This window comes from Dongia sp. agr-C8 (assembly GCF_054658695.1).
Map to the genome: position 1 here is coordinate 1,518,642 of NZ_BAAGHZ010000001.1, position 55,589 is coordinate 1,574,230.

General features: G+C 65.6%; 55 protein-coding genes (2 of these 55 cut by a window edge). 30 read left to right on the forward strand and 25 right to left on the reverse strand.

Translation table 11 applies throughout. The annotated features are described in order from the left end of the window. Positions 1-565, forward strand: partial view of a glutathione S-transferase family protein gene (locus ACYQ4T_RS07000; RefSeq protein ID WP_459851843.1) — the 3' portion only. The gene continues 110 nt to the left of window position 1, outside the view; 565 of the gene's 675 nt are visible here — the last part of the coding sequence; its start codon lies beyond the left edge, outside the window; its stop codon occupies positions 563-565. A gap of 3 nt (positions 566-568) precedes the next feature. On the opposite strand, the gene ACYQ4T_RS07005 is transcribed toward ACYQ4T_RS07000, so the two are convergent. The 5 genes from ACYQ4T_RS07005 to ACYQ4T_RS07025 are packed head-to-tail and all read right to left on the reverse strand — an operon-like array spanning position 569 to position 5,030. Then, a complete protein-coding gene (locus ACYQ4T_RS07005) occupies positions 569-1,360 on the reverse strand; it encodes an SDR family oxidoreductase (protein ID WP_459851845.1) in 792 nt (263 codons plus the stop codon). Between the two features lie 31 nt (positions 1,361-1,391). Beyond that, the gene (locus ACYQ4T_RS07010; protein ID WP_459851847.1) at positions 1,392-2,405 is read right to left on the reverse strand and encodes a Gfo/Idh/MocA family protein; all 1,014 of its coding nucleotides are present in this window, start codon (positions 2,403-2,405) and stop codon (positions 1,392-1,394) included. Next, entirely contained in the window at positions 2,402-2,920 is a 519-nt protein-coding gene (locus ACYQ4T_RS07015) for an N-acetyltransferase family protein (protein ID WP_459851849.1), read from the reverse strand. Before ACYQ4T_RS07015 ends, ACYQ4T_RS07010 begins: the two co-directional genes overlap by 4 nt. Then, positions 2,917-3,645 carry an acylneuraminate cytidylyltransferase family protein gene (locus tag ACYQ4T_RS07020; RefSeq protein ID WP_459851851.1) on the reverse strand — a complete coding sequence of 243 codons (729 nt, stop codon included), beginning with the start codon at positions 3,643-3,645 and terminating at the stop codon, positions 2,917-2,919. The genes ACYQ4T_RS07015 and ACYQ4T_RS07020 overlap by 4 nt, the downstream gene beginning before the upstream one ends. Further along, entirely contained in the window at positions 3,642-5,030 is a 1,389-nt protein-coding gene (locus ACYQ4T_RS07025; protein ID WP_459851853.1) for an aspartate aminotransferase family protein, read from the reverse strand. The genes ACYQ4T_RS07020 and ACYQ4T_RS07025 overlap by 4 nt, the downstream gene beginning before the upstream one ends. A gap of 79 nt (positions 5,031-5,109) precedes the next feature. Between ACYQ4T_RS07025 and ACYQ4T_RS07030 the strand changes: the two genes are divergently transcribed. Then, positions 5,110-6,036: a 2-hydroxyacid dehydrogenase gene (locus ACYQ4T_RS07030; protein WP_459851855.1), complete on the forward strand. Its 927-nt coding sequence runs from the start codon at positions 5,110-5,112 to the stop codon at positions 6,034-6,036. Positions 6,037-6,268: 232 nt separating this feature from the next. Beyond that, on the forward strand, positions 6,269-7,783 hold the full coding sequence (locus tag ACYQ4T_RS07035; RefSeq protein ID WP_459851857.1) for an ABC-F family ATP-binding cassette domain-containing protein: 1,515 nt from the start codon (positions 6,269-6,271) through the stop codon (positions 7,781-7,783). A 9-nt stretch (positions 7,784-7,792) separates the two neighbouring features. Here the strand turns inward: ACYQ4T_RS07035 and ACYQ4T_RS07040 are convergent, their stop codons facing one another. From ACYQ4T_RS07040 to ACYQ4T_RS07070, 7 genes are all read right to left on the reverse strand, one after another. After that, complete coding sequence (locus ACYQ4T_RS07040) at positions 7,793-8,836, reverse strand: DUF1513 domain-containing protein (protein ID WP_459851859.1); 1,044 nt, start codon at positions 8,834-8,836, stop codon at positions 7,793-7,795. Position 8,837: 1 nt separating this feature from the next. After that, the gene (locus ACYQ4T_RS07045; protein WP_459851861.1) at positions 8,838-9,908 is read right to left on the reverse strand and encodes an imelysin family protein; all 1,071 of its coding nucleotides are present in this window, start codon (positions 9,906-9,908) and stop codon (positions 8,838-8,840) included. A gap of 11 nt (positions 9,909-9,919) precedes the next feature. Then, positions 9,920-11,212, reverse strand: coding sequence for a di-heme oxidoredictase family protein (locus ACYQ4T_RS07050; RefSeq protein ID WP_459851863.1), 1,293 nt, complete (start codon positions 11,210-11,212; stop codon positions 9,920-9,922). Next, on the reverse strand, positions 11,196-12,584 hold the full coding sequence (locus ACYQ4T_RS07055) for a multicopper oxidase family protein (RefSeq protein ID WP_459851865.1): 1,389 nt from the start codon (positions 12,582-12,584) through the stop codon (positions 11,196-11,198). The genes ACYQ4T_RS07050 and ACYQ4T_RS07055 overlap by 17 nt, the downstream gene beginning before the upstream one ends. A 115-nt stretch (positions 12,585-12,699) precedes the next feature. Further along, the gene (locus ACYQ4T_RS07060) at positions 12,700-13,983 is read right to left on the reverse strand and encodes an imelysin family protein (protein WP_459851867.1); all 1,284 of its coding nucleotides are present in this window, start codon (positions 13,981-13,983) and stop codon (positions 12,700-12,702) included. A 129-nt stretch (positions 13,984-14,112) separates the two neighbouring features. Next, the gene (locus ACYQ4T_RS07065; protein WP_459851870.1) at positions 14,113-14,757 is read right to left on the reverse strand and encodes an FABP family protein; all 645 of its coding nucleotides are present in this window, start codon (positions 14,755-14,757) and stop codon (positions 14,113-14,115) included. 190 nt (positions 14,758-14,947) lie between these two features. Then, positions 14,948-15,427, reverse strand: coding sequence for a winged helix-turn-helix transcriptional regulator (locus ACYQ4T_RS07070; protein ID WP_459851872.1), 480 nt, complete (start codon positions 15,425-15,427; stop codon positions 14,948-14,950). A 17-nt stretch (positions 15,428-15,444) separates the two neighbouring features. On the opposite strand from ACYQ4T_RS07070, the gene ACYQ4T_RS07075 reads away from it, so the two are divergent. From ACYQ4T_RS07075 to ACYQ4T_RS07110, 8 genes are all read left to right on the forward strand, one after another. Further along, complete coding sequence (locus ACYQ4T_RS07075) at positions 15,445-15,948, forward strand: MaoC family dehydratase (RefSeq protein WP_459851874.1); 504 nt, start codon at positions 15,445-15,447, stop codon at positions 15,946-15,948. A gap of 82 nt (positions 15,949-16,030) precedes the next feature. Further along, positions 16,031-17,326 carry an SGNH/GDSL hydrolase family protein gene (locus ACYQ4T_RS07080; protein ID WP_459851877.1) on the forward strand — a complete coding sequence of 432 codons (1,296 nt, stop codon included), beginning with the start codon at positions 16,031-16,033 and terminating at the stop codon, positions 17,324-17,326. A gap of 132 nt (positions 17,327-17,458) precedes the next feature. Continuing rightward, positions 17,459-18,172 carry a FadR/GntR family transcriptional regulator gene (locus ACYQ4T_RS07085; protein ID WP_459851880.1) on the forward strand — a complete coding sequence of 238 codons (714 nt, stop codon included), beginning with the start codon at positions 17,459-17,461 and terminating at the stop codon, positions 18,170-18,172. Beyond that, on the forward strand, positions 18,169-19,365 hold the full coding sequence (locus ACYQ4T_RS07090) for a PLP-dependent transferase (protein WP_459851883.1): 1,197 nt from the start codon (positions 18,169-18,171) through the stop codon (positions 19,363-19,365). The genes ACYQ4T_RS07085 and ACYQ4T_RS07090 overlap by 4 nt, the downstream gene beginning before the upstream one ends. 42 nt (positions 19,366-19,407) lie before the next feature. Then, complete coding sequence (locus ACYQ4T_RS07095; protein ID WP_459851886.1) at positions 19,408-20,667, forward strand: ABC transporter substrate-binding protein; 1,260 nt, start codon at positions 19,408-19,410, stop codon at positions 20,665-20,667. Positions 20,668-20,808: 141 nt separating this feature from the next. Then, positions 20,809-21,738, forward strand: coding sequence for a carbohydrate ABC transporter permease (locus ACYQ4T_RS07100; RefSeq protein ID WP_459851888.1), 930 nt, complete (start codon positions 20,809-20,811; stop codon positions 21,736-21,738). Then, complete coding sequence (locus tag ACYQ4T_RS07105; RefSeq protein ID WP_459851891.1) at positions 21,735-22,568, forward strand: carbohydrate ABC transporter permease; 834 nt, start codon at positions 21,735-21,737, stop codon at positions 22,566-22,568. The genes ACYQ4T_RS07100 and ACYQ4T_RS07105 overlap by 4 nt, the downstream gene beginning before the upstream one ends. 9 nt (positions 22,569-22,577) lie before the next feature. After that, a complete protein-coding gene (locus ACYQ4T_RS07110) occupies positions 22,578-23,639 on the forward strand; it encodes an ABC transporter ATP-binding protein (protein ID WP_459851894.1) in 1,062 nt (353 codons plus the stop codon). Positions 23,640-23,747: 108 nt separating this feature from the next. Here ACYQ4T_RS07110 and ACYQ4T_RS07115 read toward each other — a convergent pair whose 3' ends face one another. Next, a complete protein-coding gene (locus ACYQ4T_RS07115; RefSeq protein WP_459851896.1) occupies positions 23,748-24,548 on the reverse strand; it encodes a GntR family transcriptional regulator in 801 nt (266 codons plus the stop codon). A gap of 217 nt (positions 24,549-24,765) precedes the next feature. Between ACYQ4T_RS07115 and ACYQ4T_RS07120 the strand changes: the two genes are divergently transcribed. The 8 genes from ACYQ4T_RS07120 to ACYQ4T_RS07155 all read left to right on the forward strand — a co-directional run bounded on the left by ACYQ4T_RS07120 (position 24,766) and on the right by ACYQ4T_RS07155 (position 31,431). Continuing rightward, positions 24,766-25,236, forward strand: a complete 471-nt coding sequence (locus ACYQ4T_RS07120; protein WP_459851899.1) for a PAS domain-containing protein — start codon at positions 24,766-24,768, stop codon at positions 25,234-25,236. Positions 25,237-25,608: 372 nt separating this feature from the next. Then, the gene (locus ACYQ4T_RS07125) at positions 25,609-26,001 is read left to right on the forward strand and encodes a hypothetical protein (protein WP_459851901.1); all 393 of its coding nucleotides are present in this window, start codon (positions 25,609-25,611) and stop codon (positions 25,999-26,001) included. A 159-nt stretch (positions 26,002-26,160) separates the two neighbouring features. Continuing rightward, on the forward strand, positions 26,161-26,691 hold the full coding sequence (gene ppa, locus ACYQ4T_RS07130; protein ID WP_459851903.1) for an inorganic diphosphatase: 531 nt from the start codon (positions 26,161-26,163) through the stop codon (positions 26,689-26,691). A 571-nt stretch (positions 26,692-27,262) separates the two neighbouring features. After that, positions 27,263-27,886 (forward strand): FecR family protein, encoded by a 624-nt coding sequence (locus ACYQ4T_RS07135; protein WP_459851905.1) that lies wholly within the window; start codon positions 27,263-27,265, stop codon positions 27,884-27,886. Positions 27,887-27,922: 36 nt separating this feature from the next. Next, positions 27,923-28,687 carry an SDR family NAD(P)-dependent oxidoreductase gene (locus ACYQ4T_RS07140; RefSeq protein WP_459851907.1) on the forward strand — a complete coding sequence of 255 codons (765 nt, stop codon included), beginning with the start codon at positions 27,923-27,925 and terminating at the stop codon, positions 28,685-28,687. A 15-nt stretch (positions 28,688-28,702) separates the two neighbouring features. Continuing rightward, complete coding sequence (locus ACYQ4T_RS07145; protein ID WP_459851909.1) at positions 28,703-29,914, forward strand: acyl-CoA dehydrogenase family protein; 1,212 nt, start codon at positions 28,703-28,705, stop codon at positions 29,912-29,914. A gap of 91 nt (positions 29,915-30,005) precedes the next feature. Further along, positions 30,006-31,037: a phosphotransferase family protein gene (locus ACYQ4T_RS07150; RefSeq protein WP_459851912.1), complete on the forward strand. Its 1,032-nt coding sequence runs from the start codon at positions 30,006-30,008 to the stop codon at positions 31,035-31,037. A gap of 1 nt (position 31,038) precedes the next feature. After that, positions 31,039-31,431 (forward strand): DUF6285 domain-containing protein, encoded by a 393-nt coding sequence (locus ACYQ4T_RS07155; RefSeq protein ID WP_459851914.1) that lies wholly within the window; start codon positions 31,039-31,041, stop codon positions 31,429-31,431. A 96-nt stretch (positions 31,432-31,527) separates the two neighbouring features. On the opposite strand, the gene ACYQ4T_RS07160 is transcribed toward ACYQ4T_RS07155, so the two are convergent. Continuing rightward, positions 31,528-32,679, reverse strand: coding sequence for a helix-turn-helix transcriptional regulator (locus ACYQ4T_RS07160; protein ID WP_459851916.1), 1,152 nt, complete (start codon positions 32,677-32,679; stop codon positions 31,528-31,530). Between the two features lie 53 nt (positions 32,680-32,732). Beyond that, positions 32,733-33,776: a thermonuclease family protein gene (locus ACYQ4T_RS07165; protein WP_459851918.1), complete on the reverse strand. Its 1,044-nt coding sequence runs from the start codon at positions 33,774-33,776 to the stop codon at positions 32,733-32,735. Positions 33,777-34,060: 284 nt separating this feature from the next. Between ACYQ4T_RS07165 and ACYQ4T_RS07170 the strand changes: the two genes are divergently transcribed. From ACYQ4T_RS07170 to ACYQ4T_RS07190, 5 genes are all read left to right on the forward strand, one after another. After that, positions 34,061-35,719 carry a phytoene desaturase family protein gene (locus ACYQ4T_RS07170; protein WP_459851920.1) on the forward strand — a complete coding sequence of 553 codons (1,659 nt, stop codon included), beginning with the start codon at positions 34,061-34,063 and terminating at the stop codon, positions 35,717-35,719. Next, positions 35,716-37,290, forward strand: a complete 1,575-nt coding sequence (locus tag ACYQ4T_RS07175; protein WP_459851922.1) for a phytoene desaturase family protein — start codon at positions 35,716-35,718, stop codon at positions 37,288-37,290. The genes ACYQ4T_RS07170 and ACYQ4T_RS07175 overlap by 4 nt, the downstream gene beginning before the upstream one ends. Before the next feature lie 124 nt (positions 37,291-37,414). After that, the gene (locus tag ACYQ4T_RS07180; RefSeq protein ID WP_459851924.1) at positions 37,415-38,599 is read left to right on the forward strand and encodes an aminomethyltransferase family protein; all 1,185 of its coding nucleotides are present in this window, start codon (positions 37,415-37,417) and stop codon (positions 38,597-38,599) included. Positions 38,600-38,609: 10 nt separating this feature from the next. Then, a complete protein-coding gene (gene betI / locus ACYQ4T_RS07185; protein WP_459851926.1) occupies positions 38,610-39,254 on the forward strand; it encodes a transcriptional regulator BetI in 645 nt (214 codons plus the stop codon). Beyond that, positions 39,251-39,673: a GFA family protein gene (locus ACYQ4T_RS07190; protein WP_459851928.1), complete on the forward strand. Its 423-nt coding sequence runs from the start codon at positions 39,251-39,253 to the stop codon at positions 39,671-39,673. The genes betI (ACYQ4T_RS07185) and ACYQ4T_RS07190 overlap by 4 nt, the downstream gene beginning before the upstream one ends. 2 nt (positions 39,674-39,675) lie before the next feature. Here ACYQ4T_RS07190 and ACYQ4T_RS07195 read toward each other — a convergent pair whose 3' ends face one another. Further along, positions 39,676-40,113, reverse strand: coding sequence for an EamA family transporter (locus ACYQ4T_RS07195; protein WP_459851930.1), 438 nt, complete (start codon positions 40,111-40,113; stop codon positions 39,676-39,678). Positions 40,114-40,250: 137 nt separating this feature from the next. On the opposite strand from ACYQ4T_RS07195, the gene ACYQ4T_RS07200 reads away from it, so the two are divergent. Further along, positions 40,251-40,733, forward strand: coding sequence for an SRPBCC family protein (locus tag ACYQ4T_RS07200; RefSeq protein ID WP_459851932.1), 483 nt, complete (start codon positions 40,251-40,253; stop codon positions 40,731-40,733). On the opposite strand, the gene ACYQ4T_RS07205 is transcribed toward ACYQ4T_RS07200, so the two are convergent. After that, the gene (locus tag ACYQ4T_RS07205; RefSeq protein ID WP_459851934.1) at positions 40,734-41,435 is read right to left on the reverse strand and encodes a helix-turn-helix transcriptional regulator; all 702 of its coding nucleotides are present in this window, start codon (positions 41,433-41,435) and stop codon (positions 40,734-40,736) included. 140 nt (positions 41,436-41,575) lie between these two features. Here ACYQ4T_RS07205 and ACYQ4T_RS07210 point away from each other — a divergent pair, with 140 nt between their 5' ends. After that, a complete protein-coding gene (locus ACYQ4T_RS07210) occupies positions 41,576-42,334 on the forward strand; it encodes a glutathione S-transferase family protein (RefSeq protein WP_459851937.1) in 759 nt (252 codons plus the stop codon). A 69-nt stretch (positions 42,335-42,403) separates the two neighbouring features. Beyond that, positions 42,404-43,438 (forward strand): cupin domain-containing protein, encoded by a 1,035-nt coding sequence (locus ACYQ4T_RS07215; RefSeq protein WP_459851940.1) that lies wholly within the window; start codon positions 42,404-42,406, stop codon positions 43,436-43,438. 4 nt (positions 43,439-43,442) lie between these two features. Here ACYQ4T_RS07215 and ACYQ4T_RS07220 read toward each other — a convergent pair whose 3' ends face one another. The 4 genes from ACYQ4T_RS07220 to ACYQ4T_RS07235 all read right to left on the reverse strand — a co-directional run bounded on the left by ACYQ4T_RS07220 (position 43,443) and on the right by ACYQ4T_RS07235 (position 47,594). After that, positions 43,443-45,098, reverse strand: a complete 1,656-nt coding sequence (locus ACYQ4T_RS07220) for a hypothetical protein (RefSeq protein ID WP_459851944.1) — start codon at positions 45,096-45,098, stop codon at positions 43,443-43,445. A gap of 241 nt (positions 45,099-45,339) precedes the next feature. After that, complete coding sequence (locus ACYQ4T_RS07225; RefSeq protein ID WP_459851947.1) at positions 45,340-46,305, reverse strand: MBL fold metallo-hydrolase; 966 nt, start codon at positions 46,303-46,305, stop codon at positions 45,340-45,342. Between the two features lie 238 nt (positions 46,306-46,543). Next, entirely contained in the window at positions 46,544-46,996 is a 453-nt protein-coding gene (locus tag ACYQ4T_RS07230; RefSeq protein WP_459851949.1) for a YgaP family membrane protein, read from the reverse strand. 205 nt (positions 46,997-47,201) lie between these two features. After that, on the reverse strand, positions 47,202-47,594 hold the full coding sequence (locus ACYQ4T_RS07235; protein ID WP_459851951.1) for a hypothetical protein: 393 nt from the start codon (positions 47,592-47,594) through the stop codon (positions 47,202-47,204). 252 nt (positions 47,595-47,846) lie between these two features. Here ACYQ4T_RS07235 and ACYQ4T_RS07240 point away from each other — a divergent pair, with 252 nt between their 5' ends. Next, positions 47,847-48,413, forward strand: coding sequence for a PAS domain-containing protein (locus ACYQ4T_RS07240; protein WP_459851953.1), 567 nt, complete (start codon positions 47,847-47,849; stop codon positions 48,411-48,413). 42 nt (positions 48,414-48,455) lie between these two features. Here ACYQ4T_RS07240 and ACYQ4T_RS07245 read toward each other — a convergent pair whose 3' ends face one another. The 4 genes from ACYQ4T_RS07245 to ACYQ4T_RS07260 all read right to left on the reverse strand — a co-directional run bounded on the left by ACYQ4T_RS07245 (position 48,456) and on the right by ACYQ4T_RS07260 (position 53,593). After that, positions 48,456-49,508 (reverse strand): hypothetical protein, encoded by a 1,053-nt coding sequence (locus ACYQ4T_RS07245; protein WP_459851956.1) that lies wholly within the window; start codon positions 49,506-49,508, stop codon positions 48,456-48,458. After that, entirely contained in the window at positions 49,505-50,533 is a 1,029-nt protein-coding gene (locus ACYQ4T_RS07250; protein WP_459851959.1) for a hypothetical protein, read from the reverse strand. Before ACYQ4T_RS07250 ends, ACYQ4T_RS07245 begins: the two co-directional genes overlap by 4 nt. A gap of 1,132 nt (positions 50,534-51,665) precedes the next feature. Further along, entirely contained in the window at positions 51,666-52,025 is a 360-nt protein-coding gene (locus ACYQ4T_RS07255; protein ID WP_459851961.1) for an endonuclease domain-containing protein, read from the reverse strand. Positions 52,026-52,222: 197 nt separating this feature from the next. Further along, complete coding sequence (locus tag ACYQ4T_RS07260) at positions 52,223-53,593, reverse strand: aspartate aminotransferase family protein (RefSeq protein WP_459851963.1); 1,371 nt, start codon at positions 53,591-53,593, stop codon at positions 52,223-52,225. A gap of 241 nt (positions 53,594-53,834) precedes the next feature. On the opposite strand from ACYQ4T_RS07260, the gene betI (ACYQ4T_RS07265) reads away from it, so the two are divergent. Both betI (ACYQ4T_RS07265) and ACYQ4T_RS07270 read left to right on the forward strand, forming a co-directional pair. Next, positions 53,835-54,845, forward strand: coding sequence for a transcriptional regulator BetI (gene betI / locus ACYQ4T_RS07265; RefSeq protein WP_459851965.1), 1,011 nt, complete (start codon positions 53,835-53,837; stop codon positions 54,843-54,845). 13 nt (positions 54,846-54,858) lie between these two features. Further along, positions 54,859-55,589, forward strand: the 5' portion of a protein-coding gene (locus ACYQ4T_RS07270; RefSeq protein WP_459851967.1) for an acetate--CoA ligase family protein. Its footprint extends 1,375 nt past the window's final position; the window shows 731 of its 2,106 coding nt (coding positions 1-731); its start codon is at positions 54,859-54,861; its stop codon lies beyond the right edge, outside the window.

Consider the following 55,589-nt stretch of genomic DNA (forward strand, 5'->3'; position numbering starts at 1 on the left):
GAACAAGCCCGACTGGTTCAAGGCGCTCTCGCCGCTCGGCAAGACGCCGGTGCTGCAAGTGGAGGAGACGTCGATCTTCGAATCCGCGGTCATCCTGGAATACCTGGAAGACACCCAGCCCAATCCGCTGCATCCGGCGGATGCCTTGCGCCGCGCCGAGCACCGCAGCCTGATCGAGTTCGGCTCGGCGATCCTGAATGACATCTGGGCGCTCTATTCGGCGCCCGATGCTATTGCCTTCGACGTGAAGAAGCAGCAGCTCGCCGCGCGCTTCGCCTGGCTGGAGCGGCGGCTGGTGGCCGAGCCCTGGTTCGACGGTGCGGCATTTTCGCTGGTGGATGCGGTCTTCGCGCCGGTCTTCCGCTACTTCGACGCCTTCGACCGGATCGCGGATTTCGGCATCCTCGCCGGCCTGGAGCGGATGGCGCGCTGGCGCGGATCGCTGGCGGTGCGGGATTCGGTCAAGATCGCGGTCGCCGCCGATTATGACGAGCGGCTCCGTCACTTCCTGCTGGCGCGCGGATCGCATCTCTCTCGGCTGATGGAGGAAAAGGCCGCCGCCTGACCGTCACCAAGCGGTCCAGCCGCCATCGACGACGATGTTCTGTCCAGTCACGTAGTTGGAGAGATCGCTGGCGAGATAGGCCATGGCGCCGATCATGTCGTCCTCGCGCCCCATGCGCCCGAGCGGCGTGCGGGCGACGTAGCGGTCGACGAACTCCTGCGGCTGGCCGCGGGCGATGCCGCCCGGCGTCAGCGCATTGACACGGACCTTGGGTGCTAGGCTGGTGGCAAGCCAGCGCGTCAGCTGGATGAGCCCGCCCTTGCTGGCGGCGTAGGCGGCGGGATTGCCGAGTTCGGTGCCGTGGTAGAGGCTCAAGTCGGGGCCGACCAGGCCGTAAATCGATGCGATGTTGATGACGCTGCCGCTGCCGGATTCCGCCAGCAGCAACGCCGCGGCCTGCGTCAGCGCGAAGACGGCGGTGAGGTTGACGTCGATCGCGCGGCGCCAGGTCTCGACCGACTGCTGCTGGAACGGCACCGCCCAGCCCTTGAGCGCGCTGGTGCCGACGAAGGCGGCATTGTTGATCAGGATGTCGAGCCGGCCGAATTTCGCTTTGACGGCACCGGGCAGGGCGGTCACCGCATCCGGGTCGGCGAGATCGGCGGGGAAGGGCGCGCAGGCCTTGCCATGCGCATCGGCCGCTTTCGCGGTCTCGTCCGGATTGAGCCCATGCACCGCGACCCGGGCCCCCATCTCCACCAGGGCTGCAACCATGGCACGGCCGAGATGCCCGCTGCCGCCGGTCACCAGCGCCACCCGGCCATCGAGGTTCATGAGGTCTGAAAGGCTGGTCATGTGTGTTGCGATGCTCCGCGGCGCGTTCGAGTCACGCGGCGCTCAGCAGAATGTGCTTCCCGGACGCTGCCGATTCCCGCGCGGCGTCGATGATCTGCAGCGTCTCGATTCCATCGGCCAGCCCGACCCGCGTCGGATGCCCGGACTGCATCGCGGCCAGCAGGTCCGTCAATTCGGCACTGTAGAGCTGATTGCGGTGTGCAACCGCCGGAAACGGGATGAGCCTGCTGCCGTCGCGGTGATGAAGCATCAACTGTCCTGCAATGAAATCCAGCTCCAGGGTTCCTTCGGATCCGATCACGGTGAACTTGCGCCGCGCCGGCCGCTGCAGCAGATCGAGATGAATGCTCGCGATCATGCGTGCCCCACCGCGATTGTGATGCAGCACCATCTCGACCGTGTCCTCGACGTCGATCTCGAGATCCCCCAGCCGGTCGAGGCTTGCCACTACCGACACTGGCATGCCGAACAGCGCACGGACAAGATCAATCTCATGGCTGAGCTCGAGCAAGGCGCCGCCGCCGAGAGCCTGCTGCGCCGAGACCGAGCGCCGATAGTCCATGCCCGGCCGCCAGTCGGGCAGGTATTGCCCGACCTCCGCGCGGACCGAGAGCGGCCGCCCGATGGTGCCGGCGGCGATCCGCTCCGCCAAAGCCTGGAAGCCGGGGTGATAGCGCAAGGTGTAACCGACCAGCACCGGCAGCCGCCCTGACTTGCAGATCGCGGCGAGCTCTGCGCAGCCGGTGAGGGTGTCCGAGACCGGCTTTTCCAGCAGCATGGGAATGCCGGCTTCTGCGAGCCTGCGGGCAAAACCGACATGGGTCGGCGCCGGAGTGGCGATGACGGCAAAGTCCGGCTTGGGGCTGATCGCGGCGGCGAAATCGCTGACCACCCGATCGAACTGCGTCACGACCGACGCTTCGAGCTCCGGCGGGTTCGCCTGTCGCAACAAGGTGACCAGGACTTGCGGCAGGGTTTCGCGGATCACCTGTAAGTGGCGGCGCCCGATGCTGCCGGATCCGATCAGGAGAGCGTGCTTGATCACTGGGAGAGCACCCAGTGGTAGCCGAGGGTGGGCAGCGGCATTCCCGCCACATCCTCCAGTCGACTCTCCGAGAGTCGCCGGCCGCCGCAGCGCTCGTAGAAGCCGCGGCCGGCGAAATTACCCTCCAGACACCAGATCACCGCCTCAGTCATCCCGCGGCGGCGGAAGGCGTCGAATGCGGATTCGATCAGCGCGCGGCCGACGCCCTGTTCGCGCCAGTCGGTCTCCACATAGAGCGCATAGACCTCGCCGCAGCCGGGCCCCCGGCGACCGCGCGCCGGTCCGATCACCGCATAGCCGGCGACCTCCCCTTGCGCATCGGCGACCAGGGTGCTTTCCACCCGGCTGGAGCGGCTCCAGCGCGCCGCCTCGATCTTCGGGTTGAGCCGCGCGAGATAATCGGCGGGCAGCAGCGCGGCATAGGCATCGCGCCAGGCTTCGACATGGATGCGCGCGATCTCCTCGGTGTCGTCAGGACGGGCGGCTCGGACCTCAAAGCGATCGCCGACCTTCATGGCCGGCCGCTCTGCTGCAGCAGGAACTCCGCCAAGCGGAAGTCCATCTCGGTGTCGATGTCAACAGCACGCTCGCGCGGGATCTCGATCGTGGCGTTGCGCCCGCCCCAGATGCTCTCCGATTCCCGGATATAGGCCGGGCTGGTCACATAGACCCCGGCGATGATGTCGTAGACGGTGGGCGCCTTCTGCCGGCCATGCACCACCGCCTCGGGTGGCTTGGTGAGCGAAGCCTCGCCGGTCGGAGCGAGCTCGACCATGTTGTAATAAGGATTGGCGTGCGACGGCGTCACCGAGAAGACGATATCCGCATTGCCCTTGCGGTAAAGCGCGATCGCCCGGGCGACATCATGTTCGTTGCGCAAGGGGCAGACCGTCGGCACCGAGACGAAGATGTCGATCGGCTTGGCATTGGGCTGCTTCTCGATGAAATCCACTGCATGACGCCAGGCCTGCCATTCGCGCGCGGTATCCGAGGCGAGCTCAGGGGGACGCAGGAACGGCACCTCGGCGCCTTCGGCCCGACCGGCATCGGCGATCTCCTGGTCGTCGGTCGAGACCACGACGCGCTTGATCTCCGGCACCGCCTTGGCGCAGCGGATGGCGCGCGCGAGCAGGGAGACGCCGCCCAAGGGCCTGAGGTTCTTGCGCGGCACGCCCTTGGAGCCGCCGCGCGCGAAAATGAAGGCGACGACGTTGGAGCCGGTGGACTTGGAAGCGGTCATCCGACGCTCGCCATCACCTGTCCGAGGCTCTTGGCCAGCTTCTCGACGATCTCCACCAGTTCTTCCTGCGTGGCGATGTAGGGCGGCGAGAGGATCACGATATCGCCGCGCTTGCCGTCCACGTTGCCGCCGACCGGATAGCAGATGAGCCCGTTCTCGAAGGTCTGGCGCGTCACCTTCTGATAGAGCATGCGGTCGCGCGGGTAGGGTTCCTTGGTTGCGCGATCCTGGACCAGCTCGACGCAAAGGAAATAGCCGCGGCCGCGGATGTCGCCGACATAGGGGCGGTCGCCCAATGCATCGCTCAGCATCCGCTTCAGCAGCAGCCCATTCTCGCGCACCTTCTCGAGCAGGTTGTCGCGCCGCACGATCTTCTGCACCGCGACGCCGGCGGCGCAGCCCAGCGTATGGCCGCTGAAGGTATGGCCGGTGAGCAGGCCGCCGAAGCGCTCGTACATCGGGCCGCGCAGGCGCTCGTGGTAGATCGCGGCCGAAAGCGGGACATAGCCGCCGGCGAGACCCTTGGCGACCGCCATGATATCGGGCTCGACGCCGTCATGCTGCAGCGCGCGCCAGGTGCCGGTGCGGCCGGCGCCGCACATCACCTCGTCGGCGATCAGCAGGACGCCATGGCGATCGCAGATCTCGCGCACCCGCTTGGCATAGCCGGGCGGGGCGGGGACGCAGCCACCCGCGGCGCCGACCACCGGCTCGAAGATGAAGGCGGCCACCTTGTCGGCGCCGAGCCGCAGGATTTCGTTCTCCAACTCCCGCGCGCAGAAAGCCGCTACGTCCTCCGGGAACACACCCTCCGGCGGGCGGTAGACATTGGCGGGCGAGATCAGGCTGGCGGGGGCCAGCGCGCCTTCGAAGGCGGCGCGGCGGTCCAGGAAACCGGAGATCGAGAGCGCGCCCAGCGTATTGCCGTGCCAGGAACGCTCGCGGGCGATGAAGCGGCAGCGCTCCGGGTGTCCGAGCGACGCGTGATACTGGAGCGCGATCTTGAGGCAGGATTCGATCGCCTCGGAGCCGCTGGAGCAGAAGGTCATATGCTTCAACCCGCCGCCACAGGACTCTGCGATCATCGCGGTCAGCTCCTCCAGCGGATCGCTGCTGAAGGTGTAGCGGTAGCCATGGGCGATGCGGTCGAGCTGGTCCTTGATTGCGGCATTCACCTCGGGATGGGAATGCCCGAGCGCGAAGACCGCCGGCCCGCCGGAACCATCGATATAGCGCTTGCCGTCCTGGTCGAAGACATAGCAGCCCTGGCCATAAGCCACTTTCGGGAGCTGTTGTTGCGTCTCCCAAGTGGCACGAACCGGTTCCGGGATGGCCGGTGTTTCGTCCCCCTGGGTTGCATGACTGATGGCCTGCGCGCTAGACATGATCTTCCTGACATTCGGTGGTGAGGGCAGTGAAGCCCGCCCGGCCTGCAGGAGTCAACTTCGGCGCCCTGGAGTCTCGATGACGATCCTATATGCGGCGGATCCCGCGGAGTCGGAAGCCTGGATCGGCAGACTGCACACCCTCGATGCCCAGCTGGATTTCGTCAGCTGGCCGGATTGGGGCGATCCTGACAAGGTCGATTTCATCATTGTGGGCGGGCGCTCGCCGGGCGATCTCTCGATCTTCAAGAACGCAAGGGCGATCCAATCGACCTGGGCCGGCGTCAACCATCTGCTCAAGAGCAATTTTCCGCCCGGCGTCCCGATCGCGCGGATGGTCGACCAGGGGCTTTCGGCCAATATGGTCGAGTACCTGGTCTACTGGGTGCTCGATGCTTTGCGCCAGGGGCGGGAGCTCCGCGCGGCGCAGCGCGAGGGCAAGTGGCTCGACCTGCCGCTGCGCTGGGCGCGCGATTTCCCGGTCGGCGTTTTGGGCCTCGGCACTTTGGGCGTCGCGACGGCGGAGAAGCTGGTGGGCCTCGGCTTCCCGGTCTCCGGATGGAGCCGCACGGCGAAGACCGTGGCCGGCGTCCGCGCATTCCACGGTGCTGATCAGCTCGGCGATTTCCTCGCCCCGTTGAAATTGATGATCTGCCTGCTGCCTTTGACCAACGACACCGAGGGCATTCTCGACGCGAAGCTCTTCGCCGGCCTACCCGAGGGTGCCATCCTGGTGAATGCCGGGCGCGGCGGGCATACCAACGAGCCCGATCTCCTCGCCGCACTCGATTCCGGCAAGCTGGCCTATGCGGTGCTCGACGTCTTTCGCGAGGAGCCGCTGCCGCCGGACCATGTCTTCTGGCGCCGCAAGGACATCGTGATCACGCCGCATGTCGCGGCGATCACCCGCGCCGGTACCGGGGCCGAGGATATCCTGGAGAACTACCGGCGGGCGCTGGCCGGCAAGCCGCTGCTCAACCCGGTCGATCCCGCGCGAGGATACTGAGAGCGATCACGGGCCATGGCTTGCCCGCCCACGCGGGAGTTGGTAAAAGACGCCATCCGTGTCTTGCAGGAGTGGGGAAGTCGGTGCTCAGCCGTCGCTTCCATGACCGAACCCGTGGACCTGTTTCCGCCCCGCGCTTTTCCTCGCGGGGCTGACTAGGGAACGCATCGCCGTCTCATCGTCAGCCTCTCCGGCGCATTCTTCAGCGCCCTCCTGACCGGATGAGACTGCAATGTCCCTGATCACCATCAAAGACCTTTCGCTGACCCGCATCGAACCGCTGTTCGCCGGGCTCAATTTCTCGATCGCCAAGGGCGATCGCCTCGGCCTCGTCGCCGCCAACGGGCGCGGCAAGTCCTCGCTTCTTCGGATCCTCGCGGGCGAGGAAGAGGCCACGGCGGGCGCCGTCACCCGCGCGCGCGGCGTGGTGGTCGCGGTCGCGCCGCAGGATCCGCCCGAACGCCTGCTGGACCTGAGCTTCCACGACGCCGTGCGCGACGCGCTCGACCCCGAGACGGCGGAGATCGAGAGCTGGCGGATCGACGTCCTGCTCGACGATCTCGCGGTGGATGCGGCCTTGCGCGATCGACCGGTGCGCAGTCTCTCCGGCGGGTGGCAGCGGACCATGTTGCTGGCGCGCGCGGCCGTGGTGGAGCCGGACGTGCTCTTGCTCGACGAGCCGACCAATCACCTTGATATCGGCCGGATCGGCGTGCTGGAGCGGTTTCTCGCCGCCTTGCCGCGCGATGGCGCCGTGGTCGCGGCGAGCCATGACCGCGCCTTTCTCGATGACGTTACCAACCGCACCTTGTTCCTGCGCCCGCAGGAAAGCGAGGATTTCGCGCTGCCGTATTCCCGCGGCCTGCAGGCGCTGGAGGAGCGGGATGCCGCCCGCGACCGCCAGTTCGAGAATGACATGCGCAAAGTTAAAGCGCTCCGCCAGCAGGCGGCCAAGCTCAAGAACATCGGCATCAATTCCGGCTCGGATCTCCTCGTGGTGAAGACCAAGCAGCTTTCCGAGCGCGCCGACAAGCTGGAGGAGCGCGCCCGGCCCGCGCATCAGGAGCGCTCGGCCGGGACGATCCGCCTCGCCAACAGCGGTACCCATGCCAAGGCGCTGATGACGATCGACGGCGCGACGGTCGCGGCGCCCGATGGGCAGTTGCTGTTCCGCACCGGACGGCTCTGGATCGAGAAGGGCGATCGCGTGGCGCTGCTCGGTGCCAACGGCTCGGGCAAGTCCATGTTCGTCGGGCGGATGCGGGCGGCCCTCACCGGTTCGGATCCGGAGATCCGCGGCGCGGCGAGCCTCAAGCTCGGCTATTCCGACCAGGCGCTGTCTCAACTCGAGGCGTATGCGACGCCTTGGGAAGGGGTGAAGCGGTCAAGCGACCTCTCGGACCAGCAAGCGCGCTCCCAACTCGCCGGTGCGGGCATCGGCATAGACGCCCAGACGACGCCCATCGCCCGCTTCTCGGGCGGTCAGCGGGCACGGCTGGCTATGCTGCTCTTGCGGCTGGCGCAGCCGAATTTCTATCTGCTGGACGAGCCGACCAACCACCTCGATATCGAAGGACAGGACCTGCTGGAAACCGAGCTGATCGAGCACGGCGCGGCGTGCCTGCTGGTCAGCCACGATCGCGCCTTCGTACGGGCCGTGGCGACGCGGACCTGGGTGATCACCGGCAAGCGGCTGGTCGAGGTTGACGATCTCGATCCGGTGTTTGATCGGTTGATGACCGGGTGAGCCGCGCGGCTAGGCGCGCCCGGTCAGATGATTGTCCCATTGCGGCAGGCTGTTTGCCGGCCGCTCCAACACGCGTGCGCTGATGCCTCCCGGTGAAGCCGTGGCGAGGATACGCGTGCCGGCACCCGAGGTGAAGAGGAAGCTGCCGATCTCCTCCGCCGCGGCGATGCCACAGCCATCGCGCAATTCCACCAGCCCGAGATAGCGGCGGTCGGGGAGGTTCCAGAAGGCGGCGACGCCGCCATGCGGCGATGTCGCGGCGGCGATCGTGCCGCTGCGATCGACGGCGGCGCTGCCGCAATAGCCGCGAAGTCGCATCAGTTCGTCGAGCGGGAGTTCGAGAAACTCGATTGTACCGTCGCGGGTGAGCAGGCCGACCATCGGCCGCCAGTCGGTCGCGGCATCCTGATCTTGCATGACGAAGACGATCTCGCCGGCCGCACTTCGCGCCAGGTGGCGGATCGAGAGCGAGACCAGGTCCTCGTCAAGTTCGTGCTTGGCGATCAGCGCGCCCTCCTGCGCGTCCAGCAGGACCAGGCTGGATTCGATCTCCACTTCCATCGCCAGCTTGTCGCGGATGCCGCCGTTGCCGATCGCAAGGCTGCGCTCCGGCTCCGCCCAGATCAGTTCATGCGGCTCGACACCATGGGTCGGGAAGCTTGCGACGCGCGTTCCGTCCGCGACATCGAAGACGGCGATGCTGCCGGCCTGGTCGCCGTCGCGGCTCTCGGTCGCGTAGAGCAGGGTGCCGGCACGGTTGAAGACCGCATGGCCGTCGAAGCTGCCGCCCTCTGGCGCCGTGATCCGGTTCAGGATGGCACCGTCCGCGGCGCGGCAGAAGGTGATGGCGGCGCCGGGCTTGCGGTCGATGATGGCGCAGAGCGTGCCGTCGGGGCTGAGCTCGAGGGTGTGGCCGCGCGCCGGCATGTTCCGCTGCCAGACGAGCCGGCCCTTGGCGTCGAGTCCGGCGGCGCCGTGGCCCTCTGGTCCCGGCTTGAAGTTGCAGGCGCTGAAGTAAAGCGGCGGTTCTGATTTGCGAGAGAACAGGCCCATCTCAGCCTCCGTCGCCGTCCATCTCGTTGAAGCCGAGCGAGATGCCGAGGGCGGCCGGCACCTTCTGGTTCAGCACGTCGCGCAGATGGTTGACCGCGATCAGCAAGGAACCGACTTTCTTGCGGCCTTCGGCATCGGTGACGGCCGTGTCCAGCGGCTCCGGCGCGGCATCGACCGCGGCGAGGGCGGCGTCGAAGGCCTTCGATATCTCGTCCTTGAGTGCCGCCTGGTCGGCACCGAGCAGATTTGAGAAACCCGATGTCCCGGCCATCGCATCGCGCAGCGCCTGCAGATTGAGCTTGATGTTCTTGAGCGACCGGCCGGCGCGCCATTGTTCGGCGGATTTCGGCTTCGCCTTGTCGAGGGTCTGGCCGCGCGGTCCGGCGATCTTCTGGTCGCTGACGATTTGCAAGCCGGACATCAACCCGGCATAGAGCTGGGCGGCCGCTTCGTTCGGATCCTGGGCGAAGAGCTTGGGATCGGCTTGCGCCTGCTCCCAGGCCGCCGCCAGCTCCTGCGCGACGTTGTCGAGGTTATGCGCGATCGCCTGGATGACGGCGATGCGCGCCTTCTGCTCCGGCCCGGCCGAGAGCACCTGGCGGGCGGTATCGCCGTAGAGCAGGCGCTCCAAGGCGGGCAGGCCCTGCACGGCAACGCTGGCCTGGGCGAATTTGTCGGCGGCAAGCGTGGCGGGGTCGGCCTTGGCCAGCAGAGTGGCGAGCTGCTTGTCGATGATCGGCCGCTTCTCCGGCCAGTATTCGAACCGCTCCGCGCGCTGCTGCGCGCCGAGCGGACCGAGGCGGAAGAATTGTGCCTGCATCCATGCGTCGGAAACGGAATCGAAGGTGATGCGCAAGGCGGCGAAACCATCCTGGCTCGGCTGCGCGGCAAAGTCGTCGGCAGCTTGCGCGAGTTTCCTGGTCTCGCCGGCCAGGGCCTTGAAGGCCGGCGTCACCACGTCGCGCGCATAATTCGCGTTGAAGGCGGCGAAGTCCGCGGCCTGAGCCGGTGCGGCGATGACGCCGAGCCAGGAGGCGATGAGCGCGATGCGGCTGACGAGACCTTTGATCATATGTCTGCTTCCTAGAGCGAACCGATGAAGTCGATGAGCGCCTGGCGGTCTTGCGCCGAGAGTTGCTCGACATGCTGCCGCGCCTTGGCGGCCTCCCCGTCATGCCAGAGGATCGCCTCCAGCACGTTGCGTGCACGGCCGTCATGCAGTAGGCCGGCGTTGTCGGCGCGCAAGGCCTGGCCCATGCCCCAGAGCGGCGCGGTGCGCCAATCCTTGCCCGAGGCTTCGCCTTCCTTCATGTGGTCGGCGAGGCCGAAGCCCATGTCATGCAGCAGCAGGTCGGTGTACGGCGCGATCTTGCGGCCGTCCGCGAGCTCGAAGGACGGGCGGTGGCACTCGGTGCAGCCTGCATCGCCAAAAATCTTGCGGCCGGCCTCGGCATTCGCCCCGGGCTTGACCGGCGGCAGCATGGCCTCGCGGACGAAGCGGTCGATCAGGCGGGTCAGCGAGGAAGGCACTTCCAGCCCTTCGAACTGCGGCGAGGCGCCGGTCGGCATCTTCAGGCAATCCGGCTGCTGCTTGGTACAATCTCCGAAGGCATCGCGATAGACCGGGTTGGAAAGGCCGATGTCGAGATCCAACGCCTTGGCGTCCTGGACCTCGAGGCTCGGCGCGCTCGCCTTCCAGCCGAAACGACCGAGCTCGCGCTCACCTGTGATCGGATCGGTGACGTAGTTCGGCTTGCCGCCGCCCGATTGGGCATTCGCGAGGATCGCGGCATCCGGAATCTGCTCGAGCAAACCGATGCCGTGGATTGCCGTAGCCAGCCGCGGGCTGATCACGGTCTCGGCCGAGAGTGCGCCGTAAGCGAGCCTGTCGAGCTTCGGGACCGGCTTGCGGAGCTCGACGGTCGTGTTATCTGCCAGAGTTACATTGTGGGTTTCGAAGCTGACATCGGCGGAGGCTTCGGCGCCGATCCCGGCGACGGATTGGGTCTGGATCTGCTGGCCGTAGATCGGGTCGCCGGCAGCGGTCCTGTCCGCCTTGTGCGCGCCGAGCCGGAACAGCAGCGCCGGGAGGGCAGCTCCGAGCTTGTCGAACGGCACGCCGCGGCCGCCGCCGGGATGGCAGGAGACGCAGGCCCGCGCGTTGAACAGGGGCCCCAATCCGTCCGCCGCCTGGGTCGAGGCGGGGGCCGCAGCCCAATGCCGCTCGAACAGCGCGCGCCCGATCTCGAAGTCGAGCCCCTTGGCGTCCTGCGGCAGCGCGGGATCGCGCACCACATCCTGCACCGGATCGGCCAGCGCGGGGGGCGCGGCAAGGGCGAGCAGGATCGCGAGCAGGGGTTTACGCCACCAGGACATATCCCATCATACCGGTTTCCTGATGCTCGATGATATGACAGTGAAGCATCCAGGCGCCGGGATTGTCGGCGACAAAGGCGATCTTCAAGCGCTCCTTCGGAGTCACCAAGGCCGTGTCGGCGAAATGCGGCAGCACTTGGCGCTTGTTCGAGGAGAGGACCTTGAACGTATGCCCGTGCAGATGGATCGGATGCGGGTGAGGCGTCGCGTTGATCACTTCAGCGACGATGGTCTTGCCCTGCTGGAGCGAGGCCAGCGGCGGTGGCAGCCGGCCTTCCTCCATCGAGGGCCAGGTCTGGCCGTTCATGGCCCAGAAGGTGCGCTGGGTGAGGCAGAGGCTGTCAGCCAGCGGCAAGGTTTCGCCATTCGGCAGCTTGAGATCGCCCGGCAGCGGGCTCGGTGCGGAAGCGGCGCTCAAACGCAAGGTGAAGTCGATCGCGTCGCCGGGCTTTGGCTCCGGGATGCGCGGCGTCTTCAGCTGCGCCGGTTCGAAAGTCGGGCGGTCTAGCGGCGCACCCTCAGCCTCGAAGGTTGCGAGCACGATGGGTTCCGCGGCGTAGTAATTCATCAGCTTGACCGTGCCCGACTTCGGCGCACGGAAGGTGAGGTCTAGCCGCATCGCCGGTCCCATGCGCCAGGGCTCGAGCCTGGTCGGTTCCAGGGCATTGCCGTCGGTCGCGATCATCCAGCCGTCTGCGCCGTCGAGTCCGAGATCGATCAGCCGCGTCATGTCGACATTGAGAAAGCGGACGCGGATGTCGCCGTTGGCCGGCACCTTGAACATCGGCTGATGCTGGTCGTTGACGGTCTGGAAGCTGCCGAAGGTGCCGGCGGTCCCGGCGCCCTTGTTCGTGGTGAGCGCGCCGAAGCTGCCGTCGTCGTTCACCCGCCAGTCGCGGTAGAGGCAGACGAGATCGGCGTCATAGGGCCGCGTCTCGTCGCCCTCGACGATCAGCACGCCGGCGAGGCCCTGGCCGAGCTGGGTGATGGTGTCGCAATGCGGATGAAAGAAGAAGGTGCCGGGATCCGGCGGCTGAAAGGCATAGGTGAAGCTCTGCCCCGGCAGGACCGGGTCCTGGGTCAGGTAGGGGACGCCGTCCATCGCGTTCGGCAGTCGGATGCCGTGCCAGTGGATGGTGGTATGCTCGGCGATTTCGTTCTTGAGTGTCGCGCGCAGCCACTGGCCCTGCTTGATCCGCAGCACGGCCGGTCCATCGCTGTAGCTCAAGCTGGGCGTGGGCTTGGCGGGCGCGGGCAGCAATCGCCGCGGCCGCTGCTTCGCGGTGAGCGTGACATCGACGATGTCCGCGCCTTCGGGCGGCGAGGGTGCCATTGGATAGCGCGGCGCGGCGCTGAAGGCGCGCCCGGTCAAGCCAGCAGCGCCGGCGATGACAAGGCCGGCGCCGCCAAGCCCGAGCAGCCTGCGTCGCGAAAGGTGTGGGGTTTGAAAGCTGGCTGGCAGAATTGGCTCGCTTTCGATTGTCTGGTTACTGGCCGACCGCCGAGGGGTTGTCCAGGCTGTCCGAACCCTCGACCGTGATCTTCAGCCCGAGGCTGCCGACGGCGGCTTCGAAGGCGTGGGCCTGGGCGACCAGGGTATCGACCACGTTCTGGACGATCTTGTTCCCTTCCGGATTGTTGTCGCCAATCATCTGGTCATAGGCCTCTTTGCCGCTGTCGGCGGTCTGCTTCAGCACGTCCATCGCGCCATTGGTCGCCTTCATCGCATCGACCACGCGCTGCGCCACCTTCATATCCGTCGCCTTCATCAGCGCACGCAGGCTCGGGCCCTTCACTTCGCTGCCGTCGGTCCGCTTGTAGCTGCCGTTGTAGATGTCCCACATACCAACCTGGTCGTAGTAATGGGAATTGTGCGTATTGTCGCTGAAGCAGTCATGCTCTTCCTCGGGATCGTGCAGCATGAGGCCGAGCTTGGTGCGCTCGCCGGCCAGCTCGCCGTAGGAGAGACTGCCGAGGCCGGTGAACATGGCGGTGAGGCCCTCCTGCGGGTTGGCGAGCAGACGGGTGCGGCCAGGACCGCCCGCGGCGAAGACCGCTTCCATCTTCTTCAGGTCGTCGATCAGCAGGCTGGTCGCGGCGCGCAGATAGTCGGCCCGGCGGTCGCAATTGCCGTGGGTGCAGTTGGCGGTGTCGTAGTCGCTGGCCGGGCGGTTGCCGGCGCCGGGACCGGTGCCGTTTAGGTCCTGGCCCCAGAGCAGGAACTCGATCGCGTGATAGCCGATCGCCACATTGGCCTCGTTGTCGCCCGCCGATTGCAGCGAGGCAATCAGCTCCGGCGTGATCTTCGACGCGTCAACCGTCTTGTCGGCCATTTTCAGCGACGGGTTAGCAATCACGTTCAGCGTGTAATAGGGGTTGCTGTCCGAGGTTGTGCCGTAGCCGCTGTCGACATAGTCGATCAGGCCCTCATCCAGGGGCCAGGAATTGACATTGCCCTCGAGGTCGTCGATCTCCGGATTGCCGAAGCGGAAGACCTCGGTCTGCATGTAGGGTACGCGCGAGGCCTTCCAGGCATCCTTCGCGGCGGCCAGGGTCGCGTCATTCGGCGTGGCGAGGAAGGCGTCGATCGCCGCCTTTAGCTTTTCCGCCTCGGTGACCGAGTCCTGGTACATCGCCTGGCCGATGTCGGCATAGGTGGTCAGGATCGCCTTTGGATCGGGACCGGCAGCCCATCCTGCAGAAGGGGTTGCAGCAAGGCCGGTGCCGCTCAATAGGATCGCGGAAAGGACCAGGGTCAGACGGCGGTGCATCGCAATGGGCTCCGGGATGGCAAAGGGGTTGGCGCGTGGCCATCTCTGGTAATGCAAGTCATTCGCAATTGCAAGGCGCGTCCGGTCGCACCCGGAGCGCGGGCTCCGGCCGGCCAATTGCCAGCGTCGCTAACGGGACTTTGCGAGTTCTCCGACCAGAGGATTCGGCGTCGGGCCGGCGACCCGCCGGAGCGTGTTGGTATCGCGGTGGTCGAAGGCGGGGGTCCGGCCGCGCAGCGCGAGATCGGTCCGCGTCACGTAGCTCCAGCGGTCATCGCCGTGAAAGGTGATGTCGATGCGGTAATAGTCGGTGCGGAATGCTTCCTCGAGAAAGGGCGTCGAGCAGATGCCGAACTTGGTGTCGCCGCGCCGCGCCTCGACGGCGATCGTGTTGTCGCCCGGCGTCGCCTTGCCGCCCGCCAGCACCACCTGGCCGCGCGGGATGGCGATCGTCTGCATGATCAGGCCGGTGGCCGGCTCCCACAGCCAATAGCCGACCTGGTCGTGGAAGGTGGTCGCTTCCTCCGGCGTGTTGATATGGGTGTGGTAGCGCAGACCATAGAGCAGTTGCGGGCCATTGGGCTGCGGGTCGATCGGCTCCATGCGGGTGACCTCTCGAAACACGCGGCGCTCGGGTCCCTCGGCCTTCGGGTTGATATCAACGCCGAGATCCGACTGCCAAGTGCCGGCCAGACGCCGCAACGGTCCTAGATTCGCCAGGGTGTCCGGCGAGATATCCTCGGGTTCGGTGAAGATGTCGTCTGGAATGGCCATGATTCCCCCGCAATGCCTAGGCGCTGAGAATGCGCATTCGGCGGGATGAAGGCAACCAGCGCGGAACCGTTGGATCGGCTGATGACTATCAATTTGCAAGTCAGGAGCACCGGGAAACTATCGCCAATCCAGTGAGGATGGTCACAGACGGATCAAGCGGAGGAGCGTCAGTTGGTTGGACGAACGGGAATCAAGTGGCTGCGTAGCGCTCGCGGATGCGGGTCTTGGCGGCCGGGCCGGGGCGGAGCACGAAGTCCTTGTCGGTCATCGGCCGGCCGGTGAGGCGGTCGGTGAGGATGGGATCGGCCGGCCTGCCGGTCTTGGCATCGACCAGGAGCAGCGCCTTGCCCTCGGGCGTGAAGTGGCGATTGCCCCAGGCCATGAGAGCGAGGAGCACCGGTCGGAAATCCCGGCCCTTCTCGGTCAGGACGTATTCGTAGCGGGGCGGGCGTTGATGGTAGAGGCGGCGTTCGAGAAGGCCGGATTTGACCAGCGAGGCGAGGCGCCGCGCCAACATGTTGGGCGCGATGCCGAGGCTCTGCTGGAACTGATCGAAGCGGACGTAGCCGTGCAGCGCGTCGCGGAGGATCAGGATGCTCCACCATTCGCCGACGCGTTCCAGGCCGCGGGCGATCGGGCATTGAGTATCGCCGATGCGTTTTTTCTTCATCAAAGGAATCTAGGCAAATGACTATCATGCTGCAAGTCAAGGACGAGGCCGTGCCCCGGATGCCGGAAACGACCAGGACAGTCGGTCTCTATCTCGAGGACATCCATGTCGGCGACCGCTTCTGCGGCGGCGCGATCGCGGTGACGCCCGAGACCATCAAGGCCTTCGCCCGCGAATTTGACCCGCAGCCATTCCACACCGATGAAGTGGCGGCCAAGTACAGTTTCTTTGGCGGGCTCGCCGCCAGTGGTTGGCATACGGCGGCACTGACCATGCGCTTGCTGGCCGAGTTCGGGCCCCATGTTGCCGGCGGGCTGATTGGCGGCAGCTGCGAGGTGGCCTGGCCGCAGCCGACCCGTCCCGGCGACGTGCTGCATCTCGAATGCGAGATACTCTCGGTGACGCCGTCACGCTCCAAGCCGGAGCGGGGCAGTGTGCTGATGCGCAGTGAAACGAAGAATCAGCGCGGTGAGGTGCTGCAGGTGCTCACAGCAAAACTCGTGGTCCCCCGACGAAAGTAGAAGAGCACGCGAATTTCGGAATCTGTACCCTCCGTTGCGATTGTAGAGCGGTTTCCGCAAAAATCGACGATGGGAGGCAGGAATGGCGTTCAGCATTGTCGGCGCACTGCAGCGTCGAGGGGCTCACAGGGCATCGAAACTGGTCGGAGCGGCCGCACTCGCGGTCGCGCTCACATGCACAAGCGTCGTCGCGCAGGCCGATGATTGGATCGGCACCTGGACCGCGAGCGTCCAACCGGTGTGGGAGCCGGACTTCCCGGTGCCGACCAATATCCCGCGCAATCTCTGGAACCAGACCGTCCGGCAGACGGTGCGCGCCAGCATCGGCGGCAAACAGGTGCGGGTCATATTCACCAATGAATACGGCACCCAGCCGCTGCTGATCGGCGCCGCGCATGTGGCTTTGGCCGACAAGGGTTCGGCCATCGTCGCCGGCTCGGACCGTAAGCTCACCTTCGGCGGCAAGAATTCGATTGAGATTCCGCCCGGCGCACCGGCGATCAGCGATCCGGTGGCGCTCGACGTGGCGCCGCTGGCCAGACTCTCGGTCAGCCTGTTCGTGCCGCGCACCGAGCCGACCAGCTCGATGCATTGGGACGGACACGACACCGCTTATATCGTCGCCGGCGACCAAACCGCGGCGGCGGATTTCAAGCCCGACAGCAGCATCGTCTCGCGCATCTTTTTAAGCGGGGTGATGGTCGATGCGGCGGCGGATGCCCGCGCCATCGTGACCTTCGGCGATTCCATCACCGACGGCGACGGCTCGACCGTCGATGGCTTCGACCGCTGGCCGGATAATCTCGCCGCACGCCTGGTGCAAGCGGGTGGCCCGCCGGTTGCGGTGCTGAACCAGGGCATCTCCGGTGCCATGATCCGGAAGGACCGCATGGGCGTGAACGCGCTGGCTCGCTTCGACCGCGATGTCCTGAATCAGCCGCATGTGACCACGGTGACCCTGATGATGGGGATCAACGACATCGGCTGGCCGGGCTGCGGCCTCGCCCCGAATGACAAGGAGCCGACCGCCGAGGAGATCATCGCCGGCTACCAGCAACTGGTGACCCGGGCGCATCTGCACGGGCTCCGGATCATCGGGGTGACCCTGACGCCGTTCGGCGATTCCTTCGCGGGCACGCCCTTCGAAGGCTATTACTCCGAGGCCAAGGAGAAGATCCGCGTCGCGGTCAATGAATGGATCCGCAACAGCGGCGAGTTCGACGGCGTCATCGACTTCGACAAGGTAGTCCGCGACCCGGCGAAGCCCTCGCATATCCAGGCGCAATACGACAAGGGCGACCACCTGCACCCGAACCCGGCCGGCTACAAGGCGATGGCCGACGCCATCGACCTCAACCAGTTGCTGGGGAACAAGTAGGCGGGCAGGGGCGCCGGCGGGCCGGCGCCCCTCCGCAAGCTTTCCGACCACCGCTTGACTCCTGTCAATTTCCCGGCAAATCTGTCAGATATCAGATGTCAGACCAATTTAATCGGTCTGGCTGGGGGAGCGGTGATCGAGATCCATTCCGGCCTGAAGCCTCTGCCGAAGTCCGACCGCGCGCGCAGCGTGATGACGGCAATGGCCGACTTCATCGCTCGGTCAGGCTTCAAGCCCGGTGACCGGCTGCCGGCCGAGCGGGAGTTCATGGAAGGCCTGGCGGTCGGCCGCTCCACGGTCCGCGAGGTGATCCGCCAACTCCAGGCCCTCGGCATCGTCGAATCCCGGAAGGGCAGCGGGACCTATCTCCTGCGCGGCGTCTCCGCCGACACCGTGCACATGCCGCTCTCTTTCGACAGCGCGCGGTTGCGCGATGCGCTGCTGCAGACCCTCGACATCCGCCGCGGCTTGGAAGCCGAGGCGAGCGCCATCGCCGCGGTCCGCCGCAGCGACGACGACCTCAAGGAGATCGAGGTCAAGCTCGAGGCGATGGAGGCGGTGCATCACTCGGAAGGCACCGCGGGTCCGCAAGACCTCGCCTTTCACCTCGCGGTCTATGACGCGACCCACAATCCGCTCTTCCCGCAGCTCCTCGAGCAGATGCGCGAAGCCTTCGAGAGTTTCTGGGAGCAGCCGTTCGAGCGATCGGATTTCGCGCGCCGCTCGTTTCCATTCCACCGCGAGCTCTATGACGCGATTGCCGCCAGCGATGCCGAGACGGCGCGCAAGAAGACTTTGGCCATCCTCGACATCGTCGAGGAAGACATCAAGGAAATGTCCAAATGAATGGTAACGGCCCCCAGAAAAACGGCGTTGGGCCGGAAGACGCCTTTGCGGAAGCCTCCATGGCTGTGGTGCATGACGAGGCCAATCCTTACGACGCGGTGGTGCCGCCGATCGTGCAGACTTCGCTCTTCACCTTCTCGTCCTATGCCGAGATGGAGGAGACCTACAAGGGCCTGAAGAACCGCCCGACCTATTCCCGCGGCCTCAACCCGACGGTGCGCGTGTTCGAGGAGAAGATCGCCGCACTCGAGCATACCGAGGATGCGCTCGGTTTCGGGAGCGGCATGGCGGCGATCTCTTCGACCGTGCTCACTTTCGTGAAGCCGGGCGACCGGATCGTTGCGGTGAAGCATCTCTATCCCGATGCCTATCGCCTGTTCCAGACGCTGCTCCAGCGGCTCAACGTCGCCGTCACCTACGTCGATGGCAAGGATCAGGACGCCGTTACCGAGGCGCTGCCCGGCGCCGCGCTGTTCTACATGGAAAGCCCGACCAGCTGGATCATGGAGCCGCATGACGTCCGCGCCCTGGCGACGCTGGCGCAGCGGCAGGGCGTCGTCAGCGTCATCGACAATTCCTGGGCGACGCCGATCTTCCAGCGCCCGATTACGCTGGGCGTCGACTTGGTGCTGCATTCCGCATCCAAATATCTGAGCGGCCACAGCGACGTGGTTGCCGGCGTGGTCGCCGGCCCCAAGGCCCTGGTCGACAAGATCCGCAAGCAGACCCTGCCTTATCTCGGCGGCAAGCTCTCGCCCTTCGATGCCTGGCTGCTGACCCGCGGCCTCAGGACCTTGCCGATCCGCATGAAGGCGCATGAGGTCGCCGGCCTCGAGGTCGCGCGCCGGCTGCTGGCGCATCCCAAAGTCGCTTCGGTGCAGCATCCCGGCCTCGGCAACCGCCTGCCGGCCGGGCTCGACGGCACATCCAGCCTGTTCTCCTTCATCTTCAAGGAGGGCGTCGATATCCCGGCCTTCGCCGACCGCCTGAAGCTCTTCAAGCTCGGCGTGAGCTGGGGCGGGCATGAAAGCCTCGTCGTCCCTGCGCAGGTCGTGCGCCAGCAGGCGGCGGGCCCCAATTCCGCGCTCGATTTCGGCATCGATGCGCGGTCGGTGCGTCTGCATGTCGGCCTCGAAGGGGTCGAGGCCTTGTGGAACGACTTGAAGGAGGCGATCGAACACGCCTCGCGATAGTGCCGAGAAGTAACCAACAACAAGTCAAACATGGAGGAAGGTATGTTGAAGAAATTGCTGATCGCCGGCGCCGCCTTCGCGGCGCTCTCGGTCGGATCCGCTTCGGCGGAGACGCTCAAGCTGGTCGAAGTGATCACCAGCCCCGAGCGCACCGAGACCCTCAAGGGCATCGTGAAGTCGTTCGAAGCCGCCAATCCCGGCACCACGGTCGAGATCATCTCGCTGCCTTGGGGCGAGGCTTTCGAGAAATTCGCAACCATGGTCTCCGCCGGCCAGACGCCGGACGTCGTCGAGATGCCGGACACTTGGCAGGCGCTTTACGGCAACAACGGCCAGCTCGAGGATCTCGAGCCCTGGGTCGCGAAATGGGACCAGGCCTCCGACCTCAGCCAGAAGGCGCTGGACATGGGCCGCATCGTCGGCGGCAAGACCTACCTGCTGCCCTACGGCTTCTATCTGCGCGCCATGTTCTACAACAAGAAGCTGTTCGAGCAGGCCGGCGTGAAGGAGCCGCCGAAGACTCTCGACGAGTTCCTGGAAGCCTCGAAGAAGGTCTCGGCCATCCCCGGTAAATACGGCTATTGCCTGCGCGGCGGCCCCGGCGGCCTCAACGGCTGGGTGATGTTTGGCGCCATTGCCAATGGTGACAACACCTTCTTCAAGGAAGACGGCACGTCCACCTTCGCCGATCCGGGTTGGGTAAAGGGCATCACCTTCCTCACCGACCTCTACAAGAACGGCTATGCGCCGAAGGACAGCGTCAACTGGGGCTTCAACGAGATCGTGGCCGGCTTCTATTCCGGCACCTGTGCGATGCTCGACCAGGATCCGGACGCACTGATCGCCATCGCCGAGAAGATGAAGCCGGAAGACTACGGCGTCACCACGATGCCGAAGGGCCCGAACGGCAAGACCTTCCCGACCATCGGCTATGCCGGCTGGTCGATGTTCGCCAACAGCCAGAACAAGGACCTGGCCTGGAAGCTGATCGCGACCTTGGAGGGCAAGGAAGGTAACGTCGCCTGGAACAAGCGGACCGGCGCGCTGCCGGCCCTGAAGTCGGCGGCGACCGACCCCTTCTACGACAGCCCGCAGTTCAAGGGCTGGTTCGATGAACTCGGCGACAAGGACGTGGTGCCGACCATCATGCCGACCTATCTCGAGGAATTCGCCTTCTTCAAGGACAGCCTGGTGATTAAGACCAGCCAGGAAGCCTTGCTGGGTGATCGCACCCCCGAGGACGTCGCCAAGGAATGGGCCGACTACATGACCAAGGCCCAGCAGAAGCATCTGAAGAAGTGACGCGCGTGCTCTGATGCGTCGAGCGTCTCGCACCCCCACCCTAGCCCTCCCCCGATTCGGGGGAGGGGACTACACCGAGCCCGCCTTCTCCCTCCCCCGATTCGGGGGAGGGTCGGGGTGGGGGTACGAGTCACCGCTTCAATGACCGCAATCGCTTCTTCCGACAGATCACGCAGCACCCCTCTGCTGCGCCGGCTCGCCGTCGCCTCCGAGCCCTATCTCTACAGCGCGCCGGCGCTGATCCTGATCGTCGCGATCATGCTGGCACCGCTCGCGCTCGGCCTGTCCTACGCGTTCCGGGACGTGAAATTGCTGAATCCGTTCAGCGGCGGGTTCGTCGGCCTCGAGCATTTCCGCGCGCTGATCGATGACCGGACCTTCGCCCGCGCCTTGAAGAACACCTTCTTCTGGGCCGGTGCCTCGGTGGTGCTGCAATTCGCCTTCGGTCTCATCCTGGCACTGCTGCTCAACCGCCCGTTCCGCGGCCGCGCCATCGTGCAGGCACTGGTCTTCCTGCCCTGGGCGGTGCCGAGTTTCCTCTCCGGCTTGAACTGGGCCTGGATGTTCAATCCGGTGATCGGCCCGATCCCGCACTGGCTGTTCGCTCTGGGCCTCATGGACGCGCCGAACAACATCCTCTCCGATCCCCGCAATGCGATGTGGGGGCCGATTATCGCCAATGTCTGGTGGGGCATCCCGTTCTTCGCCATCACCTTGCTGGCGGCGCTGCAGGCGATCCCGCGCGATCTCTACGAGGCGGCCTCGATCGACGGCGCCAATGCCTTGCAGCGCTTCAAATCGATCACGCTCCCGTTCCTGGCGCCGACCATCGCGATCACCATCCTGCTGCGCACGGTCTGGATCGCCAATTTCGCCGACTTGATCGTGGTAATGACCAACGGCGGTCCAGCCGACCGCACCCAGATCGTCGCCAGCTACATCTTCACCCAGGCCTTCCGGCGCCTGGACTTCGGCTATGCCTCGGCGATTGCGGTGGTGCTGTTGCTGTTGCTGATGGCCTATGCGCTGCTGATTGTGCTGCTGCGCCAGTCGATGCTGAAGAGGGCATGATGCGCAGCACCATCATCGGCACGCTCCTGCACCGCCTGGCGATCCTCGCCTATGTCGTCTTTGCGCTGTTCCCGCTCTATTGGCTGCTGAAAGTCTCGGTGACGCCGGACAACCTGCTCTACAGCGAGGGCGTGCGGATGTGGCCGTCCCGAGCCAGCTTCGCGAACTACGGTTTCGTGCTGGAGCACAGCGACTTCCCGAAATTCTTCAAGAACAGCGTCATCGTCTCGGCGTCGACCGCCTTCATCGTGACCATCCTGGCCTCGCTCGCCGGCTATGCGCTGTCGCGCTTCACCTTCCGCGGCAAGTATTGGATTGTCGTCCTGATGCTGCTGACCCAGATGTTCCCGCTGGTCATGCTGGTGGCGCCGATCTTCAAGATGCTCTCGCCTTTGGGGCTGACCAACAGCTTGACCGGCCTCATCATTGTCTATGTCGCCTTCAATGTGCCCTTTGCCACCTTCCTGATGCAGTCCTTCTTCGACGGCATCCCGAAGGAACTGGAGGAGGCGGCAATGATCGACGGCGCCACGCGCTTCCGCGCCTTCCGCCAGATCATCCTGCCGTTGACCCTGCCGGGCATCGCGGCGACCCTGGGCTTCGTCTTCACCGCCGCCTGGAGCGAGCTGCTGTTCGCCCTGATGCTGATCTCGGGCGCCGATTCCAGTACCTTCCCGGTCGGGCTCCTGACCTTCGTCTCCAAGTTCGCCGTCGATTTCGGCCAGATGATGGCGGCGGGCGTGCTGGCCCTCATCCCCGCCTGTCTCTTCTTCCTCATGATACAACGCTATCTCGTCCAGGGCCTGACCGCGGGCGCGGTGAAAGGCTAGGAGTTCGCCATGGCTTCCATCGACATCGCCGCTATCCGCAAGAACTACGGCTCGATCGCCGTGCTGCACGGGGTCGATCTCGCGATCAAGGATGGCGAGTTCGTGGTTCTGGTCGGCCCTTCCGGCTGCGGCAAGTCCACGTTGCTGCGCATGATCGCCGGCCTGGAGGAGATCAGCGCCGGAGAGATCCAGATCGGCGGCGTGCGCGTCAATGATCTCGAGCCCAAGGACCGCGACATCGCCATGGTGTTCCAGTCCTACGCGCTCTACCCGCATATGACTGTCGCCGGCAACATGAGCTATTCGCTGCGCCTGCGCCGCGCCGCCAAGGAGCTGATCGCCGGCAAGGTCTCCGCCGCCGCGGCGACCCTGGGCCTGGAAAACCTGCTGGAGCGCCGGCCGCGGGCGCTTTCCGGCGGCCAGCGCCAGCGCGTCGCCATGGGCCGCGCCATCGTCCGCGCGCCCAAGGCTTTTCTGTTCGACGAGCCGCTCTCCAACCTCGACGCGCGCCTGCGCGAAACCATGCGCGGCGAGATCAAGCGCCTGCACCAGTCGCTCGGCGCCACCTCGATCTACGTGACCCATGACCAGATCGAGGCGATGACGCTCGCCGACCGCATCGTCGCCATGAATGCCGGGCTGGTGCAGCAAGTGGGATCGCCGCTCGATCTCTACGACCGGCCGGCCAATCTCTTCGTCGCGGGCTTCATCGGCTCGCCGGCGATGAACATGTTCGGCGGCACCTATTGTGCCGCGGAAACGGTCTTCGTCGCCCACGACAACACGCGGATTCCACTCGGTCGAGCCTACGCCTGCGCGAATGGCGCGCCGGTGACCCTCGGGATCCGTCCGGAGCATGTGCAGGTCGGGGGCGGGCAGGGCGTCGCGGCGCCGGTCGATCTGGTTGAGCCGACCGGCTTCGGCACCATCCTGCACTTGCGAGCTCTGGGCACCGACTTGAAGGCCTTCACCCTCGAGCGCAGGGTGGCGCAGGTCGGTGAGACCACGCAGGTAATCCTGCCGCCGGAGCGGCTACACCTGTTCGACGCCAGCGGCGCGCGGATAGCTTGATTCAAGTCGTCATGCCCGGGCTTGATCCGGGCGTATGGTTCGTTCTGCGTGAGATTGCCGGGTCAAGCCCGGCAATGACGGCAGAGCAAGGTCGGGCGCGCGGATCGCCTAGCCGCGACCGCCGCTCTTCCGGAATTCCGACATCCGCGCCAGCATCATCGAGATGTGGTTGCGGCGCACGTAGCCGACCGCTTCGAAGTCGTTGACCTCCAGCGCGCGCAGGGTCTCCTGCACCTCGTTGTAAAGGAACTCGACCTCGCGCTTCGGGTCGGTCTGGTCCATCCAGCCGTACCAATAACGATCGGCCTGATGGTAGAGCACCTCGATGAAGTGCTTCAGCATCGGCGAGCCGATCACCTTGTTGACGAGGTTGTGGAACACCTCGCAATGGGACGAGAACAGCGCGACGTCGGGCTTGCCGGGTGCGGCGAGCATCCGCTTCAGGTCTTCGCCGACCGCGCGGATCGCCGCCATGTCGGCCGCCGAGATCGGCCGCGGCGCCGCCCGCCCGATCAGGGCGACCAGCTCGAGGCGCAGGAGATAGATCTGGTCCAAGGCCGCGTCATCGACTTCGGTGACTCGCACGCCGACGCCGTTGCGGATCTCCACCAGGCCTTCCGTCTCGAGCTGTTGCAAAGCCTGGCGTACCGGCGTGCGGCTGACCCCGAACTCGGCGGCAATCTCCTGCTCTTTCAGCCAGGCGCCCGGCGGGTAGTGCCGGATCGCGACCCGCTGCCGCATCGTCTCGTAGATCAAGAGGGCGTTGGAACGGAATCCTGGATTCTCGGCCGCACCGCGCCCGTTCTCCTCGCCATTGGGAGTCTGCCCGCCGGTTGAATCGGGTGCTAGGATTGCGGTCTCCGCGGGAATCTGCGACACCTTGGGAGAGGGACGGCTCGGGGCGGGCATGTCGCTGTGTCGTGCTCCGGCTTCAAGAGTGGCAATGGGGAACGCGGGCTAGTGTATAGGTTCGCCGCCGTCGTCAAACAAGCAGGATACCGCGGGATCGAGGCGCCGCTGCCAATTCTACGTCGCTGGGAAGTCCGCTACTTATAATATTTGCCATTCGCCTGCATAAGACCAAAAATGGCTGGTGGATGGGGTGCGCGTGTCGGGGACGGGGCGAATGGCGCGGTCGATTGAAGGTCTGCTGGCGCGGATCCAGCATCCGATCCTGAAGCGTATGGTCGCGTTCTGGGATGGCAAGCGCGCCGGCCGCGACTGGCCCCTGCGCAACGATTTCGATCCGCTCGAGTTCTGGTTCGCGGTCGGTTATGTGAGCCTGATCGACGTGCGGTCGTCGGAAACAGGACGGCGCCGCTATTTCTTCCGTCTCGACGGCACGCGGCAGGTCGATCTCTTCGGCGTCGACTTCACCGGGAAGTTCCTGGACCAGGTCTACGACGCCGAGAGTCTGCCGCTCGCCGAGGCCTCCTACGGCGCCGCGGTCGAGCAGGGCGAGCCGCAATACTACGCGCGCCAAGTCGAGTTCCACGAGCGGCCGATTCAATACGAGATCGTCATCCTGCCGCTGTCGCGGACCGGTCCCGCCGTTGACATGTTGATGACGGTCGTCACGCGCAACGAGGAGAACTGAGCCGCCGGGCATTTCCCCCAATGCCGCTGTGCTCTGCGTCACTGCCCTTGGCGCTCGGGGCGGCTATCTTGCCGAGGCCGACATGGATCGGGGAGTTCGGGACGGGCGGATTTCGGGGGCGGGATGCGTCATCAGGGCAGTATTGCTCACCGAAATTTGTGTGTTCGAGCGGCTGGGCCTTGGCCGTATAATTGGGTTGGTGGGTCAGGGCCTGATTTCCCGAGCAATGCCGGCGCGACAAAGCGTCTGACAGCCGCTTTTTTGAGCCATGTCAACGCGCGCCGGGCGGAGCCCGGATCGTATATGTGGATGAACGAAAACACGCCCTCGCGGGACAAAGCTGTCCAAGGGCGTCTTGGAAAGGGATAGACGATGAAGCGCTTTTTGGCAGTTGCGGCTACGCTCGGGGTTGCCGCGGTGGCTTTGGCCGGCTGCACCGCCACGAGCCAGCCGATCGTGGACACTAAGGGTGTCGATTCTCAGCAATTCGCGCAGGACAAGTACGAGTGCGAGCAATACGCCGACAACGCCAACGTGGCGGGTGACGCTGCGGTCGGTGCGCTTGGGGGCGCCGCGGGCGGCGCGGCCCTCGGTGCGATCACCGGCGCCCTAGTCCCCGGCGTCAGCGCCGGCAGCGGTGCAGCGCTCGGCGCGGCCACCGGCGGTGTCGTGGGTCTCGGCGGCGGTGCCTATAGCGGCATCGAGCAGAAGCGCGAGATCTACCGGAACTGCATGCGCAATCGCGGCTACAGCGTCTTGAACTAGCTTTTTTGCGCTGCAGCATTTCTGGCTTTTATTCGCCCCGGACCGGGAGTATATCCTGGCCCGGGGCTCGCATTTTCGGCCCCTGGTCACGCCCTGCATTTCTGCCCCGACACCCCCGGGGCCGCCCCCGGACGAGGGCGTTTTGAGGAGCACTGAAGATTGGATCTTTCCAAGGTCAAGACCGGCCAGAACGCGCCCTATGACGTCAACGTGGTGATCGAGGTGCCGCTCGGCGGCGTGCCGGTGAAATATGAGCTCGACAAGGATTCCGGCGCGCTGTTCGTCGACCGCTTCCTGCATACCGCGATGTTCTACCCCGGCAACTACGGCTTCATCCCGCACACCCTCGCTGACGACGGCGATCCGGTGGATGTCGTGGTGATCGGGCCGACCCCGGTGGTGCCCGGCGCCATCGTTCGCTGCCGGCCGATCGGCGCGCTGATGATGGAGGACGAGGCCGGCGGCGACGACAAGATCATCGCCGTGCCGGTCGACAAGCTGCATCCCTATTACGCGAATGTCGGCTCCTATCGCGATCTGCCGGAAATTCTCCGCGAGCAGGTGAAGCATTTCTTCACCCACTACAAGGATCTCGAGCCCGGCAAATGGGTGAAATTCTCTCGCTGGGCGGAACCGGAAGAGGCGATGGAACTGATCCGCAAGGGCATCACGGCGCATCGCGACAAATAGCGCGTAAAGCCAAGCGTAGCGCGGCTCTTGGATTCGGAGAAGGCGGCCTTATCCACCGCTTTTCTCTGCCCTGCGACATCGACCGCCTTGACGCTTGGCGGATCGAGGCCTAGCTTTTGAGGTGACAGCCAAGAGCTGCTGCGACTTCCGGAAAGTGCTTCTTGCGAAGCGGCACCGGCAGTCAGCGCTGACCGACGATCGGTCGCTGCGGCAACCCCTCGTCGGATTTCGCAACCGCCAACAGGAGGGTGTCCAAACAACATGACTCCACCGGCGATAAAGAGCGACAATCTGGCTACGACAGCAGATTGAATGCCCGGTTTACCGACTGGGCAGCGGAACGCCGTGGGCCATAGCGCCCCATTGCACCGCACCTGAATGGTCGGACTGGCGGCAACTCCGCAACAATCCATCAAAGCCCCGCTCGTGCTCAGGCACGGGCGGGGTTTTCAGTTTCGTTCTTCCCTGCCGAACCCGGGCGGAGTGTCGCCCGTCACAAGCGGCGTTCCCGCGCATGGCGCCCCGCTTCCTGCGTGCTAGATTCACGTCGATCAACGCGGGAATACCGATCATGCTCAAAGCTTGGCTCCTTTCCCCCTGCGCGGCCTTCGCCCTGATCCTCTTGAGTTCGGGCGCCGAAGCCGCGGATGCCGCGGTCATCGGCAATGCGACCCAGTTGAAGCCCGAGGCCGGCGCGCGGTTCGAGGGCAAGTCTCGGGAACTCGCTGTCGGGGCCGAGGTGCATCGCGACGAGCAGGTCTGGACCGCAAGCGGCGGCCGCCTTGACATCAAGTTCGCCGACGGCAGCAGCATCACGCTGGGCGAGAATGCGCGCGTCGTGCTGGACGAGTTCGTGATGCCGGAAGGGGCGGGCGGCGGCAGCCAGGTGGTCCGCAGCATCACCGGCGCCCTGCGCTTCGTTGGCGGCACGGTGGACAAGTCCGGATCGACCAAGATCGTGACCCCGATCGCCACCATGACGGTGCGCGGCACGGAATTCTTTGCCGGCCCGATCGACGGTGCCTATGGCGTCTTCGTCTTCGACGGCCAGGTCGATGTCGCGACCAGCGCCGGCTCGGTCACATTGAAGAAGGGCGAGGGCACGACCTTGACCCAGAGCCGCATCGCGCCGACACCCCCCAAGACCTGGGGCGACGCCAAGATCGCCCGGGCCGAGAAGCTGGTCGGGTACTAGACACCGGGCACCGGCTTGCGACATCTTGCAGGCCGCATGTCCCAATTCTCCCTCGCCAACCAGATCGCGATCGTGACCGGCGCTTCCTCCGGGCTCGGTGCGCATTTTGCGCGCGTGCTGGCGGAGGCGGGGGCGAAGGTGGCGCTGCTGGCGCGGCGCAAGCGCCTGGCGGAGGAGATCGCCGCCGAGATCGACCATGACGGCGGCCGCGCGCTCGCCTTCGCCGCCGATGTGACCGACGCCGACAGCCTGCACCAAGCGCTCGCCGACATCGAGCAGCAGCTCGGCATCCCCGACATCCTAGTCAACAACGCGGGCGCCCATGCCGGCGACATGGCGCTCGACCTGAAGACCGCAGACTGGGACCAGATGCTGGAGACCAATCTGAAGGGCGCCTGGATGCTGACCCAGCAACTGGCCCAGCATTGGGTCGAGAAGCAGCATGCGGGCTCGATTATCAACATCGCCTCGATCCTCGGGATCGGTGTCAGTCTCGGCGTCATGCCCTATGCGGTCTCAAAGGCCGGCCTCATCCAGATGACCAAGGCGCTGGCGCTGGAATGGGCGCGCTACGGCATCCGGGTCAACGCCATCGCGCCCGGTTATTTCCCGACCGACCTCAACCGCGACTTCCTGGCGAGCGAGGCGGGCGAGGCGATCAAGAAACGCGTGCCGATGCGGCGCTTCGGCGCATTGGCGGATCTCGACGGCCCGCTGCTCTTGCTTGCCTCATCCGCCTCGGCTTACATGACCGGCAGCGTCATCACCGTCGATGGCGGCCATCTCGTCTCCAGCCTCTAAGGCACGCAGCCCATCATGGATTTTGCCCTCTCGCCTGAAACCCAGGACACCTGCAAGCGGATCAGCGCCTTCCTCGACCGGCATGTGATCCCGCTGGAATCCGACCGCGCCAACTACGACGAGGGCGAGAACATTCGCCTCGATCTCCTGGCCGAGCTCAGGAAGAAGGCGCGGGCCGAGGATCTCTGGTGCCTGCAGATCCCGAAGGCGGAAGGCGGCAACGGCCTGCCCAAGGGCCAGACCATCACCCATATGGCGGCCTGCTACGAGACCATGGGCCGCTCGATCTTCGGACCGGTCTGCTTCAACAGCGCCGCACCCGACGACGGCAACCTCTATCTCCTGAACAAGGTCGCGACGCCCGCGCAGAAGGAGAAATGGCTCAACCCGATCATCCGCGGCGAGGCCCGTTCGGCGATCGTCATGACCGAGCCGGCACCGGGCTCCGGCTCGGATCCCGCCGGCATGATGAAGACGACGGCGACGAAGCATGGCGACACCTGGGTGATCAAAGGCCATAAGTGGTTCATCACTGGCGCTGGCGTCGCCGATCATTTCATCCTGCTGGCGCGCACCTCGGACGATCCGCGGCGCGGCCTCACCACCTTCCTGTTCCACAAGGACCAGCCCGGCTGGAAGCTGATCCGCCGTGTGCCGATCATGGGACCGGAGGAGCATGGCGGCCATTGCGAACTCTCCTTCGACGGGCTCGAGATCAAGGACAGCGATCGCCTGATGGAAGTGGGCGAGGGCTTGAAAGCCGTGCAGATCCGCCTCGGCGTCGCGCGGCTTACCCATTGCATGCGCTGGCTCGGCATGGCCAAGCGCGCCATGGAGATCGCTGGATCTTATGTGAAGGAGCGTGAATCCTTCGGGATCAAGCTGATCGACCACGAGGGCGTGCAATGGATGCTGGGCGAGGCGGCGATGCAGATCGAGATCGGCCGGCTTCTGACCATGCACGCGGCCTGGCGGATCGACCAGGGTCATCGCGCGCAAAAGGAAGTGGCGATGGCGAAGATCGCCGTCGCCGACGTGTTGCACAAGGCGATCGCCACTTCGATCCAGCTCTGCGGCGCCCGCGGCTATTCCAAGGACACCCTGCTGGAATGGATGTACCGCTACGCACCCCAGGCCAGGCTGGTCGACGGCGCCTCGGAAGTGCACAAGATGCTGCTGGCCAAGCACTTCATGAAGGACGGCAGGGATTTCTGGCAATGGGGATGAATACCGTCCCCGTCATCGCCGGGCTTGACCCGGCGATCTTTCTCCCACGGCACCAGATGCCCGGGTCAAGCCCGGGCATGACGGTACTGATATGAGTCTCGCCGCCCAGTCGCAGGCCGTCGCCGACTTCATCGCCCAGGCGGCCGGCGCGAAGAGCGTCACGGTCACCATCCTGAACCGGCTCGGCGGCGGTGCGATCCAGGAGAACTGGGCGCTCGACGTCGACGTTGCCGATGGCCTGCAAGCCGGCCATTACGAAGCCGTGCTGCGCAGCGACGCGGTCTCCGGCATCGCCGAGAGCTGGTCGCGCGCAAGAGAATATGCGTTGATCGCCGCCGCTCATGCCGCCGGTGTGACCGTGCCGCAACCGCTCTGGCTGGAACCGAGCGGCAATGTCATCGGTCGGCCCTTCTATGTGATGCGCCGCGTGAAAGGCCTGGCGCAAGGCCGCCGCCTGCTGCGCAGCCTGGAAGGTGAGGCCGGCGACCAGCTGGCGACCCGCCTCGGCGCCGAGCTCGCCAAGCTGCACCGCATCCGGCCCGCCAGCGCGCCGGAGACGCTTGCCTTCCTGCCGCAGGCGAGTGCCGATCTCATCGCGCGCCGCGCCGGACATTATCGCCAATGCCTCGATGCGCTGCCCGAGCCGCAGCCGGTGCTGGAATGGGCGATCAACCGGATGGAAGACCTGGCGCCGCCGATCGAGACGATCGCGCTGGCCCACCGCGATTTCCGTACCGGCAACTACATGGCGGATGACGGCCAGCTCACCGCCATCCTCGATTTCGAGTTCTCCGGCTGGAGCGATCCTTACGAGGATATCGGCTGGTTCTGCGCCCGCTGCTGGCGCTTCGGCGCGGTCGACCGCGAGGCCGGTGGCATCGGCAGCCGGGAGGCTTTCTATGCCGGCTACGAGCAGGAGACTGGCCAGCCGGTCGACGACGCGCGGGTGCGCTATTGGGAGGCGGTGGCGCCGATCCGCTGGGCGATCATCGCGCTTCAGCAGGGCGAGCGCCATGCCTCGGGACAGGAGCCGTCGCTCGACCTGGCGCTGACCGGGTTGCGTGCGATCGAATGCGACTACGACCTCCTCGCTGAACTGCCCAAGCTCAAGAAGGGTGCGTGACATGCTGCCGAGACCGGGCGCCGCCGATCTGCTGAAGCTGGCCGAGCAGGGCCTGCAGGACCATGTCGTCGGCAAACTGGAAGGCGAGGCGAAGTACCACACCTTGATGGCGCTGCGCGCCATCGCCATTGCCAAGGCCGAGCTGGAGGAGGGGGCCGCCGCCGACGCCGCGGAACTGAAGCGGATCCAGGCGCTCTATCCGGAGCCCGTCGGCGATCTCGCCGCGGCGCGCAAGCGCCTCGCCGCCGACATCCGCGCCCGCCGCTTCGAGCCCGGCACGCCGCGCGAGGTGCGCCTGCTGGATGCGCTGACTGCCACCACAGCCACGCGGCTCCGGGCGGTCAACATCAAGTACATGGTGCGGCGCGGCCGCGGTGCCGAGAGCGCGGTCTAACCAGATAGAATCCGCCATGCCCGGGCTTGACCCGGGCATCTGGTCCCGGCTCGCAAGAGGTCGCCGGGTCAAGCCCGGCGATGACGGTCTGGTAGCTTACTGCCCCAGCACACCCAGGCGGCTGATGATCGCGCTGATCTCGGCCTGATGCGAGACGTCCATCTTGCGGTGGATACTTTTCATCTGGGTGCGGATGGTCTGCGGCGAGAGCGCGAACTCGGCGGCGATCTCCGGCGCGGTTGCATCGCCATGCGCGAGGCGCCGCGCCAGGCGCGCCTCCGCCGTCGTCAACCCGAACAACGCCTTCAGCGCCTCGAGCGCCGGCACGGCATTGCGCTCCGGATCGTCGATCAGGATCATCGCGCCGCCGGCGCCGCCGATTCCGGCAAGCTGGGCTTCCGGCAGCGGCGCCACCAGGACCTTGAGCGGAGAGCCTTCGCTGCGCCCGACCCGCAAGGCATTGCCGGCGCCGTTCGCGTCGATGCCGGGGCGCCGCGCCGCAGCTGAGATCATGCGGCGCAGCCCGTGCTGCTGGTTGGGATCGTTCACCGTCAGCCGGTCCAAGCCGTCGAGCACGATGCCGTCGCCGCGCTCCAGGATCTCCTCGGCGATCTTGTTGGCGATCCGGACCTTGCCTTCAGGCGAGCAGATCACGACGCCGATCGACAGCGCATCGAGGCTGGCGCGGGCATGGGCGAGGTCGAGCTGCAGCCGGCGAAGGTGATGCGTCAACTGGAGCGAGCGCCGGAGATGCGGCAGCAGGGAATCCAGCCCGGCGGCCTCGCTCTCGTTGTAGTGCTGGTCCTGCTTATTGCGGAGCACGCCCAGCATGCCGATCTGGCCGTCGCTCAACGGGATCGCGGCGCCGAGACACCAGAAGAAGCTGCAATGCGGCTGGACGAAGTCGTTATAGATCTCCGACTGCTCCCAGACGTCGGGCGCCACCAATCGGTGCATCAGCAGTGCGCGGTTGCCGCGTTCCGGCGTCGCCATCTGGGCCCAGAGATCGTGTCGCACATAATGCTCGGCATAGGCGGCCATATTCAGACCCTCGCAGCCGGGTGTTGCCAGCAGCTGCGAGCGGCCGACGCGCATGTCCGCGATCTGCAGCACGCAGCCCTTGGCGTCGAGGATCTGCATGAACTGCTGGCCGACGGCGGACCAAGCTGCGGCGCTCTGGTCATAGGCCGCGTCGTAGAACAGGCCGACCGCCAGCTCGAATGCGCCCTGGTTGCCCAAGCCCGACATTGCCGATCCCCTTCATGCCCGATCCCCAATGATCCGGGCGAAGGTGGCGCGGGTCAATGGCCCGCGGTATCTGGCTTGGTATTCGCCGCAGCGGAGGGTGCAGGCGTTGCCGTCGATTCCGGCTTCTCCGAAACCGGCTCCGGCGGCCGTTCGATGCCGAGCGAGGCCTCGATCGCCGTTACCGCGGCGGTGCCATACTCGATCAAGGTCTTCAGGGTCGTGGCCAATGCGCTGCCCGGCACGGCGCCGGCGACCGATAGCTTTCGCGCTGCGTCTTCATACTGGGCGTGGAAACGGAGCAGCGGTACGGTCACCTCGACTGGCAGCAGATGCAGCCGGTCGGGATTGGCGCTCCAGAAGGTGGTGCTGGGCAAGGCCAGGGCGGCGCTGATAGCGCCCGGGATCGGCCGCTCTGCCGGATGGGCCGAAACCTGCTCGATCAGCCGGCGTGCCGTCGCCAGCACGATCTCGACCTCGGCGGCCATGGCGAAGGAGAGAGTCGTGCGCTGCTCCTCGCGCCGTTTGGTGCGCTCGACGCGGTCGCGGCGCGCTATCGAAAGTTGGGTGATCGAGACGGCGAAAACCGCCAGGATCAGGAGCGCAAAGCCGGCATAGTTCAAGACCCGCGCTTTGTAGCGGTCGGGCGCCGCCGCCTGCGGATCGGCGGCCCGCTCGGGCGGCTGCCAGAGGCCGACGTTCTGCTTGCGTGCCAGGGCTTCGGCCGCGTCGTATTTCTCGGCGAGGGCCTGCTGCTCGCCGTCATTGAAGTTGCCGCTGCGATAGACCGCGGCCAGCCCACGCGCGACCAACTCCAGTGCAGGGTCCTTGCCGCCGATCTCGCATTGCGCGACCGAGTCGCCCTGCGGCGTCTTGTCGAACACCTTGCAGCTGACCCGCTCGCCGCCGATCAAACCATCGAGTGCTACCCGTGCCTCCGGCCCGATCCGCGCGGACATGTCCGGCGCCGCGATTCCATAGAGCCGCACCAGGGAATCCCCGACCCGGATCTCGTCGCCGTCGACGGCCTGGGCGGTTCCTTCCAGCTTGGTCGGACCTGGAGGGACGAGCGCTTCCGCATCCACTTTCGGGACCGGCACGGCGGGCGGCGCGGGCGCTTCTCCCTTGGTCGTCTTCGCCAGAGCGGGTGACGAAAGGAGTAGCGCAACAACAACGGCTTGCAGCGCGATAATAAGGCTTTTTGGCAAGACTCGATTCCCCCTCGGCGGGCCTGACGAAGGGCTAGACCCCGATAGTTAACGTGTCAAACGGCAATTGGGTTGCTGCCCCTGAGAGCCGGCGGCCGCGTCTGGACAGGTTCGCCCGGCGTCGATATATTTTGAATGAACGTTCAAATAGTAGATCGAGACCACCGGGGCGGCAAATGGCTGAAAGCTATGATGTGATCGTGATCGGCGGCGGGCATAACGGGCTCGTGACCGCCGCCTATCTCGCCAAGGGCGGCGCGAAGGAGGGCAAGAACAAGCTCAAGGTCCTGGTGCTCGAGCGCTACAAGAAGGTCGGCGGCGCGGCGATGTCCGAGGAGATCTATCCCGGCTTCACCTATTCGACCTGCTCCTACGTCTGCTCATTGCTCAGGCCGGAGATCTTCCGCTTCCTCGACCTGCCGCGCCATGGGCTCCAGGTGATCCCCTATGAGATCAACTCCTCGCCCAACCCGGAAGGCGAGGGGATCATCACCTACAAGGACCACGACCGCACGCGGGAGAGCCTGCGCCGGCATTCGATCAAGGATGCCGAGGCATACGATCACTATGCCGCCGAGATCAGCCGGCAGTGCCGCTTCATCAAGCCGCTGCTGATGCTGACTCCGCCGGACCCGACCCAGCTCAACCCCTTCGCCCAGAACCGCATCAATCCCTGGGGCAAGCGCGAGGACTTGGACGGCTTGCTGAAAATCGCCGCGGAGTTCAGCCGCATGGGCGAGAAGGAGATGTACGAGATCATCCGCTTCTGGACCATGTCGATCGGCGATTTCCTCGACGAGTATTTCGAGAATCCGCGCTGGAAGGGCTTCTCCGCCGCCTCCTCGATCATCGGCACGGCGCTGGGGCCCTACTCGCCGGGCACGGCCTACGTGCTGTTGCACCACTATATGGGCGAGGTCGACGGCCAGATCGGCGCCTGGGGCTTCGCCCGCGGCGGCATGGGCTCGGTCTCCAAGGCGATCGCCAGCGCCGCCGAAGAAGCGGGGGTCGAGATCCGCGTCAATGCCGAGGTCGCCAAGGTGATCGTGAAGGGGGGGCGCGCGGTCGGCGTGGCGCTCAGCAGCGGCGAGGAGATCTACGCCAAGGCGGTGGTCTCCAATCTCGATCCGAAGCGCACCTATCTGAAGCTGATCGAGAAGTCGGACCTCGACGCGATCGATCCCGACATCCACGCCTATGCCAAGAACTTCAAGATCCGCGGCTCGTCGGGCAAATTGAACATTGCGTTGGACGGCTTGCCGCAATTCGCCGGCTGTCCGAAGGAGAGCGCCTGGGGCACGGTCGATATCGGCGGCGACTTCGATTACATCGAGCATGCCTTCGACGACTATAAGTACGGCTCCTGGTCGAAGCGACCTTTCCTCGACATTGTGATCCCGACCACGGTCGATCCGACCATGGCCCCTCCGGGCAAGCATTTCATGTCGGTCTTCGTGCAATACGTCCCCTACAAGCTCGCCGAGAGCGAATGGACGCCGCAGATGAAGGCTGCCTTCGAGAAGGACGTGCTCGACACGATCGAGATGAACGCGCCCGGCTTCCGCAACCTGATCCTGCATTGTCAGACCCGGACACCCTGGGACATCGAGAACGAGGTCGGTCTCACCGAAGGCAACATCTTCCAGGGCGAGCTGACCCTCGACCAGCTGCTGTTCAACCGGCCGTTCCCGGGCTTAGGGCAGTATCGCGGGCCGTTCGACGGCCTCTACATGTGCGGCTCCGGCACCCACCCCGGCGGCGGCGTCATGGGTGCGCCGGGCGCCAATGCCGCGCGCGAGATGCTGAAGGATTTCAAGCACGGGGTGATCCGATGAGCGGCAAGGTCTGCGACGTCGCCATCATCGGCGCCGGCCATAACGGCCTGATCACCGCGACTTACCTCGCGAAGGCGGGGCAGAAGGTCATCGTCCTCGAAGCCGGCGACCGCGTCGGCGGCACGGCCGTGACGCGCGAGTTCGCCCCCGGCTTCAAAGTCTCCGGTGTCGCGCATATCCTCCATGCGCTGCACCCGAAGGTCGTCAGCGATCTCGGCCTGAAGCTCGAGACCACGGCGATCGGCACCTCGGTGCTGCTGCCCGAGGCGAAGAGCATCGAGATATCCAACGACGCGGCGGCCAGTGCGGCTTCGATCGCGGCGATCAGCAAGTCCGATGCCGAAGCCTGGCCGCGGGTCACCGCGCGTCTCACCAAGCTGGCGTCGGCGCTCGGCACTTTCCTGACCCGCACGCCGCCCAGCCCGGCGATCACGGCCAACGACTTCCAGACCAAGCTCGCGCTTGCCATGTTCGCGCTGCAGGTGCGGATGCTGGGCAAGAAGGACATGCTGGAGCTGACCCGTATCCTGACGATGAACGTGGCCGATCTCGCCAACGATTTCTTCGAGAGCGATGCGATCAAGGGGTTGCTCAGCCTCGACGCCACGCTCGGCGTCTATCTCGGGCCGCGCTCACCGAACACCGTGTTCAATCTGCTCTATCGCCTGTCCTCCTACGGCAAGCATGGGATGGGCGGACTGTTCCTGCCGAAGGGCGGCATGGGTGCGGTTGCTGCCGCGCTGGAAGCCGCGGCCCGCAACGCTGGTGTCGAGATTCGCACCGGCGCCCCGGTCGATCACATCCTGATCGAGAAGGAGATCGCGACCGGCGTCGTCCTGAAGGGCGGGGAGGAGATCCGCGCCGCCAACGTCGCCTCCAGCGCCGACCCGCAAACCACGCTGCTGAAGCTGGTCCAGCCGGGGAATCTCGACACCGAGTTCATGAAGCGCATCCGCCATCTCCGCATGAACGGCTGCGTGGCCAAGGTGCATCTGGCCCTGGACGGCTTGCCCGACGCCTGGAAGGCCCGTACCGGACGGATGGTGGTCGCACCGAAGATCGACTATGTCGAGCGCGCCTTCGACTGTGCGAAATACGGCCGCGTCGCCGACAAGCCGGCGCTGGAAGTCGTGATCCCGACGCTCGCCGATCCGAGCCTCGCGCCTTCCGGCAAGCATGTCGCTTCGATCCTGTTTCAATACGCACCCTACAAGCTCCGCGAAACCGCACCGGACGAGGCGCGGCGTCAGGTGCTGGAGCGCACGATCGACGCGCTCGATCTGCTGGCGCCAGGCTTGCGCACGCGGGTGGTGGGTTCCGAGGTACTGACGCCGCACGACCTCGAGGCGCAATACGGCCTCGCTGGTGGCCAGTGGCACCAGGGCGAGGTAACCCTGGACCAGATGTTCTTCCTGCGCCCCGCCGGCCAGTACCAGCAATACCGGATGCCGATCCCCGGCCTCTGGCTCTGCGGTGCGGGCGCGCATCCGGGCGGCAACGTCTCCGGTGCCGCCGGTGCCAATGCCGCGCGCGAAATATTGAAGTCATTGAGGCAGAGGAGGGCGGCGTGATGGTATCGGGTTTGTCGTCATCCGCGGGCCCCGTCCGCGAATGCGGACCTTCGCATCCGTGGACCCGCGGATCTCCCTCCGCACCAGAAGCGCGGTTCAAGCCCGCGCATGACGGGGGAAAAGCATGACCCACGTCCAGCACCTCAAGCCCTTCCTCAAGAAGACGCCGTTCCATGAGTCGATGGAAGCGCTGATGCACGGCAACGGCTGGATCCGTTGGATGGGCACCTACTCGCCGGCCTTCTTCGATTCCGTCTCGGCCGAGTATTTCGCGGTCCGCACCGGTTGCACGCTCTACGACGTCTCGCCGCTGATCAAATATTCGATCCGCGGCGCCGATGCGGCCAAGTTCATGAACTTCCTGGTGACCCGCGACATCACCAAGGTGAAGCCGATGCAGGCGGCCTATACCGCCTGGTGCGACGACGACGGCAAGATGATCGAGGAGGGGACCATCTTCCGCCTCGGCGAGAACGACTTCATCCTGAACGCCGCGTTGCATCAACTCCACTGGCTGCATGAAAGCGCCTACGGCTTCAATGTCGAGATCGAGGAGATCTCCGAACGCGTCTGCGGCCTGGCGCTTCAGGGCCCGACATCGCGCGATCTCCTGAAGGTCATGGGCGTCGGCGGCATCGAGAGCCTGCCGCATTTCGGCATCATGGAAACGGTGGTGGACGGTCATTGGATGCGTATCGACCGCGCCGGTTTCACCGGCGATCTCGGCTACGAACTCTGGGTCAAGCCGGAGAGCGCGCCATGGCTCTGGGACACGCTGATGCGGCTCGGTGATCCTTACAAGATCGCGCCGATCGGCAGCCAGGCGCTGGATATGGTGCGGATCGAGGCCGGGTTCATCCTGGTCGATGCCGACTACATCGGCGCTATGCATGCAATCCGCCCGACCCAGCGCGAAAGCCCGATCGAGGCCGGGATCGGCTGGGCGGTGAGCCTGAAAAAGGACGCCTATTTCGTCGGCAAGCGGGCGCTGCAGCAGGAGAAGGCCAAGGTCAGCTCCCGGCACATTCTGATGGGGATCGAGGTCGAGGGCCGGAAACCGGCCAACGGCGCTTTCCTCTACGCCGATAAGGCGGCCAAGCAGGAAATCGGCCTTACCACCTCCGGGATGTGGTCGCCGATCTTGAAGAAGAGCATCGCCTTTGCCAGAGTGCCTCCGCCTTACGCGAAACCGGGCACTGAGGTCTGGACCGAGATCTGGTATCCGAAGGAAAAGAAGATCGAGCGCTTGATGGCCCGCTGCACCGTGACCAACCGCATGTTCTTCGATCCGCCGCGCAAGAAGGCGTGAGGGTGCCGGCTTGAGCACCTTCAAGCGCAAGCGCCGTGCCCTCGGCCAGAACCCGGCGATCCGGGCCAGTCGTCGCAAGGAGCTGATCGAGGCGGCGATCCATGTAATCGCTCAGCACGGCTACGCCGGCTGCACGGTCGGCAAGGTCGCGCAGCGCGCCGGCGCCTCGCAGGGTTTGATGAACTTTCACTTCAAGTCCATCGACCTGCTGCTGGAAGCGGCCTTCAACCACTTGGCCGAGGAGTTCGACCAGGCCTGGAAGACGCGGGTGGCCGAAGCGGGGTCGGAGCCTTGGGACCGCATCACCGCGATGGTCGATGCCTATTTCGGCGCCGAGGTCTTCACTTCCGAGAAGCTCGCGGTCTGGTTCACCTTCTGGGTAGATTCCGGGTTGCGGGACGCCTTCCGCAGTTCGGCAGTCCGGGTCGAGCGCCGCTATCACCGCGACCTCGAGGCCGAGATACTGCGGATCGTGCCGTCGAAGAAAGAGGCGGCGACCCTGATCGGCATGCTGAGCGCGCTGGTCGACGGCTACTGGCTCCAGGCGCTGCTCTATCCGAAGACCTTCAAGTCGAAGCACGCTGTACAATCCTGTTTGACCTGGCTCCGCCAGGCGGTCGAGAATGCGCCGAAACAGGGAAGAGGAAGTCAATGACCACGATTCCGTCGGCCACCGGCCATTGCCTCTGCGGCGCCGTCAGCTTCACCGCGACCGAGATCGACCCGCATATGCATGTCTGCCATTGCGGCATGTGCCGCCGCCATGCCGGCGGGCCGACCTTTTCGGTCGGCGTCGGCGGCATCACGTTCAAGGGCGAAGGCGATATCCTGCGCTACAAGTCCTCGGACATCGCCGAGCGCGGCAGCTGCAGGAAATGCGGTAGCCATCTCTTCTACCACCTGTTCCAGCCCGACATGTACATCATGTCGATCGGCGCCTTCGACGATCAGTCGAAGTTCACCATGGGCGGCGAGATCTACATCGACGCGAAACCCCAGGGCTACACCTTCGCCGGCGATCACCCGCGCGAGACCGAACACCAGTTCCTGAAGCGGATCGGCGTGATTCAGTAGAGTCAGGCTTCCAGCGCGATCAGCACGGCGCCGCCGCCGATCAGCGCGATGCCGAGCCAGCTCAGGCCGCTGAGCCTTTCGCCAAGAAACACGACACCGAACACCGCGACCAGCACCACCGAGAGCTTGTCGATGGGCGCCACCTGCGCCGCCTGGCCGATCTTCAGCGCCCGGAAGTAGCAGAGCCAGGAGGCGCCGGTCGCGAGGCCCGAGAGGATCAGGAACAGGTAGGTCTTGCCGGAGACGCCTCCGAACGGCTGCCACCCCCCGCTCATGGTCAGGATCGCGGCAATGACGGCCAGGATCACCACGGTGCGGATGAACGTGGCGAAATCCGAGTTGATACTCTCGATGCCGACCTTGGCGAAGATCGCGGTCAGCGCGGCGAAGGCGGCGGAGAGCAGGGCCCAGAACGGCCAGGCCGAAAGCAGGGTTTTCATTTGAGTTTCCCCGGTTCATCAAAGGCGCATCAGCCTAAGCCGCGTCAAACCAAAGTCCAATATGCCGCCCTTCTTTTCTTCCTATGGTGGAGGCAATGCCGATGCGCAATTCGGCAATTGGGAGGAGAAGGGGAATCATGACATCGCGCATCATACTGGCCGCGACGGCGCTGCTCGCGGTCGCTGCTTTTGGGAGTTCCGCCATGGCCTTGGACGTGAAGAAGAGCTTGGACGTTGCCGCTGCGCCCGACGCGGTCTGGAAGGCGATCGGCGATTTCTGCGGCATCGGCTCGTGGCATCCGGCGGTCGAGAAATGCGAGCTGCAGCAGAAGGACGGCAAGACCTTCCGCCTGCTGTCGCTGAAGGGTGGCGGCTCGATCCTGGAAGAGCAATCGGCCTGGGACGACGCGGCACATTCATACGGCTACACCATCGTCGAGAGCCCATTGCCGGTGCAGAACTATGCCTCGACCCTCTCGGTCGCGGCCAATGGCAGCGGCTCGACCATTACCTGGGTCGGCAAGTTCGACGCCAAGGACGCGCCGGACGAGAAGGCGATGGAAGTTATCGGCGGCATCTATGACGCCGGCCTCGCCGGGATCGCGGAGAAGGCGAAATAGTCACGCCCGCGCCGGAACCCTGTCCCGGAGTGCAGCGCGCCAGCGGGCGCGCAGCACCGCCGGGCGTTCCGGATAGCGCTCCTCGAGGAACTCCGCCGCGGTGATGCGATCGGTGCGGAAGTGGCGGAAGTCCTGCCGCATCTCGCACCAGGCGACCATCATGCGCACGGTCTCGAGATAGCCGATCGCGATCGGCCAGACCTTGCGCGCCGTCACCTCGCCCTTCTCGTCGCGATAGCCGAGCTGGATCTTGCGGCTGGCATGGATCGCGCGCCGCACCTCGACCATGTCGATCATGTCCGGCGGGATCGGCAGCCGGTCGCTGCGCGTGCGCGTCGAGGGGTCGAGGACCAATGGCCTGAGGCGCTCCGGCACCGCCGCGGCGATCTTCGCCACCAGGTCCTCCGCCGCGCGGACCAGGCCGGGATCGCCCCGCGCCATCACCCATTGCGCGCCCAGGACAGCGGCCTCGATCTCCTCGGGGGTGAGCATCAGCGGCGGCAGGTCGAAGCCGGCGTCCAGCACATAGCCCATGCCGGCCTCGCCGCGGATCGGCACCCGTTGCGCCATCAAGGTGGCGATGTCGCGATAAACCGAGCGCTTGGAGGTCTCGAGCTCTTCCGCAATCGCCTCTGCCGTGATCGGCTTCCGCGCGCGCCTGAGGATTTGAATGATCTGAAACAGACGGTCCGCTTTCCGCACTCTGCACCTCCTGATGCCAGCATGCTGCCAGATCGCTCCTGACAGCATGGTGGCAGCAGGGCGCGGCGCTGCTGACAGCAGGCTGGCAACAGGGGATGATTATCACCGGGGTCAGGCAAACCAGCGAAGGAGACCCCGCGATGATCACCCTCTACGGCTTCGGCCCCTTTCTCGGCATGCCGGACGGCAGCCCCTTCGTGATGAAGGGCGAGATCCTGCTGCGCATGGCCGGGCTCGCCTACACCAAGGCGGTCGCCAACGGCGGCCCCGACCAGGGGCCGAAGGGCAAGCTGCCCTATATCGACGACGCGGGCGAGATCGTCGCCGATACCAGCTTTATCCGCGCCCATGTCGCGCGCAAACACGGCTTCGACTTCGATCGCGGCCTCGATGCGGTCGAGCGGGCCGAGGCCTGGGCGGTCGAGCGGATGATCGAGGATCATCTCTATTGGTGCTGCCTGCATATGCGCTGGGGCATCGAGGAGAATTTCAACAACGGCCCGGCGCATTTCTTCGACAATGCCCCCGAAGCGATCCGCGACAAGATCCGACAGGGCGCGCGCGCGAAAGTGCTCGGATACTTGCAGGCCCAGGGCATGGGCCGCCACACGCCGGAGCAGATCGCCGAGCTCGGCGGCCGGACCTTGGAATCGCTCTCGGCCTTGCTCGGCAAGCGCGCTTGGCTGATGGGCGACCAGCCCTGCGGCACCGATGCGGCGATGACCGGCATGCTGGCGACGCTGCTCAACGGCGCGCTGGACTCGCCCCTGCGCCAGATCGGCCTCGCGCAGGCCAATCTCGCCGCCTATATCGACCGCGCGGTGCCGCATTTCTTCCCGGAACATGACTGGACGCCGGTCGCGCGCAAGGCGGAGTCTCCGGCGCTGGCTTTCGCATGAGGCATTGAACCCGGCGCAGGCTCCGGCCAAACTCCGGCTCCCCCGGATCGAGACGGAGCCTGCCGCCCCATGCCATCCGAGACCCTGATCAAGCCGATCCGCAGCGATGACGTCCCCTGGACGGCGTTCGACGACATGCCGAACTTCAACATCCGCTACAAGCACCTGACCCTGGCGGCGATGGGCGAGGGCTATCACGTCGGCGTCGCCATCGAGGAACTGCCGGCCGGGATGCGGACCGCGCCGGCGCATTACCATTTCCTCGAGGAGGAGCATGTCTTCATCCTCGAAGGCGCGTTGACCTTGCGTCTCGGCGCCGAGACCCACCCCATGCAGGCCGGCGACTATGTCTGCTTCCCGGCCGGGCAGAAAGCGGGCCATACGCTGATCAACGAGGGTGACCGGCTCTGCCGCTATGTCATCGTCGGCGAGAACAGCCCGAACGAGGTCGTGGTCTACACCGACACCAACAAGGTGCTGGTGCGTCCGCTCGGTCGCCGCGCGCTGCTCGATCTCGCCGCCACCCGCAACTACTGGGACGGCGAGGACACCGGGTTGCCGGCGGGTGAGCGGCCGCCCGCCGATGCCAAGGTCGAAGCGGACGACCCGGACCTCACTCCAAAGCCACCGATCGCTTCGGATTCCGTGGCCTGGGAAGATAGCTCGACCGCCGAGAAGTTCGGCGGGCGGACCAGGCACCTGACCTATGCGGCCGTCGGCGCGGATTACCATGTCGGCATGGTGATCGAATCCCCGGCGCCGGGGAAACGGCTCTTCCCGCGCCACTATCACATGCTGGAGGAGGAGCAGGTGATCATCCTGGAAGGCGAGGTCACGCTCCTGCTCACCAGCCCGGACAACGGCGACGAGCGCCACGTCATGAAGCCCGGGGACTATGTCTGCTTCCCGGCGGGAAGGAAGGTCGCTCACTCCTTTCTCAACAGCGGCAGCGGCCCTTGTCGCTATCTGATCGTCGGCGAGCGCAAGCCCGCCGACGTCTGCGTCTATCCGGATTCCAACAAGCTGGCCGTGCCGGTGCTCGACGAGCGCCAGCACGTCTTCGACAAGGCCGCGACGCGCCGCTACTGGGACGGCGAGGCCTGACCGGTTACTGGACGCCCAAGGTACAGCTGCCGCCCGAGCAGCTCGCGGCAGACTTCAGGCCGGGGCAATCCTTTTTGCCGGGGCTGCCGAAGGCCAGCTGCGCCTGGTTGGCATCACCGACCAGTTTCTCGACAGTGATCTCGAACGGCGCCACCTTGTCGCAAGCCTGCGGCGAGCGCACGCTCACGAAGGCGGCGGCGCTCGCGATCCGCGGCTGCTTGTTGCCGAACTGATCCTGCGGGATGGTGAGCAGGCCGATCTGCCGCCCGTTGCTGCCATCGGCATCGGACACCCAGGCACCCCAGGCTCCGTTGTTCGTGATCCAGAGCCGTAGCTTGTAGGGTTTGTCCAGCACCCAGGCCCAGGGGAGGCTGCAGACCACCCAGCTTCCGATCTTGTCGTCGGGATTGGCCAGGAAATCGCTGATGCCGCCCGTCACCGGGTAGTCGAGCATGCCGCGCTCTGTGCAACTGCTCGGCGTGGCGCCGCGGATGCCGAAGACGAGGCCGGGGAAGGAGCCGTTGTAGTCGAGCGGGAACTTCAGGACGCTGCCGTTGGGCAGGGTCATCGCCAGTCGCTCGGGAACCTGCGGCACGAAGGCGATGAAGCCGGGATAGCTGAAACGTTGATCCAACTGAGTGATCGGCGCAGCGTTCATGGTGAAGGACAGTCCCGCCATGCCGGCGAAGGTCGAGGCGCTCTTGACCGTGACGGTGGCGTCGATGTTGTAGAGCGGTGCGTCGATGAAGCTCTTGCCGCTGCGAACCAGGGGCACGGAGGCGACGATTCCGAGCGGCACGCGGATCTCGAAATTGGCATAGGTCGGACTCGCGTTGGCTGCGTCCCAGAGGACGTAGCTGGTCCAATCCGAGGCCCGAACAACCTGCTGCAGCCCGAAGACCTGATTGGCTTCACCCGTCATATAGAGGAGCTTGCCGGTCCAGCTGTTGCCCTTCAGCTCGGCGATCTGCCAGGCGGTGGAAGCCGGATCGTTGGGATTGGCCGGCCGGAGCACGAGGCGCGGATAGGAATCGGAGAAAGCCGTGCCGATCCCGGCCTTGTCGCCTGCGGATTGGCGCTGCCAGACCGGCGTGCCCGGCGCGAGATACTTGGTGCCGGCCACGTCCTCCTTGCCGTCGAGATAGACACCCTGCCAGGCAGTGCCGTCCTGGGCGGTGGCCGCGACGGTGCCGAGCACCCAATCCTGGTCGTTCGTCACCTTCGACGCATCCTCGATGGTGCGGTGAATGACGAAGCAGGGCCGGCACTCCGGAAGCGTCGTGGCGAGCTGCTCGAGATAGATGCGATTGACGGCGGAGGGAGTCTGCGATCCGACGAAATCCAGCTCGTAGGTCTTGAAATTGCCCCAGCGGATCGGCGGGATGGTCAGGATTGCGTCGTCCACGCGGGTGTTGACGCCGTTGACGCTGGCGATCTTCGTCGCCTTCACACGGGTCGAGTTGTTGAGCACGAACTTCCCGTTGTGCGACGAAACGGTGGCGAAGAAGCGCGTGCTGTCCGGGAGATCCCTCAGGCCATTGGGGCTGAGCAGCTTGGCGGCGACGAAGGAGTCGTTCTGCGACTGCGCAACCGCGACTTGTTCGCACCAGGATACCGACGCAACGACCGCAAGCCCTGCCAGGATGCTTCTGAACAGCATGGTGTATTCCCCCATTGTTGATGGAAGGCGAGATCGCCCAGACGCCAAGCCGGTTACTGACTCAGTAGGAATGGATGTCTGCGTATCACAGATGGAGACGGCGCATAAGCCAAAAGTCGACCGATGGTAGAAGTTCTTCTCGCACGCTTGACGGGTGTCATGGGCGACATTCCGGGTGGGGCATACAGGAGTGTGCGTGCGGTCACGCCGAACGAAAGCCGGGCCACACGGCAGTCACGCGCTACAGCCGGTAGTGTTTACCGACTGCGCTTGGCACCACCGCGTTGCCATAGGCGTCACTGAGCGCGTTGATCGCGCGCCAGCCGGTGCAATGGCCGGCGGCGATGAGCTTCAGGTCGAACGGCTGGAGCGCGGCGACCGTCTCCGGGATGATCGCCTCGGTGAGGCCGGAGAGGTGGAAGCCGCCGAACACGCCGTAGAGCGGCACCTCCGGGAAGCGCGCCTGTGCCGCGAGCAGCACGTTGATCAGGCCGGCATGGGAGCAGGCGGTGAACACGACCTGGCCCTTGCCGGCGACGTGGACCGAAAGGAAGCGCTCGTCCGGCAGCAGCTCGTCCTTCTCCCAGCTGCCATCCGGCTTCTGCCGATGCTGGCCCGGCATGCCGCGCTCGAAGGGCGTCACCCGCGGGATCTCGCCGCTGATGTAGAAAGCCTCGCCGAGGATCCGCTGCTCGTCACGCGTCACGATCACGTCGCCGCCATTACCGGCGAGCAGGTCGACGCTCGGCACTTTCTCCATCGGGAAGATGCCGCCGTCCTTGGTTCGGGTGCCGCGCAGCGCGAACATCTCCGGATGCAGGTAGACCGGGATGTTCCTGCCGCCGTTCGCCTGGGTGATCATCTGCAGCGCCCGCGGCATCGCGCCGCCGTGATCCCAATGGCCGTGCGACAGCATCATCGCCTCGACGCTGCCGAGCTCGGCGCCGAGCCGGGTCGCGTTGCGCTCGAACACCCATTCGTCCGGCCCGGTGTCGAACAGCAATGTGCGCGACAGGCCGCCGATCTTCGCGGTGATCAGGCAGGAGAGGCCGTGGGCCGCGCAACAGAGGCATTTGCCCGACAGCCATTTCATCCCGTGCCGCCGCAGGAAGGCGAACTCGGTTTCGACGAAGTCCGGGTTGGTGGAGAGGGAATCCGTCGTGTTGTCGACGAGGATGGCGATCTCGAGCTGGTCGACCGGGTTCATGGAGCTGCCTGTGCCGGGAGCCGCCGCGGCTCAAGTCACCGCCGCAGCCATGCGGAAGGAGAGGGGCTGGCGGCCAAACCCTGCAAGATCGGAAGTCATTTCAGAATCCGTCGGGGTCCTGTCAGGGGTGGGCCCTGTCGGGTCCCGTCGGGAGGTGCAATGAGAGTGGCGGCGGCTGGCGACATCCAACAATTGTACCGCATACGTTCTTTAGGGGCAACGGCATTCGCGCGTTCGGCTAGCTCTTCAGCCCGACGAACTTAAGGACCGTCTTCAACCGTCCCGGTCCGCCATCCCCGTCGCCGGCAAGGTCGCCGCGCAGGGCTCGGAGGGCGTAGCGTTCCTGGTTGATCTCATCGGCGGTCCTGAACCTGAGGCGCCGCAACACCGGCACGGGCGGGCACCAGCCCTGAACGGCATGCTGGAGCAGGAAGGCGGTCACCAGCGCCGGCAGGACCAGCCAGCGCCGGTCGCCGGTCGCGCCGAGCACCACGCCGGTGAGGGCGAGCGTGGACGCGTTCGCCTCGATCGCCCGCTCGATGTCCCATTCCCGATCGAGCTCAGCGAGGCGTTGTGGGATCTCGTCGGGATGGTCGGCGTAGTGATGGATGCGCTCGATCATGTCGTGCCGGATCCGCGCGTTGACGTCGGAACTCGTGTGCTTGGGAACGCGACGGGCTGTCGAAACCATGGGAAACCTCTTGCTGCAGCGCCGGGAGGACGAGCGCCTTCGGCCGCGCCTTGGGCGCAGAGAACGGCACTGACATCGTCAGCCAACCGGCGCGCGGTCGCGTGGTTCCATGAATCGGATAGGCCATGCGCCATCAGCGGAAGCCGGCGCGATGGGGGACGAGGTGCGGCGATCGAGGCCAGCGCCGATCGCCGCTCACCGGATCTCAACGCATCTCGAGCAGCATTGCCGGGCTTTCGCTGCCGGTTGCCGGCTTGCCGCCGTTTGCGCCGCCCATCGGCAATGCCGGCTGCTGCAGGAGCTGCACGGCGTCCTTGCGCGGCTTGATCGGACGGCGATCGGCGACGCAGTTGTTGTCGTCGCACCAGACCGAGGTGCCGCCGCCCTTGCCGTCATGCACGAAATAGCCGTTGACGCCGCCGCCGAGATCGCCGACCGGCATGCAGTCCTTGTTCTTCTGGCAGGCCTTGTCCCAGGTCGCCCTGGTGCCGCCGACCTGACGCGCCTCGGCGAGTGCGGTGGACGAAGCCAGACAGAGACCGATCAGCAGGCCGGCCGCGAGGGCGGCGGCGTTGCGTGGACGCAGGTTGCATACCATGTTGCTCTCCCTTGTCAGCCCGGCGAGATGAGCTCGCCCGGAACAACAGACGTGTCGCGCCGTGCCGAAACGGCGTTCAACGCATTGCGCGACGGCGGCATCGCAAAGCGGTGAGCGGCAATTGCCTCAAATCACCCGAAGAAGCTGGGTGAACGGCGCGCCCTGGCCCCGGCCCCGGCGATTTGCCCGGGTGGGACGATCCACCTATGATGGTTGCCTGCTCGATCATCCCGCGCACCGGCTTGGCCCGACATGGATCATGCGACCGCAGGCGGCGAGGGCGCGCCTGATTTCATCCGGCATCCGAAGCTCGCCGACTTGTTCCGCTATTGGCGGGGGCTGAGCCGGGACGGCCAGGTGCCGCGCCGTCGCGACATCGACCCGCTGCAGCTTGGGCCCAGCCTTCCGTATGTGCAGCTGCTCGATCTCGGGCCGACGCCGGACGATCTCCGCTACCGCCTGGTCGGCCAAGCCATCGTCGACGCCTTCGGCTTCGAGCCCAGGCACCTCACCCGCGGCGAGATCAAGCGCCGGCACGTGCGGCCGGAAAATCACGCCGCCTTCGACGAGACCTCGCGCCAGACCCACGCCGTCGCCGTCCGCGGCCTCGCGGCCTATACCCACGACCATATGACGTCCTACGCCCGCGAGTTCCTCGCCTATGCGCGCCTGCTGCTGCCGATCTCCGAGGACGGCCGCACCATCACCGGCGTGTTCGGCGCGATCTACTATTCCGGCGACCGGGACGATTTCTGGCGCGACTTCCAGGAGCTGCATGTGGAGCGGCCGATCGCGGCGTTTGGGATCGGCGTGGTATGAGGCGGCGCCGGCGTTGCTCCCGGCGCCGAAATTCCAGCAGGCTCAAGCCAGTACGGTGTTCCCAAAGCCCCCAGCGGCCGGGTTGAAGCCGCCCTGCGGTGCGGTCAGGAGTTCGACCTGCAGGGAGGGGCAGAGGAGCTGGCGGCCGGCCGTGTTGGAGTTGAAGTCCAGCGTGATCGAGCCACCGAAGTCGATCCACCAGTCGGCGCTGCAGGCGACCTCGAAGACGACGATCCGGCCGGGATCCACAGCGATGTTGCTGCAGGAGAGGTCGAAGGCCCCGGTAATGTCCACGGAATTGATGCTGCCCGGCGCGCCGAACTCCGAATAGCCGGCCTCGGTGTAGACCTGGCCCATCTGCTTCTGCTGCGTGCCTTGGTAGTTGATCGTGGTCGAACCCATGTAGACCGTCAGCCGCGCCCAGGCTTCGATCCAGGCGCTGCCGGGGAAGAGCCAGCCCGGCTCGGCGGTGTCGATGAGGAGGCCGTTGGCAATCAGGCTGGTGCTGCAGTTGATGACCGCCAGGAAGTCGGAGTTGTTCTGCCAGGAGAAGAAGAACTTCGCTACCACGCTGTCATAGGCGGTGTTCCGGTCGCTGGTATAGAAGAACTTGGCCCAGTTGTTGAACGGCTCCGTATGTGTGTCGCTCAGCATGCCGACCGGGGTCGCGTAGATCAGGAAGGGCGTGCTGATCGGGATCGTCGTCGTGAGATGGGGCTGGTAGCGGATATGCTCCAGCGCCTTCCTTGTGTTGGCGATACCCTGGCGCTGTTGCTTGACGATCGGCGCCATGCGCTTTGCCGCCGCCGCGTCGGCCTTCTTCAGGACGGCGCTGAGCTCGGCCTTGTTGCCGGCCAGGACCTTGTCGATCTTTCGGACATCGAAGGCGGCGCCCGCGAACTCGGCCCGCAACTGCTTGCCGAGCTTGCGCCGGAGCTTCGCCTGCTTCGACTGGCGAACCATCTGGAGCAGCTGGAGATCGGGCTGCTTGCGGTCCTGGATCTTGGTGATGAGGGCCTTCAGCTCGGCCTTGTCGACCGGCGCGATGGCCCTGGTCTTCGCCGTCTTGGCTCGCTCGAGTTTGACCTTCTTCATCGCACTGTCCTCCCGCTGACCGATGTGAAAGGCTCCAGAACGAAGGGCGGCTGGACGCTGGGGCCGGGTGGCGTCAGCAGCTCGATGTTCAGGGCCGGGCAGATGACCGAGCGGTCGCCGCTGGCGAAATCGATGTCGATGCTGCCGTCGTCGATCGAATAATCGGCAACGAAGGCCACCTCGAACACGGCGATCCGGCTGCCCTCGACCTGGATATTCGCGGCGCTGAGATGGGTGCTCGCGACAACGTCCCGGTCGCCGACGGCGCCGACATCGAAGATGCCGCCGCCCTCGGCGCTGATGGTGTCGATATCGGCCTTCTGGCCCTGCTGGAAGGAGATCGTGAGCGGGCCGACAAAGATGTTGAGCTCGGTTCGCAGCTTCACCCTGGCGGTGCCGCCGGTGAAGATGCCGTCGTCGGCCAGGTTCTTCACATGGCCGTTCACGATCACGTCGGCGCTGCAGTTGAGCACCGCCAGGAAGTCGATCGGATTCTGCCAGGCGAAGTAGAAGCTGATCTTGGCGCTGCGGCCGTCGGTGTTCTGCGAGACATGCAGCGAGGGCTTCGCCACATTGTTGAACGGCGCGATGCTGGAATCCTCCAGGAACCCTGCCGGCCGGGCGCCGATGAAGAAGGGCGTCGGCACCGGAATGTTGGTCGTGAGGTGCGGGATGCCGGCGAGCTGCTCCAGCGCGGCGCGGGTGTTGGCGAGTCCCGCCAGGCGCTGCTTATGCGCCTGCGCATATTGCTTCGCGTTGGCCGCCTGCTCCCGCGCGAGGCTCTTCTTGAGTTCGGCGTGATTGAGCTTGAGCGCATTGTCGAGCTTGCCGAGATCGAGGCCGGCGCCGGCGAACAGCGGCCGCAGCTCCTTGCCGAGCTTCTTGCGCAGCTTCCCGCGCGCCTGCACACGGGGCGCCGAGAGCATGGGGTGTTTCCGATCCTTGATGGCATCGATCGCGGCTTTCGCCCCCGCCCGATCGAGCGCTGTGTGTTTGTCGAGTGTGATCGCTGACTGCCTGGACATTCCGCTCTCTCCCTGAACTCGTGAACCGAGAAGCGCTCCCCAAGGGGAGGCTGAGACTGAGACGACGCGCAGCACGAGGTGCGATGCTGCGAGCCGTTGCAGGTTCGGTCAAGCGAGCGTGCTCTCTGGAGTGATGTCGGTCACCCGAGGTTGGCGGTTCACACACAGCGGAGCGTGTCGGAGGCGAAACAGGTTAGCGGCGGCGTTAAGGAGAATATGCGGCTATGCGCTTTGTGTGTGCGCCCGGCGGGCAGACTTGCGTGCCGGGCCTTGGTGCAGGGCAGACGGCGCCGGCGCGGCCAATCGCGGCGTCTGGGAGCGGGACGGGGTGAGGCGACGCAATGACCCGGCCTTTGCCGGGTGGGCCCGCCCGTCCGAACACGGACGGCCAGCAACACGGACGCCCTTTACACAAGCGGCTCCAAACACGGACGGCCGCGATCGAAGGGGGTGACGCGCGGCTTGCCAACCCCTTGCCGTGAAAGGCTCGCCGCCACGGCGCGGTGGAAAGCGATGCTCGATTCTGTCCGGGTCCTGTCCGGGTTTTGCGATCCGTCTGCGTCCGGTCTGCGTTTGCGCGATCCGTCCGGGTCCTGTCCGGGTTTGTGCGATCTGTCTGCGTCCGGTCTGCGTTGCGCGATCCGTCCGGGTCTGGTCCGGGTTGTGCGATCCGTCTGCGTCCGGTCTGCTTGGCGTGATCCGTCCGGGTCCGGTCCGGGTCTTGTCTGCGTCGCATCGGTGACGCATCGTCCCATCGATGGACGCAGCCTCAGTTACTGCTTAACAATTTCAATCAGCGCTCCACCGTCGCGCTCTGGGGCTGCGGTGGAGTGGTCCGGCATTGCGGGAGATTCACCTTCGCTTGGGCGTCGGTCGACAGCTCGGCGAGTGGATACACCCTATCACAATCGGCGGCTCTTGTCGCGTGCGAGCAGGTTTAGTGCGGTGGAGAAGCGCTCGGCTGAATTCGAGGTCGTGGAAGCGGCGCCGGCGATGGATCTGCCGCGCCGGCGATGGTTCAGAATTCTGGCGAGGGCATCTGCGTCTGCATCGACAACGACCGATCGCGCACGCCGGGGTTGATGCAGCGGTGGTGCTTCAGGCGGGTGCCGGGTGGAGGATCCAGCGCGGGTCAGACGGCGCTTCCGAGCTCGCGCGCGATGACGTGCAGGACGCCGTCGATGTTCTGCAGGACTTCGTTGTTCCAGAAGCGGATCACGCAGTAGCCGCGCGTTTCCAGGATTCGGGTGCGTGAGTCGTCTTCTTCCTTGCGCCAGTCGTGCTGGCCGCCGTCGACTTCGATGATCAGCTTCTGCTTGAGGCAGGCGAAGTCGACGACGCAGGCGCCGATCGAGACTTGGCGGCGGAAATGGTGACCGCCCAGCTGTCGCAGGCGGATGCGGAACCAGAGTTTCTTTTCGGCATCGGTCATTTCCGCGCGAAGGCGTTTGGCGCGCTTGAGGGTGGGCGGGCGGTTGCGGCGGTCGGGCATGGGGTGCAGGGTAGCATGGTGGTTGGCACCCGGCGCTGGATCTAGAGCGCTCAGGCTGCATCAACCCCCACCCCAGCCCGCCCCCATCTTGGGGGCGGGAGCTTCTTTTAGAGCCGGCTCTAGCCAGCACGGCGACAAACAAAAGCGGCGCCGGAGTTGCCTCCGGCGCCGCAGTCTCCAGATCGTAGTCCGAGACGTTACCCGCTGATGCCGGGCATCAGCTTGTTCTCTTCGTGGCGGCCGCGGGCGAGCTCGTCGAGGGTGAGATCCACCGCTTCCTCGAACTTCTGCAGCGTCTCTTCCAGGCACTTCGCGTCGTGCGCGGAGGAGATGAACCAGGGTTCGCGGCTGTCGGGCTCGCACATCACGCCCATGTCGATCAGATAGCCGGCCATCGTGTCGTAGAAGGTGTAGTCGCTGAGCTTCCAGTTCCGGTAGGTGGTCGGCGCCTCGGCCGAGAAGAACAGGCCGGACATCGAGTGGTGGCCGGTGAAGCTGTGCGGGATGCCGCGCTTGGTCAGCACCTTGTGCATGCCTTCCTGCATCGCCTTGCCGTAGTTGGCGATGACCTCGAGCGCGTCGGTGTCGCGGAGGATGGTCAGCGTCTTTTCGGCGGCGGCGAGGCTCATCGCCTGGGCGGTGTAGGTGCCGCCATGGGCGACGCCCTTGCCGTATTTGCGCATGATCTCTTCCTTGCCGCCGATCGCCGAGATCGGGTAGCCGTTCGCCACGGCCTTGGCGACGGTGAAGATGTCTGCCTCGATGCCGTAGAGCGCCTGGGCGCCGCCGCGGCCGACGCGGAAGCCGGTCTTCACCTCGTCCACGATCATCAGCACGCCGTATTTGGTGCAGAGTTCGCGCACGGCCTTGATGAATTCCGGCTTCGAGGGGATGCCGCAGCAATTGCCGAGGATCGGCTCGATCAGCACGGCGGCGATCGAGTCACTGTGCTTCTTCAGCACGTCCTCGAGGCGCTGGGCGTCGTTGTAGGGGACCTGCCAGAAGAGGTTGCGCACCAGCGCCGGGATGCCCTGGCCATAGGGGATGACCTTCGGGTCCTTGCTCTGGTCCTTCATGTCCTCCGGATCGGCGGTCCACATCGAGGCGTCGAACAGGCCGTGATAGGAGCCCTCGAAGGTGACGTAGTTGTCCTTGCCGGTATAGCCGCGGGCGAGGCGGAGCGCCGCCATCACGGCCTCGGTGCCGGAATTGGAGAAGCGGACCAGCTCGGCCGCCGGCATCATCTCCTTGATGAGCTTGGCGACGGTCACTTCCTTCTCGGTGCCGAGCGCGAAGACGGTGCCGACATTCTGGCCCTCGCGGGCGGCGGCATCGACTTCCGGGTGGCAGTGGCCGAGGATCGCCGGGCCGTAGCCCAGGCGGTAGTCGATGTATTCGTTGCCGTCCAAGTCCCAGAGGCGGGCGCCCTTGCCGTGCTTCACGAAGACGGTCTCGTCCTCGCCCCAGAAGCGGAAGTTCGAGCTGACGCCGAGGGGCAAGTGCTTCACCGCTTCCTTGAAGTGGGCGCGGGACTTGTCGAGCTTTCGACGCTGCACCTTGATCGACATTTTTCTTCTCCAAGTTTCTAAAAATACCCGGCTTCAAAAAGGCTCGCCGGGCTTGGCATCCGGCCATCTGATAAGCGATTCGATGGCGGCCGCCGTTGAATGGATGTATAGTGATGCTAGCCCTGGGGACGGCTGGAAGGCAAGCTGTTGAATGCGTATTTAATCTCGCAGGCGCGGCAAAGTTATATTTTTCAAGGCATTAACTATGATTCTCTCATCCGTTTCGCGAAGGAATTAACGCTTGGCCAAAGCAGAGGCCGTTAAGGAAATCCGCCGAAAACAGCTGATCGACGCCACGATCCGGGCGATCGGCCGCTATGGCTATACCAGCACGACTCTGACCCATGTTGCCGGAGAAGCCGGGCTGTCGCCGGGCATCGTGAACTTCTATTTCAAGTCCAAGGACCAGCTGCTGCTGGCCACCCTGGAGCAGATCGCCGAGGAATATTCGGCCTTCTGGCAGGCGGCGATGAGCAAGGGCAAGATCGCCCCGGCGGCCGGGCTCGAGGCGATGATCGAGGCCGACTTCCACCCCTCGGTCTGCAATCCGGAAAAGATCTCGATCTGGTACGCCTTCTGGGCGGAGGCGGGGAACAACCCGGCCTATCAGGGCCTGGTGCAGCGGCTGGAGACCGACTACACGAGCCAGACCATCGAGCTCTGCAACCGCATCATCACCGAAGGCGGCTACGGCATCGACGCCCGCACGGTCGCGATTGGGCTCAACGCCATGATCGACGGGCTCTGGTTCGACTGCCTGATGGAGCCGAAGGTCTTCAACCGCAACGACGCGAAAAGGGTCTGCCGCTCCTATCTGGCCGCGGTGTTCCCGGCGCATTTCGCCGGCGGGCCGAAGCGGACCCGCGTCGCCGCCAATGAGGACGAGCCGCCGGTGGAGCTGGTGACGGACCAGGATTTGCAGGGGCGTGATGCGCATCGTTCGCGCGTGGCCGCGGCACTCCGCAAACGCGTCGATCCGGTCGGCACGATCCGGCGCGAGGCCCTGGCGGCCAGCGTCGGGGTCTCGGCCAAGACCTTGGAAGGCTGGCTGGACGGGCGGCAGGAGCCGAGTTCCTGGCAGCTGGGGCGGCTGATCGTCGCCACCGACAGCCAGCTCTGGATGGAGATCTACGGGCCGCTGCATGAAGAGATGCAGCGTCGCTTCGAAGCCAAGCTCGTCCAGCAGCGGGCCGAGGCCGACCGCGAACGCGCGGCACTCGACGCGCTGAAGGGTGCGCCGAAGGCGACGTGATCGGGCGGGGGCGATGAACCGGATCCTGGGGGGGAAGACCGCGCACCGGCTGGCGCCGCTGCTGACGCCGAAATCGGTGGCCCTGGTCGGCGCCAGCCCGAAGCCGGGGACGGTCGGGCGCGGCATGATCGCCTCGGCGACGATGGGAGATAAGCAGCCGGCGCGGATCCATCTCATCAACCCGAACTATCCGGAGATCGCCGGGCAGCGCGCTTATGCTTCGCTGGCCGAGCTGCCGGAGACGGTCGATATGGCGGTGCTGGGCGTCGCCAATGCGCGGCTGGAAGCCGCACTCGCCGATGCGATCAAGCATGGCGCCAAGGCCGCCACCATCTTCGCCAGCGGCTATCTGGAGGACGACCGGGAACCGAAGCTGACCGCGCGGTTGAGCGCGATGGCCAAGGAGGCGGGAGTCGCGGTCTGCGGCGGCAACTGCATGGGATTCTACAATCTGGAATACGGCCTCCGGGTCTGCGGCTTCCCGCCGCCGGACTGGATGCGCGCCGGCGGCATCAGCTTCATCACCCATTCGGGGAGCGCTTTCTCGGCGCTCTGCCATAACGACAAGCGGCTGGGGATCAACCTCGCGGTCTCGGCCGGGCAGGAGCTCGCCACCAATGTCGCCGACTATCTCGACTATGTGCTGACCCTGGACAGCACCAAGGTGGTCGGCCTGTTCCTGGAAACCGTGCGCGATCCCGAAGGCTTCCAGGCGGGCCTCGCCAAGGCGCAGGCGAAGAACAT

Bases quoted from the DNA above. Each gene is read 5' to 3' on its own strand.
- ACYQ4T_RS07005 (WP_459851845.1), bottom strand. From the start codon at position 1,360: ATGACCAGCCTTTCAGACCTCATGAACCTCGATGGCCGGGTGGCGCTG.
- ACYQ4T_RS07015 (WP_459851849.1), bottom strand. From the start codon at position 2,920: ATGAAGGTCGGCGATCGCTTTGAGGTCCGAGCCGCCCGTCCTGACGAC.
- ACYQ4T_RS07020 (WP_459851851.1), bottom strand. From the start codon at position 3,645: ATGACCGCTTCCAAGTCCACCGGCTCCAACGTCGTCGCCTTCATTTTC.
- ACYQ4T_RS07025 (WP_459851853.1), bottom strand. From the start codon at position 5,030: ATGTCTAGCGCGCAGGCCATCAGTCATGCAACCCAGGGGGACGAAACA.
- ACYQ4T_RS07030 (WP_459851855.1), top strand. From the start codon at position 5,110: ATGACGATCCTATATGCGGCGGATCCCGCGGAGTCGGAAGCCTGGATC.
- ACYQ4T_RS07035 (WP_459851857.1), top strand. From the start codon at position 6,269: ATGTCCCTGATCACCATCAAAGACCTTTCGCTGACCCGCATCGAACCG.
- ACYQ4T_RS07040 (WP_459851859.1), bottom strand. From the start codon at position 8,836: ATGGGCCTGTTCTCTCGCAAATCAGAACCGCCGCTTTACTTCAGCGCC.
- ACYQ4T_RS07045 (WP_459851861.1), bottom strand. From the start codon at position 9,908: ATGATCAAAGGTCTCGTCAGCCGCATCGCGCTCATCGCCTCCTGGCTC.
- ACYQ4T_RS07050 (WP_459851863.1), bottom strand. From the start codon at position 11,212: ATGTCCTGGTGGCGTAAACCCCTGCTCGCGATCCTGCTCGCCCTTGCC.
- ACYQ4T_RS07060 (WP_459851867.1), bottom strand. From the start codon at position 13,983: ATGCACCGCCGTCTGACCCTGGTCCTTTCCGCGATCCTATTGAGCGGC.
- ACYQ4T_RS07065 (WP_459851870.1), bottom strand. From the start codon at position 14,757: ATGGCCATTCCAGACGACATCTTCACCGAACCCGAGGATATCTCGCCG.
- ACYQ4T_RS07070 (WP_459851872.1), bottom strand. From the start codon at position 15,427: ATGAAGAAAAAACGCATCGGCGATACTCAATGCCCGATCGCCCGCGGC.
- ACYQ4T_RS07075 (WP_459851874.1), top strand. From the start codon at position 15,445: ATGACTATCATGCTGCAAGTCAAGGACGAGGCCGTGCCCCGGATGCCG.
- ACYQ4T_RS07080 (WP_459851877.1), top strand. From the start codon at position 16,031: ATGGCGTTCAGCATTGTCGGCGCACTGCAGCGTCGAGGGGCTCACAGG.
- ACYQ4T_RS07090 (WP_459851883.1), top strand. From the start codon at position 18,169: ATGAATGGTAACGGCCCCCAGAAAAACGGCGTTGGGCCGGAAGACGCC.
- ACYQ4T_RS07095 (WP_459851886.1), top strand. From the start codon at position 19,408: ATGTTGAAGAAATTGCTGATCGCCGGCGCCGCCTTCGCGGCGCTCTCG.
- ACYQ4T_RS07100 (WP_459851888.1), top strand. From the start codon at position 20,809: ATGACCGCAATCGCTTCTTCCGACAGATCACGCAGCACCCCTCTGCTG.
- ACYQ4T_RS07105 (WP_459851891.1), top strand. From the start codon at position 21,735: ATGATGCGCAGCACCATCATCGGCACGCTCCTGCACCGCCTGGCGATC.
- ACYQ4T_RS07110 (WP_459851894.1), top strand. From the start codon at position 22,578: ATGGCTTCCATCGACATCGCCGCTATCCGCAAGAACTACGGCTCGATC.
- ACYQ4T_RS07115 (WP_459851896.1), bottom strand. From the start codon at position 24,548: ATGCCCGCCCCGAGCCGTCCCTCTCCCAAGGTGTCGCAGATTCCCGCG.
- ACYQ4T_RS07120 (WP_459851899.1), top strand. From the start codon at position 24,766: ATGGCGCGGTCGATTGAAGGTCTGCTGGCGCGGATCCAGCATCCGATC.
- ACYQ4T_RS07125 (WP_459851901.1), top strand. From the start codon at position 25,609: ATGAAGCGCTTTTTGGCAGTTGCGGCTACGCTCGGGGTTGCCGCGGTG.
- ACYQ4T_RS07135 (WP_459851905.1), top strand. From the start codon at position 27,263: ATGCTCAAAGCTTGGCTCCTTTCCCCCTGCGCGGCCTTCGCCCTGATC.
- ACYQ4T_RS07140 (WP_459851907.1), top strand. From the start codon at position 27,923: ATGTCCCAATTCTCCCTCGCCAACCAGATCGCGATCGTGACCGGCGCT.
- ACYQ4T_RS07145 (WP_459851909.1), top strand. From the start codon at position 28,703: ATGGATTTTGCCCTCTCGCCTGAAACCCAGGACACCTGCAAGCGGATC.
- ACYQ4T_RS07150 (WP_459851912.1), top strand. From the start codon at position 30,006: ATGAGTCTCGCCGCCCAGTCGCAGGCCGTCGCCGACTTCATCGCCCAG.
- ACYQ4T_RS07155 (WP_459851914.1), top strand. From the start codon at position 31,039: ATGCTGCCGAGACCGGGCGCCGCCGATCTGCTGAAGCTGGCCGAGCAG.
- ACYQ4T_RS07160 (WP_459851916.1), bottom strand. From the start codon at position 32,679: ATGTCGGGCTTGGGCAACCAGGGCGCATTCGAGCTGGCGGTCGGCCTG.
- ACYQ4T_RS07170 (WP_459851920.1), top strand. From the start codon at position 34,061: ATGGCTGAAAGCTATGATGTGATCGTGATCGGCGGCGGGCATAACGGG.
- ACYQ4T_RS07175 (WP_459851922.1), top strand. From the start codon at position 35,716: ATGAGCGGCAAGGTCTGCGACGTCGCCATCATCGGCGCCGGCCATAAC.
- ACYQ4T_RS07180 (WP_459851924.1), top strand. From the start codon at position 37,415: ATGACCCACGTCCAGCACCTCAAGCCCTTCCTCAAGAAGACGCCGTTC.
- ACYQ4T_RS07190 (WP_459851928.1), top strand. From the start codon at position 39,251: ATGACCACGATTCCGTCGGCCACCGGCCATTGCCTCTGCGGCGCCGTC.
- ACYQ4T_RS07195 (WP_459851930.1), bottom strand. From the start codon at position 40,113: ATGAAAACCCTGCTTTCGGCCTGGCCGTTCTGGGCCCTGCTCTCCGCC.
- ACYQ4T_RS07200 (WP_459851932.1), top strand. From the start codon at position 40,251: ATGACATCGCGCATCATACTGGCCGCGACGGCGCTGCTCGCGGTCGCT.
- ACYQ4T_RS07210 (WP_459851937.1), top strand. From the start codon at position 41,576: ATGATCACCCTCTACGGCTTCGGCCCCTTTCTCGGCATGCCGGACGGC.
- ACYQ4T_RS07215 (WP_459851940.1), top strand. From the start codon at position 42,404: ATGCCATCCGAGACCCTGATCAAGCCGATCCGCAGCGATGACGTCCCC.
- ACYQ4T_RS07220 (WP_459851944.1), bottom strand. From the start codon at position 45,098: ATGCTGTTCAGAAGCATCCTGGCAGGGCTTGCGGTCGTTGCGTCGGTA.
- ACYQ4T_RS07225 (WP_459851947.1), bottom strand. From the start codon at position 46,305: ATGAACCCGGTCGACCAGCTCGAGATCGCCATCCTCGTCGACAACACG.
- ACYQ4T_RS07230 (WP_459851949.1), bottom strand. From the start codon at position 46,996: ATGGTTTCGACAGCCCGTCGCGTTCCCAAGCACACGAGTTCCGACGTC.
- ACYQ4T_RS07235 (WP_459851951.1), bottom strand. From the start codon at position 47,594: ATGGTATGCAACCTGCGTCCACGCAACGCCGCCGCCCTCGCGGCCGGC.
- ACYQ4T_RS07240 (WP_459851953.1), top strand. From the start codon at position 47,847: ATGGATCATGCGACCGCAGGCGGCGAGGGCGCGCCTGATTTCATCCGG.
- ACYQ4T_RS07245 (WP_459851956.1), bottom strand. From the start codon at position 49,508: ATGAAGAAGGTCAAACTCGAGCGAGCCAAGACGGCGAAGACCAGGGCC.
- ACYQ4T_RS07250 (WP_459851959.1), bottom strand. From the start codon at position 50,533: ATGTCCAGGCAGTCAGCGATCACACTCGACAAACACACAGCGCTCGAT.
- ACYQ4T_RS07255 (WP_459851961.1), bottom strand. From the start codon at position 52,025: ATGCCCGACCGCCGCAACCGCCCGCCCACCCTCAAGCGCGCCAAACGC.
- ACYQ4T_RS07260 (WP_459851963.1), bottom strand. From the start codon at position 53,593: ATGTCGATCAAGGTGCAGCGTCGAAAGCTCGACAAGTCCCGCGCCCAC.